General features: G+C 38.6%; 52 protein-coding genes and 1 other annotated feature (2 of these 53 cut by a window edge). Of the genes, 46 read left to right on the top strand and 6 right to left on the bottom strand.

Translation table 11 applies throughout. The annotated features are described in order from the left end of the window. From ACH0AK_RS11775 to ACH0AK_RS11660, 24 genes are all read left to right on the top strand, one after another. On the top strand, positions 1–420 hold the final stretch of the coding sequence (locus ACH0AK_RS11775; protein ID WP_023520548.1) for an ABC transporter permease. Its footprint begins 546 nt before the window's first position; only the last 420 of its 966 coding nucleotides appear in the window; its start codon lies off the left edge, out of view; the stop codon is at positions 418–420. 25 nt (positions 421–445) lie between these two features. Then, positions 446–1495 (top strand): sugar ABC transporter substrate-binding protein, encoded by a 1050-nt coding sequence (locus tag ACH0AK_RS11770; RefSeq protein WP_010734026.1) that lies wholly within the window; start codon positions 446–448, stop codon positions 1493–1495. Between the two features lie 41 nt (positions 1496–1536). Continuing rightward, a complete protein-coding gene (xylB, locus tag ACH0AK_RS11765; protein ID WP_434800860.1) occupies positions 1537–3072 on the top strand; it encodes a xylulokinase in 1536 nt (511 codons plus the stop codon). 42 nt (positions 3073–3114) lie between these two features. Next, complete coding sequence (locus ACH0AK_RS11760; protein ID WP_153830580.1) at positions 3115–3729, top strand: ThuA domain-containing protein; 615 nt, start codon at positions 3115–3117, stop codon at positions 3727–3729. A 93-nt stretch (positions 3730–3822) separates the two neighbouring features. Then, positions 3823–5472: a MutS-related protein gene (locus ACH0AK_RS11755; protein ID WP_137072976.1), complete on the top strand. Its 1650-nt coding sequence runs from the start codon at positions 3823–3825 to the stop codon at positions 5470–5472. Positions 5473–5788: 316 nt separating this feature from the next. Beyond that, positions 5789–6730, top strand: coding sequence for an ABC transporter ATP-binding protein (locus ACH0AK_RS11750; protein ID WP_010734030.1), 942 nt, complete (start codon positions 5789–5791; stop codon positions 6728–6730). Further along, positions 6723–7493: an ABC transporter permease gene (locus tag ACH0AK_RS11745; protein WP_010734031.1), complete on the top strand. Its 771-nt coding sequence runs from the start codon at positions 6723–6725 to the stop codon at positions 7491–7493. The genes ACH0AK_RS11750 and ACH0AK_RS11745 overlap by 8 nt, the downstream gene beginning before the upstream one ends. Positions 7494–7879: 386 nt before the next feature. Continuing rightward, a complete protein-coding gene (locus ACH0AK_RS11740) occupies positions 7880–8845 on the top strand; it encodes a tRNA dihydrouridine synthase (RefSeq protein WP_137072974.1) in 966 nt (321 codons plus the stop codon). Between the two features lie 339 nt (positions 8846–9184). Then, positions 9185–10675 carry a phytoene desaturase family protein gene (locus ACH0AK_RS11735; protein WP_019722718.1) on the top strand — a complete coding sequence of 497 codons (1491 nt, stop codon included), beginning with the start codon at positions 9185–9187 and terminating at the stop codon, positions 10673–10675. After that, a complete protein-coding gene (locus tag ACH0AK_RS11730) occupies positions 10662–11558 on the top strand; it encodes a phytoene/squalene synthase family protein (RefSeq protein ID WP_023520543.1) in 897 nt (298 codons plus the stop codon). The genes ACH0AK_RS11735 and ACH0AK_RS11730 overlap by 14 nt, the downstream gene beginning before the upstream one ends. A gap of 364 nt (positions 11559–11922) precedes the next feature. After that, a complete protein-coding gene (locus ACH0AK_RS11725) occupies positions 11923–12813 on the top strand; it encodes an Rgg/GadR/MutR family transcriptional regulator (protein ID WP_023520542.1) in 891 nt (296 codons plus the stop codon). 141 nt (positions 12814–12954) lie between these two features. Continuing rightward, entirely contained in the window at positions 12955–13248 is a 294-nt protein-coding gene (locus ACH0AK_RS11720) for a WXG100 family type VII secretion target (RefSeq protein WP_023520541.1), read from the top strand. Between the two features lie 252 nt (positions 13249–13500). After that, positions 13501–16887, top strand: coding sequence for a type VII secretion protein EsaA (gene esaA / locus ACH0AK_RS11715; RefSeq protein WP_499796921.1), 3387 nt, complete (start codon positions 13501–13503; stop codon positions 16885–16887). Between the two features lie 13 nt (positions 16888–16900). Continuing rightward, on the top strand, positions 16901–17386 hold the full coding sequence (locus ACH0AK_RS11710) for a hypothetical protein (RefSeq protein ID WP_226076995.1): 486 nt from the start codon (positions 16901–16903) through the stop codon (positions 17384–17386). Between the two features lie 13 nt (positions 17387–17399). Next, positions 17400–17675: a hypothetical protein gene (locus ACH0AK_RS11705; protein WP_010734040.1), complete on the top strand. Its 276-nt coding sequence runs from the start codon at positions 17400–17402 to the stop codon at positions 17673–17675. Beyond that, positions 17672–18844: a type VII secretion protein EssB gene (gene essB, locus ACH0AK_RS11700; protein WP_224434313.1), complete on the top strand. Its 1173-nt coding sequence runs from the start codon at positions 17672–17674 to the stop codon at positions 18842–18844. Before ACH0AK_RS11705 ends, essB begins: the two co-directional genes overlap by 4 nt. Further along, positions 18831–23243: a type VII secretion protein EssC gene (essC, locus tag ACH0AK_RS11695; protein WP_226076997.1), complete on the top strand. Its 4413-nt coding sequence runs from the start codon at positions 18831–18833 to the stop codon at positions 23241–23243. The genes essB and essC overlap by 14 nt, the downstream gene beginning before the upstream one ends. Beyond that, the gene (locus ACH0AK_RS11690) at positions 23240–23641 is read left to right on the top strand and encodes a DUF4176 domain-containing protein (protein WP_010734043.1); all 402 of its coding nucleotides are present in this window, start codon (positions 23240–23242) and stop codon (positions 23639–23641) included. Before essC ends, ACH0AK_RS11690 begins: the two co-directional genes overlap by 4 nt. A gap of 11 nt (positions 23642–23652) precedes the next feature. Continuing rightward, positions 23653–23907 carry a hypothetical protein gene (locus ACH0AK_RS11685; protein WP_010734044.1) on the top strand — a complete coding sequence of 85 codons (255 nt, stop codon included), beginning with the start codon at positions 23653–23655 and terminating at the stop codon, positions 23905–23907. Positions 23908–23916: 9 nt separating this feature from the next. After that, on the top strand, positions 23917–24195 hold the full coding sequence (locus ACH0AK_RS11680; RefSeq protein WP_499796918.1) for a hypothetical protein: 279 nt from the start codon (positions 23917–23919) through the stop codon (positions 24193–24195). 62 nt (positions 24196–24257) lie between these two features. Beyond that, a complete protein-coding gene (locus tag ACH0AK_RS11675) occupies positions 24258–25808 on the top strand; it encodes an LXG domain-containing protein (protein WP_226077001.1) in 1551 nt (516 codons plus the stop codon). After that, positions 25805–26674: a hypothetical protein gene (locus tag ACH0AK_RS11670; RefSeq protein WP_062806015.1), complete on the top strand. Its 870-nt coding sequence runs from the start codon at positions 25805–25807 to the stop codon at positions 26672–26674. The genes ACH0AK_RS11675 and ACH0AK_RS11670 overlap by 4 nt, the downstream gene beginning before the upstream one ends. Before the next feature lie 44 nt (positions 26675–26718). After that, the gene (locus tag ACH0AK_RS11665) at positions 26719–27573 is read left to right on the top strand and encodes a DUF4176 domain-containing protein (RefSeq protein WP_226077003.1); all 855 of its coding nucleotides are present in this window, start codon (positions 26719–26721) and stop codon (positions 27571–27573) included. Beyond that, complete coding sequence (locus tag ACH0AK_RS11660; RefSeq protein ID WP_010734048.1) at positions 27566–27898, top strand: DUF4176 domain-containing protein; 333 nt, start codon at positions 27566–27568, stop codon at positions 27896–27898. The genes ACH0AK_RS11665 and ACH0AK_RS11660 overlap by 8 nt, the downstream gene beginning before the upstream one ends. 171 nt (positions 27899–28069) lie before the next feature. Here ACH0AK_RS11660 and ACH0AK_RS11655 read toward each other — a convergent pair whose 3' ends face one another. Then, complete coding sequence (locus ACH0AK_RS11655) at positions 28070–29677, bottom strand: SWIM zinc finger family protein (protein ID WP_023520532.1); 1608 nt, start codon at positions 29675–29677, stop codon at positions 28070–28072. 171 nt (positions 29678–29848) lie between these two features. Then, positions 29849–30316, bottom strand: coding sequence for an Rrf2 family transcriptional regulator (locus ACH0AK_RS11650; protein WP_019723027.1), 468 nt, complete (start codon positions 30314–30316; stop codon positions 29849–29851). Positions 30317–30437: 121 nt separating this feature from the next. Between ACH0AK_RS11650 and ACH0AK_RS11645 the strand changes: the two genes are divergently transcribed. Beyond that, positions 30438–31283, top strand: coding sequence for an SDR family oxidoreductase (locus tag ACH0AK_RS11645; protein ID WP_023520531.1), 846 nt, complete (start codon positions 30438–30440; stop codon positions 31281–31283). Positions 31284–31613: 330 nt separating this feature from the next. Further along, complete coding sequence (locus ACH0AK_RS11640) at positions 31614–32774, top strand: glycoside hydrolase family 73 protein (protein WP_010734052.1); 1161 nt, start codon at positions 31614–31616, stop codon at positions 32772–32774. A 67-nt stretch (positions 32775–32841) separates the two neighbouring features. Here the strand turns inward: ACH0AK_RS11640 and ACH0AK_RS11635 are convergent, their stop codons facing one another. Further along, positions 32842–36330, bottom strand: coding sequence for a glucosaminidase domain-containing protein (locus ACH0AK_RS11635; RefSeq protein ID WP_226077005.1), 3489 nt, complete (start codon positions 36328–36330; stop codon positions 32842–32844). Positions 36331–36550: 220 nt separating this feature from the next. On the opposite strand from ACH0AK_RS11635, the gene ACH0AK_RS11630 reads away from it, so the two are divergent. Both ACH0AK_RS11630 and ACH0AK_RS11625 read left to right on the top strand, forming a co-directional pair. Beyond that, positions 36551–36991 carry a DUF2798 domain-containing protein gene (locus ACH0AK_RS11630; RefSeq protein WP_019723030.1) on the top strand — a complete coding sequence of 147 codons (441 nt, stop codon included), beginning with the start codon at positions 36551–36553 and terminating at the stop codon, positions 36989–36991. Positions 36992–37075: 84 nt separating this feature from the next. Beyond that, complete coding sequence (locus ACH0AK_RS11625; RefSeq protein WP_175401350.1) at positions 37076–37384, top strand: hypothetical protein; 309 nt, start codon at positions 37076–37078, stop codon at positions 37382–37384. A 180-nt stretch (positions 37385–37564) separates the two neighbouring features. Here ACH0AK_RS11625 and ACH0AK_RS11620 read toward each other — a convergent pair whose 3' ends face one another. Together ACH0AK_RS11620 and proB are read right to left on the bottom strand one after the other, a co-directional pair. Beyond that, on the bottom strand, positions 37565–38812 hold the full coding sequence (locus ACH0AK_RS11620) for a glutamate-5-semialdehyde dehydrogenase (RefSeq protein ID WP_010734056.1): 1248 nt from the start codon (positions 38810–38812) through the stop codon (positions 37565–37567). Then, the gene (proB, locus tag ACH0AK_RS11615; RefSeq protein ID WP_010734057.1) at positions 38812–39615 is read right to left on the bottom strand and encodes a glutamate 5-kinase; all 804 of its coding nucleotides are present in this window, start codon (positions 39613–39615) and stop codon (positions 38812–38814) included. The genes ACH0AK_RS11620 and proB overlap by 1 nt, the downstream gene beginning before the upstream one ends. Before the next feature lie 214 nt (positions 39616–39829). On the opposite strand from proB, the gene ACH0AK_RS11610 reads away from it, so the two are divergent. The 12 genes from ACH0AK_RS11610 to ACH0AK_RS11555 all read left to right on the top strand — a co-directional run bounded on the left by ACH0AK_RS11610 (position 39830) and on the right by ACH0AK_RS11555 (position 50339). After that, positions 39830–40357, top strand: coding sequence for a dCTP deaminase/dUTPase family protein (locus tag ACH0AK_RS11610; RefSeq protein ID WP_010734058.1), 528 nt, complete (start codon positions 39830–39832; stop codon positions 40355–40357). 65 nt (positions 40358–40422) lie between these two features. Continuing rightward, positions 40423–41793 (top strand): DNA repair protein RadA, encoded by a 1371-nt coding sequence (radA, locus tag ACH0AK_RS11605; protein ID WP_010734059.1) that lies wholly within the window; start codon positions 40423–40425, stop codon positions 41791–41793. Positions 41794–41819: 26 nt separating this feature from the next. Further along, positions 41820–42968 (top strand): PIN/TRAM domain-containing protein, encoded by a 1149-nt coding sequence (locus ACH0AK_RS11600; RefSeq protein WP_010734060.1) that lies wholly within the window; start codon positions 41820–41822, stop codon positions 42966–42968. Positions 42969–43293: 325 nt separating this feature from the next. Further along, positions 43294–44754 (top strand): glutamate--tRNA ligase, encoded by a 1461-nt coding sequence (gltX, locus tag ACH0AK_RS11595; protein WP_226077007.1) that lies wholly within the window; start codon positions 43294–43296, stop codon positions 44752–44754. Next, positions 44751–44984 (top strand) — a binding site (T-box leader). Its footprint overlaps the gene before it by 4 nt. Before the next feature lie 82 nt (positions 44985–45066). After that, positions 45067–45615, top strand: coding sequence for a serine O-acetyltransferase EpsC (epsC, locus tag ACH0AK_RS11590; RefSeq protein WP_010734062.1), 549 nt, complete (start codon positions 45067–45069; stop codon positions 45613–45615). Beyond that, a complete protein-coding gene (gene cysS, locus ACH0AK_RS11585; RefSeq protein WP_023520525.1) occupies positions 45599–47011 on the top strand; it encodes a cysteine--tRNA ligase in 1413 nt (470 codons plus the stop codon). Before epsC ends, cysS begins: the two co-directional genes overlap by 17 nt. Then, positions 47008–47412, top strand: coding sequence for a Mini-ribonuclease 3 (locus ACH0AK_RS11580; RefSeq protein WP_010734064.1), 405 nt, complete (start codon positions 47008–47010; stop codon positions 47410–47412). The genes cysS and ACH0AK_RS11580 overlap by 4 nt, the downstream gene beginning before the upstream one ends. Beyond that, positions 47396–48259 carry a 23S rRNA (guanosine(2251)-2'-O)-methyltransferase RlmB gene (rlmB, locus tag ACH0AK_RS11575; RefSeq protein ID WP_023520524.1) on the top strand — a complete coding sequence of 288 codons (864 nt, stop codon included), beginning with the start codon at positions 47396–47398 and terminating at the stop codon, positions 48257–48259. The genes ACH0AK_RS11580 and rlmB overlap by 17 nt, the downstream gene beginning before the upstream one ends. Positions 48260–48262: 3 nt before the next feature. Further along, positions 48263–48793, top strand: coding sequence for an NYN domain-containing protein (locus tag ACH0AK_RS11570; RefSeq protein ID WP_010734066.1), 531 nt, complete (start codon positions 48263–48265; stop codon positions 48791–48793). Between the two features lie 77 nt (positions 48794–48870). Then, positions 48871–49446: a sigma-70 family RNA polymerase sigma factor gene (locus ACH0AK_RS11565; protein ID WP_019724411.1), complete on the top strand. Its 576-nt coding sequence runs from the start codon at positions 48871–48873 to the stop codon at positions 49444–49446. 116 nt (positions 49447–49562) lie between these two features. Next, positions 49563–49808 (top strand): Veg family protein, encoded by a 246-nt coding sequence (locus tag ACH0AK_RS11560; RefSeq protein ID WP_010734068.1) that lies wholly within the window; start codon positions 49563–49565, stop codon positions 49806–49808. A 93-nt stretch (positions 49809–49901) separates the two neighbouring features. After that, positions 49902–50339 carry a GNAT family N-acetyltransferase gene (locus ACH0AK_RS11555; protein WP_023520523.1) on the top strand — a complete coding sequence of 146 codons (438 nt, stop codon included), beginning with the start codon at positions 49902–49904 and terminating at the stop codon, positions 50337–50339. Positions 50340–50374: 35 nt separating this feature from the next. On the opposite strand, the gene mscL is transcribed toward ACH0AK_RS11555, so the two are convergent. Then, positions 50375–50839 (bottom strand): large conductance mechanosensitive channel protein MscL, encoded by a 465-nt coding sequence (gene mscL, locus ACH0AK_RS11550; RefSeq protein ID WP_010734070.1) that lies wholly within the window; start codon positions 50837–50839, stop codon positions 50375–50377. Positions 50840–51061: 222 nt separating this feature from the next. Here mscL and yfmF point away from each other — a divergent pair, with 222 nt between their 5' ends. From yfmF to recA, 6 genes are all read left to right on the top strand, one after another. Continuing rightward, positions 51062–52330 (top strand): EF-P 5-aminopentanol modification-associated protein YfmF, encoded by a 1269-nt coding sequence (gene yfmF / locus ACH0AK_RS11545; protein ID WP_226077009.1) that lies wholly within the window; start codon positions 51062–51064, stop codon positions 52328–52330. Further along, entirely contained in the window at positions 52323–53612 is a 1290-nt protein-coding gene (gene yfmH / locus ACH0AK_RS11540; RefSeq protein WP_023520520.1) for an EF-P 5-aminopentanol modification-associated protein YfmH, read from the top strand. Before yfmF ends, yfmH begins: the two co-directional genes overlap by 8 nt. A gap of 295 nt (positions 53613–53907) precedes the next feature. Then, complete coding sequence (locus ACH0AK_RS11535) at positions 53908–54798, top strand: helix-turn-helix domain-containing protein (protein WP_010734073.1); 891 nt, start codon at positions 53908–53910, stop codon at positions 54796–54798. Positions 54799–54969: 171 nt separating this feature from the next. Further along, positions 54970–55548 (top strand): CDP-diacylglycerol--glycerol-3-phosphate 3-phosphatidyltransferase, encoded by a 579-nt coding sequence (gene pgsA / locus ACH0AK_RS11530; RefSeq protein WP_019723896.1) that lies wholly within the window; start codon positions 54970–54972, stop codon positions 55546–55548. Positions 55549–55774: 226 nt separating this feature from the next. Further along, positions 55775–57019, top strand: a complete 1245-nt coding sequence (locus tag ACH0AK_RS11525; RefSeq protein WP_023520517.1) for a competence/damage-inducible protein A — start codon at positions 55775–55777, stop codon at positions 57017–57019. Positions 57020–57124: 105 nt separating this feature from the next. Next, a protein-coding gene (recA, locus tag ACH0AK_RS11520; RefSeq protein ID WP_010734076.1) for a recombinase RecA crosses the window boundary here: on the top strand, positions 57125–57671 show its 5' portion. Its footprint extends 494 nt past the window's final position; 547 of the gene's 1041 nt are visible here — the first part of the coding sequence; it begins with the start codon at positions 57125–57127; the stop codon falls past the right edge of the window.

Below are 57671 nucleotides of genomic sequence, written 5' to 3'. Positions count from 1 at the left end.
ATAATGAAAAATACGCGTTTGGGAAGATATACCTATGTGGTAGGGTCAAATCAAGAAGCAGCCAGACTATCCGGTATCGATACGGATAAACATATCATCAAGATGTTTATGATTGAAGGAATGTTAGCAGCCATCGCTGGTTTGTTGATTGTTTCGAATTTAAATGGTGGCGCTTCCAAAGATGCGAATGGCTTAGACTTGTTCGCAATGGCGGCAGCTATCATGGGTGGTACATCATTTAGCGGTGGAATCGGCACGATTGGCGGAGCGGTAGCAGGTATCTTAACCTTACAAGTATTTAAAAATGGCTTGACATTGATGGGGGTAAATTCATTTTTACAAGATACAGTGACCGGTCTAGTCATTATTTTAGCAATCATCATTGATTATTTGAAACGTCGAGCAAGTCGTCAGTCATAATTATAATCTAAGGAGTGAAAAGACCATGTTAAAAAAATCATTTTGGGTCATCAGTATGTTCGTTGCGTTATTATTAGTTGGTACAGGATGTAGTACGAGTGATTCTGCAGATGCAGATAGCGAAAAGACCTTGTATTTCATTCCAATCGTAGACACCGGGGCTTATTGGAACCCCATGAAAAAAGGAGCAGAGGATGCGGCACAAGAATTGGGCTATACATTGGTCACGAAAACATCTCCTTCTGCTGAACCAAGTAAGAAAGAGAAACATATCGGCTTTATCAGAGAAGCAGTTGCCAAAAACGTAGCAGGAATCGCCATTGCACCGATTGAGAAAAAAGCGTTCGTTGATCCAATCAAAGCAGCCATGGATAAAAATATTCCAGTCATCACCTTTGATGCCGATTTAGAAAATCCTGAAGATCGGACAGCTTACGTCGGTACAGACAATGTCTCAGCTGGAAAAGAATTAGGGTTACGTGCGGCTGAAGAAATGAAGGCAAAAGGCATTACCGGTGGTTCGATCGCCATCGTTTGTGTGGACGTCGCACAACCAACTATGATCGATCGTGAAAAAGGACTGAAAGAAGGTTTTGCAGAGATCTATGGAAAAGATGCTGAGAACTTTAAGTTTTTAGCGACGATCCAAGACAATGATCAACCATCAGAATCTAAAAAACAATTAGAAGGCTACATTGCGGCGAATAGAGACTTAGTCACTGTCTTTTCATTAGGTTCAGAAGGGCCGAATGTCGGTGTGATGAGTGCATTAGAATCTCAAGGAAAAGCAGGACAGGTGCTTCATTATGGATTTGATTATACGGACACTTGGTTAAGCGGAGTAGCGGACGAACGAATCACAGCGATCGTTGACCAAGATGCGTACCAAATCGGCTATCAAGTGATCGAGAATTTAGTGAAAGCAATCGACGGTGAAACAATTGACGCAACAATTCCGATCGATGTCAACTATGTGTTAGCTGAAGAGTTAGAAGAGTATGGAAAAGAAAAAAGTAAAGTGAAAACAGACTCAGTAGAAGATTCTTCAGTAGAAAGTACAGAAGAAACAGAATAAAAAGCGTATGTAATCAGTGGAAAGGAACAGGTGGTGTCTTGATGGAACGGACTGTTTCTTTCGCTTGTTTTTGTCGGAAAGGGGAACGATTCATGTATGTATTAGGTTTAGATCTAGGAACAAGTGCCTTGAAGGGCCTAGTGTTTGATCGAAAAGGAAAGTTAGTGGCAGAAGCAGTTGCTTCTTACCCTATGAGCAATCCACAGATGGGGTATAGCGAGCAACAACCGGCGGATTGGCTCAAAGCAGCAGATCAAATATTGAAAGAATTATTAGGGAAAGTGACTGATCTTAAAGATGAATTGGCAGGCATCAGTTTTTCTGGACAGATGCACAGCTTAGTTTTTTTGGATGAAGCCGATCAAGTTGTAAGACCAGCTATTTTATGGAATGATGTTCGTACGACACCACAATGTCAACGAATCACTGAAATAATGGGGGATAAGTTGTTACAGCACACGAAAAACAAAGCGTTAGAAGGATTTACACTACCGAAAATCTTATGGGTCCAAGAACACGAACCAGCGAGTTGGGAAAAGGTCAAACACATTCAATTACCGAAAGATTATTTACGATTCTGGTTGACTGGTTCGTATCATATGGACGAGTCAGATGCGGCTGGCACACTACTGCTGGATCAAGAAACGAAGCAGTGGGATGAAGAAATCTTAGAAGAATTTGGGATCGATCCAGCCATCTTACCTCCTTTAGTGGCTTCTACTGACGTGGTGGGGACATTGAAAGAGGAATTAAAAGAAAGATACGGCTTTACCAAGCCAGTCAAAGTGATTGCAGGCGGTGCCGACAATGCCTGTGGCGCTGTTGGCGCTGGTATTTTAGAAGAAGGTCTTGGATTATGTTCCATCGGCACAAGTGGAGTATTCCTTCGTTACGAAAAAAATGTGGATAGAGACTATCAAGGGAAGCTCCATCTCTTCCAACATGCCTCAGGTGCCGCGTATTCCATGGGTGTGACCTTAGCAGCTGGCGACAGCTTGAGTTGGTTCAAACAGCGCTTTGCTCCTAATCGTTCCTTCAGCGAGTTGCTATCAGAAATCGGAAGTGTTGATGCAGGCAGTAATGGCTTATTGTTCACTCCTTATATCGTAGGGGAACGGACGCCTTACAGTGATAGTCAAATCAGAGGAAGCTTTATTGGGATAGATACGCAACACGAATTGAAACATTTTACCCGTAGCGTGCTAGAAGGGATTACCTTCTCTCTAAAGGACTCCCAAGCGATCATGGAAGAGATGACCCAACAAAAAATCGAAACAATCGTATCAGTCGGTGGCGGCGCAAAAAATCAGACGTGGCTCCAAATGCAAGCGGACATTTTCAATCGACCGATCGTTACTTTAACCACCGAACAAGGACCTGGGCTTGGCGCCGCTATGTTAGCAGCAGTAGGCTGTGACTGGTTTACTGATTTGAACGAATGTGCAAGTGTTTTTGTTTCCTACCAATCCCCTGTGCAACCGAACCCGCAACAAGTGGAAATTTACCAAAAGGTGTATGCGCGTTATCGTAAAGTATACGAATGTACAAAGGAAATTTGTCACATGTACGAAAAATAATAAACGAGTACCTAAGTGAAAGGAGTGTTCCTAGTGAAAAAAATGATCACGTTGTTAGGCGATTTTTACCATCCGCATGATCCGTTAGTCAACTATTTTCAGGGGATCGCTAAGCACTTCCCACAAGAACTAAAGATGACTGATCTGACGATCGAGCAACTAACCAAAGCATTACATGAGCAACCTGATTTATTCCTCCTTTCAAAGGAAAATCGGTTAGCACCCAAAACAAATGACGCTTTTTGGTTAAATGAAACATACGATCAGTTGATCACCAAGTATGTAGCGGGTGGCGGAAGCCTGATTGCGTATCATTCAGGACTTTCTAGCTACCCGATCCACTCTGCGTTTAGTGAGATGTTGCGGGGGCGCTTCCTTCATCATCCCAAACCTACAGAAGTAACCTATCGAGAACCAAATGGTAAGTCTTATAAAATATGGGACGAACACTATTTCACTGAGGTAGCTATAGGCGAAACGGAAGTTCTGATGCACAGCTTTTCTCACTATGGTGAATCGATTGCCGCTTGGCGACATCTGTATGGTAAAGGTAAAGTTTTTTGTATGACTCCTGCACATTTTTCAGAAGGATTGCAACATGAAGGAAATCAAATGGTACTTTTCGATGGAATTAGTTGGTGTCTAGAATCAACATGAATACGGTGAAAAAGAAGGATAGTTTTTTTATAAGTCCATTTATGTTTCCAATCAGTGCTATACTTAAAGTATTCAATAGATTGGAGAAAATTTATGAGTCAAACAGAATTTATCATGCTCCTGATCGTCGGCATCATTGGAATCTTAATTGTCTTAGAAATCAATTCGCGAAAAAAATTAAGAGCAGATATCCGTTACAAATGGGGGAAGCTTCCATATCAAGTACGATTTGATAAGGAGGAGAGCTTAAAAGAAGCTTGGCAGACAGAAAAAAAGTTTCGCACGTGGGACAGTGAAGTCGATGACTTGACTTGGTATGACCTAGATATGTTTGAAGTATTCGAAACGCTCAATCATACGTATTCAAGTGTGGGTTCAGAAGCGCTTTATCAGCGACTGCGTAATTTTGATTTTGGACAAGATCAGCGTCTAGAAAAGTTGATTACTTTCTATCAAGAAAATCCTAAGTTGAGAGAAGAAATCCAATATCAATTTGCACGAATTGGAAAAAAAGACCGGAATTTTGCCAAACAATACTTAGCAGATGGCAAAAGCAAAAGAATTGGTCATATTGGGCTATTTGCCTTTTTAGGCATGTTACCACTCATTGGTTTAGGCTTGTTTTTACTTGGACAAGTGATCGGCATTTATCTCGCGATCATTAGTGTGTTATTCAATACGGTTTATTACTTGATAAAAAAGCAAACACTCGAAACAGAACTTAATAGTATGAGCTATCTTGTTTCTACGATTTCTGCGGCGAAAAAAATAGCTACGTTTGCCACACCGTTACAAGCAGAGTTACAAAAAAATGTTCAGCCTTTAAAAGAAATCCCTAAGTTCGGTTTTTCATTTCGAGTGAAAAATGGCTCAGAAGCGGAGTTGTTTTTTGACTACTTGAATATGATGTTCATGTTGCCATTTATTTCGTATCATTTTGTCATTAGCCGATTGGAAAAGAAAACGGAACAAGCGATTGAATTATGGCAATTACTCGGAGAGCTAGAAGTAGCTGCGGCAGTATTGAATTATCGCACCTACATGCCCTATTCTTGTCAACCAGTCTTTGCAGAAGGCGGGATTATGGCAGAGGATACGTATCACCCTCTGATTGCAGAGGCAGTCGTCAATCCCATCGATTGGCAACAGAACACATTGGTCACAGGCTCGAATGCTTCAGGAAAATCGACGTACGTCAAAAGTATTGCCATCAACTGTATCTTAGCGCAAACGATCCAAACTGCTTTAGCCGAATCTTTCACGATCCAACCCGGTCATGTCTTGACCTCGATGGCGATCGAAGATAATTTGTTTGAAGGCGATAGTTACTTTGTTTCAGAAATCAAATCGATCAAGCGCTTATTACAGCAAGTGGAAACAAAAGAACGTTGCTATTGCTTTGTCGATGAGATCTTGAAAGGGACAAATACGATTGAACGGATCGCGTCTTCAGCAGCTATCGTGAATTGGTTGAGTGATTACCCTTCTTTAGCCTTTGTCGCAACACATGATATCGAACTGACAGAGATCTTGAAAAAAGATTGTGCCAATGTCCATTTTGAAGAGCAAGTGACGCCTGAGAAGGGGATCAGCTTTGACTTTAAATTAAAACAAGGACCTGCTAAGACAAGAAATGCCATCGCATTATTAGATGTGCTGAAGTATCCTACAGCAATCGTGAAAGAGGCACAAGCAGAAGCCGCCTATTTTGATCAACATCGCCAATGGCGGGTAGTGGAGTAAGAAATAAGCCCAAGCTGAAAGTATTTAGTCAATAACCATCATTGATAATGAAAACCACAGAGACGACAGAATTATTTTCTGGAAGGACTTGTGGTTTTTTCATTTTCATCTTACTGCATGAAGCTTAACGGCTTTCTCACAACCTAGATAAACGGTGTTCGAAAGCCAACTCCTTCAATAGTAAGTCGAAAATTGAAAAAATATGAGGAACTATTTTCTCAATTTCCGCCTTACTATTCGGAGCTTAACGGCTTTCTCACAACCTCTTTACATGCTAAAATAGTAAATCAGACAAAATAAGGAGAGTTAGTAAAAAATGACATATGCTCTTGAGATAAATGAGTTAAGAAAAATATATGGGACAGGTGTGGAAGCACTCCGAGGCATCGATCTGACGGTTGAAGAAGGAGATTTTTATGCATTATTGGGACCAAATGGTGCAGGGAAATCAACAACGATCGGGATCATCACTTCATTAGTGAATAAGACATCGGGAAAAGTGAAAGTATTTGGCTATGATCTGGATACAGATTTAGTACGAGCAAAACAACAAATCGGCTTAGTGCCCCAAGAATTCAACTTCAATCCGTTTGAAACAGTGCAACAAATCGTCGTGAATCAGGCGGGTTACTATGGCGTGTCCCGTAATGAAGCATTGAAACGTAGTGAAAAATATCTTAAACAATCTAATTTGTGGGAGAAACGCAATGTTCGTGCGCGGATGCTTTCAGGTGGGATGAAACGACGATTGATGATTGCCCGTGCATTGATGCATGAACCCAAATTATTGATTCTAGATGAACCCACAGCGGGTGTCGATATTGAATTAAGACGAGAAATGTGGGAATTTCTACGTGAATTGAATCACGCAGGAACAACGATCATTTTGACGACTCATTATTTGGAAGAAGCAGAAATGCTTTGTCGAAATATTGGAATCATCCAATCGGGTGAACTGATTGAGAATACCTCTATGAAAGCCTTGCTTTCCAAATTACAATTTGAAACGTTTATCTTTGACTTAGCACCTTATGATAAAAAGCCAGAGATCATTGGCTATACAAGTATCTTAGAAGATGAACGCACACTTGCGGTTGAAGTGGAGCGTGATCAAGGAGTGAATGGGATCTTTGAACAGTTAAGTGCGCAAGGGATCAAAGTCTTGTCTATGCGCAATAAATCCAATCGCTTAGAAGAACTTTTCTTGAAAATTACGGAAGAAACTTATCATATGGAGGCAACGAAGAAAAATGTTTAATCTTTATTTTACTGCATTAAAAAGTTTAGCAATCAAAGAAACCAATCGCTATATGCGTATCTGGGTACAAACGCTAGTACCACCAGTGATCACTACGTCTTTGTATTTTATCATTTTTGGGAAAATGATCGGGGGACGAATCGGTGATATGGGTGGTTTCTCCTACATGGAATTTATTGTTCCCGGATTGATCATGATGTCCGCCATCACAAGCTCTTATTCAAATGTTTCTTCTTCATTCTTTTCACAAAAATTCCAAAAGAATATCGAAGAGATTTTAGTTGCCCCTGTACCAACACATGTCATCATCTGGGGATTTGTGATCGGTGGGTTGGGACGGAGTGTCTTGGTCGGTGCATTAGTCACAATGATTTCTCTATTTTTTGTGCCATTACATGTCTATTCATGGACGATCGTTGTATTAACACTATTGATGACCGCTATCTTATTCTCGCTTGCTGGTTTGATCAATGGGATTTTCGCCCAATCTTATGATGATGTGTCCATTGTACCAACGTTTGTGTTACAACCTTTGACTTATCTTGGCGGGGTGTTTTATTCAATTTCGATGTTACCACCGATTTGGCAAGCCATCTCAAAAGTAAATCCAATTGTTTATATGATCTCAAGTTTCCGTTATGGTTTCTTAGGCACCACCGATGTGCCAATCTTCATTTCGATTGCGATCCTTGTACTGTTCATTGTAGTGCTTTATTCAACGTGTTGGTACTTGATCAATAAAGGTAGAGGGTTAAGAAGTTAAGCGAACGAGGCAAGCTAACTCCTTCAATAGTAAGTCGGAGCTGACCGGCTTTCTCACAACCTCGATAAACGGTGTTCAAAAAGCTGACCTTCAACATTAAGCTAAAAAATTGCAAAATATGAAAAGCTATTTTACAATTTTCTATCTTACTGCTCAGGTCAAAACGCTTTTTTCACAACCTATGATAAACGGTGTTCAAGGAGCAACACTTCGGACATAAGCCAGGAAAATCAAAAATGAAACAACCATTTTCGATTTTCCTTTCTTATGCCTTAGTGCTGATCGCTCCTTTCACAACCTCTACTTTGCTTCTTTTTCTTTTTCCTTGTATAATGGCAACAATGTTTTTGATGGAACTTTTTATATAGCGAAATGGAGTGTACTTGATGAAGAATAATTTTTGGGCTGAACTACCTACGCCCTTTTTTGTATTAGCACCGATGGAAGATGTGACAGATGTGGTTTTTCGCCATGTTGTCCAAAAGGCCGGTGCGCCGGATGTGTATTTCACCGAATTTACTAATTCAGATAGTTTTTGTCATCCAGATGGCAAAGAAAGTGTCAAAGGACGTTTGACATTTACTGAAGATGAACAACCGATGGTGGCACATATCTGGGGAGATAAACCGGAATTTTTCAGAGAGATGAGTATTCAACTAGCCGAGATGGGTTTTAAAGGAATAGACCTCAATATGGGTTGTCCGGTACCGAATGTGGCAGAACGTGGAAAAGGTAGTGGCTTGATCCTACGTCCTGAGGTTGCGGCAGAATTGATCGAAGCTGCAAAAGCTGGAGGGTTACCGGTAAGTGTAAAAACACGTATTGGCTACACAGAGCAAGCTGAAATGGTTGATTGGATCAGTCATTTACTAAAGCAAGATATCGCGAATCTTTCTGTTCATTTACGTACACGCAAAGAAATGAGTAAAGTGGCGGCACATTGGGAACTAATTCCTGAAGTCGTTGCCTTGCGTGACCAAATTGCCCCACAAACGAAGTTGACGATCAATGGTGACATCCCTGACCGCCAAACAGGGCTTGAATTAGCGGAAAAATATGGTGTAGATGGCATCATGATCGGCCGAGGTATTTTTAAAAATCCATTTGCCTTTGAAAAAGAACCGAAAGAGCATTCAGCAGAAGAACTTATTGATTTACTGCGTTTGCAACTAGATTTACAAGACCACTATGCAAAAGAGATCCCACGTTCGATCACAGGCTTACATCGTTTCTTCAAAATCTACGTCAAAGGATTTCCAGGAGCCAACGATTTGCGTGTGCAATTGATGAACACGAAATCCACTGATGAAGTTCGGGCACGTTTAGATGAATTTCAACATAAAACTGAATAAACTGTCTAAGTTTTCACAAAGTAATCAGCCAAAAAAGCTGTGACATCTAAAAAATATGAAAATATTTTCGGATGTCATGGCTTTTTTTAATGAATTGACTTTTGAAGGCTGTTTATTCAGTTTTAGCTGACAATGGCTATCTAGATTGTATATTTCACGTGTAAATAATACTGAGTGAAAAATGATAAAAAATGAATTAAAAACAAAGAAAAATGAAGAAAATTTAATGTAACGTATGTTATTTGAGCGTTTTATTTTATGACATAACGGATTTAATGATATCCTAAAATTTATCAGATGATAAAAATTTATAGAACAAGAATTGAGTAGGTGGATGTCATGAAAAAAGTCATTGTAACAGGTGCAGGAGTTGCGGGATTAAGTGCAGCTGTACGCTTGCAAAAATTAGGCTATGAAGTAACATTGTACGAAAAAGAAAGTGGCCCTGGCGGCAAGATGAATCAAATCAAAAAAGATGGGTTCACGTTTGATGTGGGGCCAACGATCGTGATGATGCCTGAAATCTATCGCGAAGTATTTGAATTTTGTGGGAAAGATCCGGATGACTACATTCCGATGGAAAAAGTCGATCCTATGTTGAAACTCTATTTCAATAAAGAAGAACCAATCGAATTTTCAAATGATCTCATTGAATTGACCAAAACGCTCGAAGCGATTTCCCAAGAAGATGCGCAAGGCTATTATGCGTTTCTAGCGGATATCTACAAGCGTTATCACATAGCCAAAGAAGCATTTATTACTAAATCCTTTCGTGGTTTTTGGGATTTCTATAATCCTAAATCACTATGGGCAGGGATTCGTCTAAGAACATTTAGTGATGCGTATTCATCGATTGCTAAATTTGTTAAAGATGAACGTTTGCGAAAATCATTGGCGTTCCAAACCTTATACATCGGTGTTTCCCCATATCAAGGTCCATCGTTATACACGATTATCCCGATGATCGAACTTTTATATGGCGTTCATTTTATCAAAGGAGGTATGTATACTTTAGCAACCTCACTAGCTAACTTATTAGAAGAATTAGGTGGAACGATCCATTATAATACACCCGTTGATGAATTGATCATTGAAGATAAAGTGGCAAAAGGTGTTCGAATCGGACAAGAACGAATAGAAGCAGATGCGGTCGTTTGTGGTGCTGATTTTCCTTATGCAATGAAAGAGTTGATTCCTGATGAAAAGAATCGTGGGAAATATACGGATAAGAAAATCGATAAGATGGAATACTCTTGTTCTTGTTTCTTACTATATTTAGGTCTAGATAAAAAATATCCGGGGGATTATCTCCACAGCATCTATTTTGCAGATGACTTCAAACGAAATGTGGATGATTTATTTGAAGATGGTCGTTTACCGGAAGATCCATCCTTTTATCTATACCGTCCTACGATCATGGATGAATCATTAGCCCCAGAAAACCATGAAGGATTATATGTATTAGTACCAGTTCCAGAACTTTCAAAATACGAAGATTGGTCAGAAGCGAAAGTCCAAGAATATCGTCAAAAAGTATTGACATTATTAAAAGAAAAGACAGACTTTACTGATATTGAAGAGCATATCGTTTCAGAAAGTTTTTATACACCAAAAGACTTTGAACAACATTTCAATGCCTATAATGGTGCAACATTTGGGTTGAAACCAACCTTAAAACAAAGTAACTATTATCGACCTCATAATAAATTTGCTTCTGCTGAGAATCTTTATTTCTGTGGTAGCAGCACACATCCCGGAGCTGGTGTACCAATCGTGATGCAAAGTGCTAAGCTTGCGGTAGAGGAGTTGGTTAAAGATGATAAAAACTAATCAGGAACTGTTTGAAAAACACGCAGACGATTTTGCCTATTGTGAAACTGTGATAAAAAAATATTCAAAATCGTTTTACGCTGCGTTTTCTCAACTTCCTGAAGAAAAAGCAAAAAGTGTCTATGCCATTTATGCTTTTTGTCGCTTGGCAGATGATACAGTTGACTTAGCCCATAGTGAGGAAGAATTGTTGGCACTAAAACACCAACTAGATGCTTTCTCCATGGGTAAAATTCCTGATGAACCAATTTGGCGTGCCTTGTCGGTTGTTTTTTCCGTTTATCCCATGACCTTGTCTCCGTTCTACGACATGATCGCAGGTCAAAAGCAAGATTTAGTCTTTACACAGCCAGAAACATTGGCTGACTTAGAAGACTATTGTTACTATGTCGCAGGTAGTGTCGGCTTGATGTTGTTACCTTTATTATCTGACCAAGCAGAAAAAATCCAGTCACAGGCAAAAAGGCTGGGTGAAGCGATGCAACTCACTAACATTTTACGAGATATCGGTGAAGATAATAAAATGGGACGAATTTATTTACCAAAGGAAATGATGCGTGCCCATGGTGTGACTGAAACCATGTTGCAAGCAGATAAACCTGCGAAGCCATTGATTGATCTATGGGAAGCGATAGCTAATGAAGCAGAGAAAAAATATGAAACTTCTTTTACGATGCTGCCGTTTATTGACCGAAATTGTCAACTCGCATTAACTGCTGCTGCAATGATCTATAGAGAGCAATTAAGCGTAATCAGAGAAAATAACTATTTCATGTTAGATCGTAAAAACTATGTCAGCCAGATAAGAAAAATCCAACTGCTGAGAAAAGCCAAAAAATATGTAGAAACTCTAATAAATAGTCCACAACAATCAACATTATAATTGGTATGATAGCATTGATAATCTGACGTATCAGAAAACGGAATGAGCACTCGCGGAAAGTACCGTTGCGAGTGCTCATTCTTTGTTTATCATGACATTTTGAACAAAAAATACATTGTTTATTCCATTATTATCGCTCTTATAAATAACATCAATGTTTTTCTGTTCTGTTTTTTTGTATTTATTAGTAAAGTCTTTATATTTAAAAACAACAGTTATTATAAATAAATGTAATATTCAAACGAGAATGATGGTAAGATTATAATAAACGGGGATTTTTAGCTTTATCAAATTTCAATCATAGAAGCTCTTTCTATAAAATCTTTGAGTTCAAGATTCAGTGAAAGAGGTCAGGAGTGAAAAAATGGAAGTATGGGAGATCGTTGAATTTGTCAGAAAGCAAAAAGGAATAACGATTGCAGAACTTTGTGGAGAGGAAGCTAGTCGTTCTGTTTATAAACGTTTTATTCAAAATAAAGCAGATACGACAGTCAGTAAGTTGACTTATTTTTTGAAAAAACTAAATTTGGACTATGATGAATTGCAATTATTTAATTTTCCAAATGATTTATCCGAGGTCAATCGATTGATGCAAGAAGCGGTAGTCGCTTTTGAAAAGAAAGATAGTTTAGAATTACATAGTATTATCATGTTGTATGAAACAGAAGAACCTGATTCTCAAAGAGAACGTCATCTAATCAGTCTTTGTCGCTTGATGATCGCTCAATTAAAAGAGGAAAAAATCGATGTGCTATCTTCAGAGGTTTATCAGTATTTAATGAAGGCACAAACATGGACTCGCTACGAAATTTTTTTGTTTACTAATTGTATGTATGCGTTCCATCCTAAATTTATCGATTTGATTTTAGAAAAGTCGTTTCTTAGTTTGGCGGTCTACGAAGAAAACCGCAGCGGGCAAAGTGAGACATTTCGCATGTTGGCAAATGGCCTCATTCTATTTATTAAAAATCAGGATCTCCGCCTGGTTTGGAAATATGGTGCGAAGTTAGAAGAGTATTTCCTTGAAGAAGAACTATACTATGAGCGTAACTTGCAATTGTTTTTGCAAGGCGTCTGGTATGTGATCAAAGGTAATAAGAAAGGGAAGTATCACATAAAAAACGCTTTAGCAGTCAGTTGCTACTTGGATTCAAAGCAACAATATCAAAAAAAATACGAACTGTTACGCTTCGTGGAGCAGGCGTACCATGTGGATTTTGAACTCAAGAATGAGTTTCCCCCCGCTAGTAATTGAATGCTATCTTAAAATAACTAATCTTATACGAAAAGAATTGTGCGTATACGACGAAGATCAACCTTATTCGGCGTATTTTATTTTGACCAGTTGAAAATCAAGTATGATAAACTAGTCAAAAAAATTTTAGGAGGTACAAAAATGGCAGGAGTAATTGCAGTCACCCCCGAACAACTGAAGTCACAAGCACAGGTTTATTCACAGGCAGCCTCTCAGATCCAAGAGGCGATCCGTAAAGTAAATGCAATGAACCAACAAATCAGTCAACAGTGGAAAGGACAAGCATTTCAAGCTTATTTGGAACAATACAACCAATTAGAAGGTAATGTTCGTCAAATGGAAGAACTTCTTGAGCGCATCAATCAGCAGTTGAACAAGTATGCTGATACGGTTGCAGAACGCGATCGTCAAGATGCAGGTTCGTTTGGATTTTAACTTGATGTTCAAACAGAAGTCACTTTGCTAGATTTTCTTAAACGAATCACATGTGCAACAATACACAATGTAAAACAGAGCATCTCAGCTATAGCCTAAAAAGAGGATATGACAGAAGTGCACATCGCCATGATATAAGCGTCAAAATCCGAAATCAGCTAGCTATTTTTGGATTTTGACGCTTATTTTGAAAGGTAGAAATACAGACAAGTCACTTCTGACCCCATGCTCTTTTAGAAGGAGGAGAACAACTTGAAAAACCATCTGAAGCAAAAGCAGCCATTTATCCTTGCGATCATCGCAAGTTTATCTTTGCTTCTTTTCTTTGCTTATATTGGCTTTAAAGAAAAGAGTATCATCACGAGCACCGCCAGCCCGACGACAAAAATGCAATATGTTTTGGTAAATGAGGATCGAGGAGCAGATTTTGAAGGTCAGCAGTACTTGTTAGGAACCGATTTTGTGACACTGATCAATAAAGATACTGCCAATCGTTGGGAAACGACTACGCGTAATATTGCAACAGCAGGACTAGAGAACGGCCAATTCGATGCAAAAATCATTATTCCCCAAGATTTTTCGGAAAAACTATTATCTTTACAAAGTATCAATCCAGAAAAAGCGATCATCGAATACCAAGTTCGAGATGGTCAAAATGAGATAACTAACCAAATGATCGAAGAACAAGTGAATCAGATTTTAACAAACTTCAATCAGCGTGTTGTGCAGATGTATTTCTCTAGTATTGTAGGAAATCTCTCTGAAGCGCAGCAAAACGTGAATAAAATGACGAATACACATAGCAATTATCAGCAAAATCTAGAAAATAGTATCTATCAGCCATTCCAAAATATTTCAGACAACTATGCGAGTGTATTAGACTCAACTAGTATTTTAGATACAACAAATAGTGCATTCAAGGCACAACAACAGGCCTTTGTTGATTCGGTACAATCTCTTTTGGAGCGCAATAATACAAGTTTAGAAGAGACTCACAAAGAGACAGAAAATGTTCAGGAGACAATTGTTGATTATACAAAAGAAACGAATGAAAAAATCACTGGAGCGATCGATCAATTCAATCAACAAGTCATCTTACAAAAAAATCAATTAACCACTCAGTGGGAGAACGCAACAACTGATTATAGAAATCAATACGACTTATTCAATGATGCGATTTTAGCTCAATTTAGTAACTTTTATACACCAAATGAACAAAATAATTTCGGTATTTATTGGGATTTCTTGGCTCAGGCAACGGCGTTTCAAACCAATCAACAAACCCGCATCGAAGAGATCCAACAACAAATTACTGAGTTGGAGAGTCAAGTAGAACAGCTAGAACGCTTAAAAGGTCAAATTGCCAATGCGTATTATAATGATCCGACAAGTACACCCGCAACTGCGACAGAAGTTCAAGTGAAAAATGCGATTATCAAATTGATGACAAATCAAAGGAATGAACCCAAATTAGATGGGGCGTACCAATCAGTTATCGAGGAGATATTGCCCCGGATCTCGGTGGATAGTTTAGCTCTATTATTAGCTGAATTACAAAATCAAGCAGTGATCAGTCAGGATCAGGCCGCCATTTTCAATGATGAGCTAGCGATTGTTACACGCTATGCCCATGATTTTGACCGACCAATCGGAAGTGAAGCCTCTTTTGCTTATCTTGAACCGAAAGCACAACATGATGCAATGATTTCTTTACCCACCACCAATCAACAGATGTCAATTGAGTTAAATCAAGATACGTTCCTCTCGATACAAGCAGAAGAAGAGCAGCAAGGAATGCTCTTTTTTGATCCAACATATGATTTTATAGAAATGGAAACTCAATTGAATCAGTTACTAGCCCCCTACAACTATGAAACAGCAATCCGAGTAGATACAAATCATTCATTCACAATCGTACAACCTTGGACGATTGAACCGGAGGAGGAAACGGAAGAGACATACCAGCGTATAGAATATCCTTCGCTATCAGATAAATTGAACTTTGAAGTAAGCATTCCTTTAAAGTGGCAGTTGACTCCAGAACAACAAACTACTTCATACAATCAGGTGTTTTACACATGGATGATCAATGAACGCGAACAACCAATGAGTGAATTCTCGGTATATCTTCCAATGGATCAGCCATTGATTGATGATGTGCCACAAATCTTGGAACAGTTTCAACTATTAAGTACGACTGCGCAACAAATCGTCACGCTATTTGGTGCACCACACCATTCTATAACGATTCCCGCATATCGACAGATGATCGATCAACCAGAAAATACGGGGAGATCCCTTATTGAATTAGCTGATTCTCGTTCGATCTATTGGCTATATAACAATCTTCAGGAAAGCGACAAACCTTCGATGATCAGTGAACAACTGTATCAGGAATACAAAAAAACAGGGGATCAGTTGTATAGCGATACCGAGAATCAAATCATTGCATTACAAGCAGTCATTGGTTCTCCTGGGACTAAAGAACCTGAAGAACTAAAACCAACCTTGTACGGTACCTTGCAATTAATGACATTACCACAGACATTTATGGAAGAAGCGGACAAATTAAACCACTGGTTCGCCTCTGCGAATCAACAAATCCATGCAGTATACGACAGTTGGCAGCAAACGGCACAAACAGAAACGGAATCCGTCATCTCAGAAGAAAATCCACATCCTAAAGAAAATGAATACGCTCTGATTGAAGCTCAAACAGCCAGTCTGATCGAAACGATGCAAGGATTGATGGCAAGTTCAAAAGCAGCAGCTGAAGTTACCGGTCAATCTGCGGCAGAAGTAGCTGATATCACACCTACAATCGATCAGCTAAAAGAATCGACCATCGAAGTACAAGAGAATGCCACCACTATTTTAAGTAATCTAAGTACCTCTCTTGATGAATCAGCACAGACTGTCTCTGAAAATCAAACATATGCCGAATCATTTAGTGAAGTCCTTTCGAATACAAAGAATGGAGGGGCAGACAATCCACATGTCTTTAATTTTTTAGCAAGTCCAATTTTAGGACAAGGAAGCTTTGGTCAAACAAGACAAAGCTCATTGACTCCTTACTATGTGACATTGATCGGTGGCTTTATGATTCTGTTAGTATCCTTTCAATTGTCTAGCGTGATGAAAAAACGTGTAGTGACTTCTGTCGATTTGTTAGTCACACCGAACCGTATATGGAAAAACGTGCCTAATATGGTGGCGGTACTCAGTGTAACGTTAGTTCTGTCACTTATTTATAGCGTTTTAACGACCATAGTATCAGGAGTCGCGCATTCTTTTGTTTGGTTCGTTTATGCATTTTTAGTCTTTGCTAGTGGTCAATTGATTCTTTTAGGGTTCATGCGCCAATTCAAAAAAATCACGTTGTATTTATGTGGTGGGATTTTTGGCTTGTTCTTCATGTTGACTCCTTTGTTGGGCGTAGCAATCAAAAATGGCTCGTTGACAGAATGGCTCTATCGTCTGTCACCTTTACAGAATATTCAAAACGGGTTTAATGTGCTGATGAATGAGGGTGTCATCGGTTGGGGAAGTTATCTCATGCTCGTTCTATTCCTGATATTTGGAGTGATACTGAATTTTATTGTCCGACCAGAAGAGAAAAAAGAACGGTCAAATGAATAAACGGAGGTATAAAATGGTTCAGAAAAAAATAGGGGGGCTTGTCTTTTTGTTGGTAGTTTTACTATTTTTAAGTCACCCGAATGTCACAGTCTTTGCAAGCACACTCACTATCAATAACCATGTGATCTACCAAGAAAGGGAAGGCATCGAAGATCATGAAACAACATTTATAGTGCAAGATTTATTTTTAGAAGATAAAACAAAATTAGACCAAGAACGTGTCCAACAACAAAGACAACAGATTTCTACTGCTCACAACCTCGTCTTTGTGTCGGAAGCAACTCCACAGCCACAGGTCTTTGAGCAAACAATTACACCCCAATTATTCAAAGAAGGGCAAATGTCTGTAGGACATCAGGTGTCAGCTAACCCAAATCACACAGCTATCCAGGGAAGAATTGTTTTGTGGATCTTACTTCTACTAGGAAGTATTTTACTGACTATTGGAGGCAATTATCTTGGTAAAAAGTTTTCACAGCAGAAATACAAAAATGATTAAAGGACTGTTGTAGTTGGATAGAAATCAAGCAATTGGGATAAGTTTACAAGTCAAAGAAGAAATCATTGACTTACAGATCCCGACCCAAGTAACGATTACACGATTAAAAGAATTACTGAAGGAATCTTTCATACAAAATGGTTCGTCCTTGCCAGAGGTGTTCGACTTAGTGGTATTGAATAAACCGATCCGCTTAAAGGAAGAGGCATATGTGGCAGACTATCCATTAAGTGAAGGCGATCATTTACTGATCCATGAATCTCAACAAAAATCGGAGGAACGAACGTGACCCACATAAAAGATATTTCTGAAACGATCATGATTGAGACAACAACTGATGCTGTCAAAGTGACACTGAATGCTAAGCAATACCAACTCGATCGTTTAGAACAGTATCAACTATTCTTAACACAGAAAAAACACTTGCTCTCTGGACAGATCGTAGAATCTTCAGAGGAAAAACTCGTCATTCAATACCAGAAAAGTAAACAAATGTATTCTTTGCAAGAGTACCTTAAACGAACAGAACTTTTTCAACGATTATTACTTGCACAAAAAATCAATTTCTTATCCGAGTTTTTGAGTAGCCCGATCCAGCCGTTCATCCATCCAGCCAATCTATTTCTATTTGGAGAAGAAATCATCGTAGCACATAGAGGTTTTGCGCATTCAATTATTCCTTATGAAATAACCGAAGAAGAATTTTTGAAGCAATATCGTGCCTTGATCCTGACAATTTTACATCCTAAGTTCGATTATGAGCAACTGATTGAAGGAAATGGCACATTGAAGGACGAGTTTTCTAAACGAATCCAAAGAGCAAACAGTGTCGCAGAAATCGACCGCATGATTGGCGAACAAGTCGTACAGCAGAAAACGAAACGTGCATCAGAAATTCAAATGGTGAACAAAAGAAGCTATTTTATGTTTAAGTGGGGCACGCTTTTATTAAGTATTTCAACAATAGGTTTAGCGCTTACAACAGGTATCTATGCGTTTGATAAACTTCCCGCACAAGAACGGATCAGTTCTGCTGAAACGCAATATATTGCTAATAATTATGCTGGTGTTTTGACCACATTAAAAGATGATAAACCCGAAGATCTCCCTTCTGGTGCCCAATATGTCGCTGCAGTCAGCGCGGTACAGCTGGATAATTTGTCGAATGAGCAAAAGACAGCAATCTTAAATAACATTTCTCAAAAATCAAATGAGAATACTTTGCTTTACTGGATCTATATTGGAAGGGGGAATTTTGAACGATCATTAGATATCGCACAAAACCTCGGCGATCATCAATACATTTTACATGCCTACACCAAACTATACGACGCGACGCGAGCAAACAACAAGATGAGTGGACAGAAGAAGCAAGAGTTATTAACAAGTTATGAGGAAGAAATCAATAAGTACTTAGAAATCTTAGAAAGCGAGACGGATAGTAATGAAGCAAACTAAGCCAAATTCAATAACTGATCAAATCCAACATTCCGTTTCAGTTCTTTATGATCTTTTTTACTTTGGTTCGACGTTTATTCATAAACAAATAACAGAAAAAAACAATCAAGTAATACTGGACAATCGAACACTTTCCTGTGAAGACGGACAGCTTTTTTGTGGAGGAGAATTAGTCAAGGATGAAAAGTTTCTCCTCGTTCATCATGAAAATTTGAAAACGGTAATCGTCAATAAGCCAAGGGAAAGCGTCTATCTATCAAATACACAAGACTCGGCGATCCGTATTGATTCGGATGCGTTGATTTTTATTCATCGTAATAGTACTGATGACTATCAAATAAAAATCTATCCTAGTAAGGCCAAGATTTATTACAATCACCAACGTGTAGAAAAAGGTGTCTTTCCATTTTCTGTAGGCGATCAATTGATCATTGATTATCTCATGATTGAGATGCGTGAGAAACAATTAAAGATCTCAGATTTAAAAAATCAGCTACAGTTGGACCCCTGGCAGTTGCTCGAAGAACCCTACATTCCCGAGTATCCAGAAAATTTTCCAGCATTTAGGCGTAGTCCAAGAATCCATTTAAAGGAGCCAAAAGAAAAAATAGAGATCCAAGCGCCTAAGCAGAAATCTAATGAAGGAAAGAATGAGTGGTTGAAAACTATCGTTCCACCGTTAGGTATGGTTGTTTTGAGCGGTGCGACAAGTTTTTTGAGCGGGGGCAATCCAGTTATGTTGATCAGTATGGGAGGTGCTAGTTTACTTACAACAGGTTTTTCTGTGTCGAATTATTTTACAAACAAAAAAGAAATCAACAGAAAAAATCATATGAGAGAAGAGCATTTCCGTCAGTATATGATCAAAAAAAAGTCAGAGCTTAATGTCTTACAGCAAACACAAAAAACAGCATTAGAATATATGAATCCTTCACTGGATGAATTAGCATTGATGGCTAAAGATTATCATGCGAGGATTTATGAACGCATGACAGTGAACGAAGATTTTTTGACTGTCCGCCTAGGAATCGGCGAAATCAATGCTAGTTTTCAAACAAACTTTCAGCCGGTAGAAGAGGATGAACTGAGTAATGAAGCGTTTGAGCATCTTAATAGTCCCTATAAACAACTTGGAGATGCCCCGATCATCGTTTCACTTCTGGAACAGACGGTTGGCTTAGCAGGAACACCTAGTGTTTTACGAACAGCATTACAACTCCTATTATTTCAGTTATGTGTGTTGCATTCTTATCGAGACGTCGAATTCATTACACTGATCCCGTCGGAAGAGTACGAACAACATTGGCGAGAATGGCGTTGGTTACCTCATAACAAAATCCGTTCTTTAAATCTAAGAGGAATGGTGCATACCCCCCAAAGTCGAGACATAATTTTGAATTCTTTTTATCAAATAGTGGCAAAAAGAAAACAACAAGTCCGTGAAGCGGGAAATGAAAAGGTACACTTTCAGCCACAGTATGTTTTTTCGATTTTGGATGAAAGTTGGTTGGCAGGTCATGGATTGAACGAGTTTTTAGCCGAAAACTTAGGAGACTATGGAATCACGGTCATTTGGGGAAAAGAAACGTTGAATATGTTGCCAGAAACAACGACTACTTTAATTGAATATCAAAGCAATGAAGCAGCAACGTTGATCAATCAGGACAATGAATATGTGAACCAGCGTTTTATTCCCAATCATTTGCCGACAACCTATCCAATCGAAAAAGCCATTCGGCGTTTGGCGAATCTTCATCATGTGGAAGTAGAGAAAAATGCCGTACCTGACAGCTTGAGTCTATTGGATCAATATGAGGTCAAGACAGTTGAAGAACTAGCGATTTCAAATCGCTGGGCTACTGCGGAACCTAATAAATCGATTCGTTCATTAATTGGTTGGCGTGGAAAAAAAGATTTAGTTTACTGGGATCTACATGAACGAGTCCATGGACCACACGCCTTAGTTGGTGGTACGACTGGTTCCGGGAAATCTGAATTTTTAACGACTTATTTGATCGGCTTAGCAATCAATTTTTCGCCAGAAGATATCGGCATGTTGATTATTGACTGGAAAGGTGGCGGAATAGCCAATACCTTAGATCATTTGCCCCATTTTATGGGCGCAATCACTAATTTGGATGGTGCTGGAACTGCGCGAGCCTTAGCAAGCATCAAAGCAGAGCTAGCGAAACGTCAAAGAGAGTTTGCCAAATATGGTGTAAATAATATCAACGGCTACATGACCTTGTATAAACAAAGAAATACCCCAAAACCAGACGTTGTTTATCCACAAAAACCTTTGCCCCATTTGATTTTAGTTTCGGATGAATTTGCGGAGCTTAAAGCCAATGTTCCAGAATTCTTAGATGAGCTCACTTCTGTTGCACGAATCGGACGTTCATTAGGTGTTCATTTGATTTTAGCCACCCAAAAACCTTCTGGGGTAGTCAATGACCAGATCGAAGCCAATAGTACGAGTAAAATTGCCTTGAAAATGGCGAGTGTCCAAGACTCGAATGAGTTACTCAAAACGCCAGATGCCGCACAAATCACGAATCCTGGACGAGGCTATTTGAAAGTTGGCGAAAATGAGGTATATGAATTATTTCAAAGTGGCTATGCGGGGGTTCCATATGATCCAGAACAATTGATCGAAGAAGTGATTGATGAACGGGTATTCAAAATCAACGAATTGGGCCAGTTAGAATTACTCTATGATCCAGATATCGAAATCATTCAAGGAAAAGATACACGAGATTTGCCGACACAATTAGAAGCAGTGATTGATAAGATCAAGACAATCTTTGCCGATTCTACCTACAAATTGCCGGATAAGCCATGGCTACCGAACTTAAATAAGCAGATTATGGCGCCAAAAATAAAACAGTCAGAAGTTCGTAATCTAGCTATCCCATTTGGTTGTTTAGATATTCCTTCTGAACAAAAACAAATGAATTATACCTTCAATCTCGAAGAAGCGAGTCACACATTGATCGTAGCTAGTCCAGGCTATGGGAAGTCGACAGTGTTGCAAACTCTTGTAATGAACCTTGCCCGTCAAAACACCCCTGCAACGATTCAGTTTCATTTAATTGATTTTGGGAATAATGGTTTATTAGTACTCAAGGAATTACCCCATATTGCGGATATAGCGACTTTGGAAGAAGATGAAAAACTGCAAAAAATGCTTGATCGCATCGAAAAATTATTGGCAGCACGCAAAAATTTGTTCAAGCAAGCTGGTGTCGCGAATCTAACGCAATACGAAACAAGAACAAGAGAAAAATTACCGATCTTAGGAATCATTCTTGATAGTTATGATGGCCTGAGCTTGGAAGATAAGCGCAAAGATAGAATCGACGAAGTGCTTCTTCAACTACTAAGAGATGGTGCCAGTTTGGGTATCTTTCTTGTGATGACCGCGAATCGTGTAGGAAGTATTCGGACTAAGATGATGAGCAATATTGCCACTAAGATAACGCTATATTTAAACGATGAAAATGAAATAAATATGGTCATGGGCAGAAATGCTTTGTCACCTGAAGCAATCAATGGGCGCGGCCAAGTCTTACTCTCTACGCCAACTACCATTCAGTTTTATCTGCCGATTAACGGGAAAAATGATGCGGAACTACTCCAAAATCTGGAAGAAGAAATTATAGAAATCAATCAAGCTTGGACAGGCGAACGCCCAGATAAAATTCCAATGGTACCAGAAAACCTAACGCAAAAAAGTTTTGCTTCTTACCTTGAACAAGACGACAGCCACACACTGTATTTGGGATTAAACAAAGCCACTTCTTCAGTAGAATCGTTCGACTTGTTCCAGCGCATGAGATTAGGGATCTTTTTCAAATCCAATAAGCAACTTCGTGCGATGATGCCTTGGCTGCTTCAACAAATTTGTCAAGAAAGACAAGAAGAAGTGGTGTTGATCGATGCAAATGGAACACTCGAACCAGCAAAGCCGAAAGTTTCACTATATTTGGACCGTTCATGTCTTAGTGAAAAAGTAACAGCCCTAAAAGGGGCTTTAGAAGCTCTCTTAACAAATGAAACTGGCAAGAGAATCATCATTATCAATGGTATCGCAGACTTGGTCGATAAATTAACATTGAACCCTGAGGAAGTTACCGCTCTGCTAAGTGGAGGAAACGAGCATTTACAGTTTGTTTTTCTCGATCATATGACGAAAGTGGGTAATACCTTTGGCGGAATCACTATGTTCGTAAAAGAAAATATCGATCATATTTTATTTGGTGGAAGCTTACAAAATCAATTATTTATTGAAAATCTTTCTTATCAAGAAAAAAACGCAATAGTTGCTAAAAACGTCCTACACAGTTTGAAGGATGAACACTTGGAAGCTTTGGTGTTTCCTACGGAGGAAGAAGCATGAGAGAAGAAATGATCACACCGTTTTTGCCACTAGGTAGTATCTTAAGACTAGTTGGGACAGAGGATGACCAACTGCTCTATTTTGTCGTTGCTCGTGCCATCGCTAAAAATGAAGAAGAAAAAGTGATAGCGAGATATCGAGTAGCCCCCCATCCGTTTGGAGATGTACCGAGCCAAGAAGTCTTTTCTATCCATGCCGATCAAATCACAGAAGTGTTGTTCGAAGGCTTCCAAAACCAAGACGATGAAGAATTTTTAGACGATTTGCTGAAGCAACTTAGGGATGCGCCAACTAGACCACCACTCGTGCAAGAGGAGAAACCTGTACAGATTGTAGAAACTATAAAAATCAATGAAGAAGAGAGATTAAAAGAAGACCCATTCTATCAATTCAGATAAGGAGAAAAAAGATGCCGAAAATCGCTTCTCAGGAATCCACTGCAACAGCAGCCGTATCAGGAATAAAAAATGTATCTGTTAGTAGTAGTAAAACAAGTTCTTTAAGCAAGAGCACGATCAGCAGTATGAAAACAGGAGTAGAGGTCAGTAACAACCTACTCACCGATATTTCAAATCTAGTTACTTGTGTCAATGAACAGGCAAACAAATTCCCTCAGCTTGCTCAAGCAATCGCAGTCAGAGACAGTCAAACAAGATTCAAGTAAGGAGTCAGTATGGAAAAGGAAGAGTTGCTCGCTGAATATGAGCGTAAAATCAGCAACAATGAACAACGATTGGAGCGTCTGAGTAAAGAAAAACAGCAGTTAAAACAATGTATGTATTATTTAGAGATGGACATGCGAAAAAGCTTTCGAGAAATCCAACAATTCACAGAAGAATTAGTATCCCAAGGAAGCCAAGTTGCTCGTTGGGAGCAAAATGAGAATGAAGGGAAATCAACTTACTTCACGCAGTTGGTAGAAAACCAACAGCACCAACTAGATCAAGAATAATTAAAATGTGTAATCAAACTTGAAGAAGAACGTACGGAACTTCAGAAAGAAAGGAATAAACGATGGGACTAATTTATTCAGCCACAGAGTCTTCTAATTTAATGAGCAATCTGACCACTAATTTATCGCTTGCTCGTACAACGATCACCCAACTACGAACAGGTAGTCAACAAGTTGTTCAAGCGGTTGATGGCAAAAAACTCTCAGGAGCTGCTTATCAAGCTGGGAAAGGGCTGTTTTCTGAGTTGATCATTCCTACGATCAATCGGGTAAACACTGCGGTACAAGGGATTCAGTCAGACTTGAATCTTTACTCTTCCGCACATCAAATGCTTGCCAGTGAAGGATACTTGGATGAAGAGAATTTAAGCGGACAGATTCGTGCCAAAACATTCGCTAAACAATCAATCGATAACCACGCGCAGACGATTAGGCAGATCGCCAATACAAGCATATTACCAGGTATCACAGAAATGCTCAGTGATTTTCATCGAAACTTGATGCGAATGGCGGACAGCCTGCAAGAAGATATCTACAAGTTGCAACGCAAACAACAAAAACTGCATGCCTTTAACTCCCAAACCAGTGGACTGTTCAATAACAGTCTACTGGAATTGAAACTCGCCATGCAAAGCGTATTAGTCTTGAACCAAACAACCATCAAGGCAGACGGTAGTTATGTATTGCCGAAAGGAGTGGATGGTAGTTGGTTTGAGAAGTACAAACCAAACGGACAAGCTTTGTTGGAAGAATCTTCAAATAATGCCTACTTAGAAATGTATGCGGAGATCGAAAAATTGGTCCAACCCTTGAAAGATGGGAAAACCGATGCAGTCAAGCGGTTCGAAATGTTGATCAAAAATTATCCGGATGCATTAGTCAACAAATTGGCATCCAACGATGAATTTTGGATGCTTGCTAATCATCTACCATCAGGTATGAAAAATAAATTATTTAGCGGTCTTGCAAAATACGAAATGTTCGGTAAAGCCGTTGCCCAAGGGAAATGGATTCCTAAAATCGATACGCTAGGCAAAGCCTATCAAAATTTCACTAAATTTACGTCCCCTGTAAAAACCTATGTCAGCGAAGCCTTGAAGAAATCTCAATTTGTGCAAGGAGCTAAAAATTGGGGTGTTGCCAAAGGATTAGGAACGGCAGGCCAAGTAGCTACTTACGCGCAATTAGGCGTCACTTTCGCCGCCAATGCGGTGAATGAATATGGAAAAACAGGAAGTGTTGGCAAAGGAATAATAGGCGGTGGAATAGAGATGGTGAAGAGCATTGGACCGTTAGAGGGAATGACATTAGGTGCAAAGTTAGGAACATTTGTACCATTTATTGGGAATGGTGTTGGTGCTGCTATAGGATTTACTGCAGGCTTAGTAAATAAGGGGATACAACTACTAGCACCAGATGTGTATGATCGTGGTAAAACTTGGGCATATGAAGTATATGATAGGAGTACGGAAAAAATAGGCAAAGCTATTGAGCAAAGTACTAATACAGTGAAATATATGAATAAGGAGATTCAGCAAGTGGGAAAATCAATTGGGAATGCACTTTCTTCGATAAAATTACCAGAAATAAATTTTAATTGGAGATTAATATGAAAAATTTATTCAAGGCATCTTTTGAAGAAAGTTTAAATTTGAAAAATGACAAGCTAATCAATTATATGAAAAATGATGTTGAAAGGTGGGATTTAAAAGAAAGACCTATTTTATTGAAAATATTAGCACTAGCTTTGATAGGCATGCTATATGGCATAGTTTTATTTACAAATAGCATTATTACGAATCACGATAAGAATAGTTTGGTTCCACAAGCTGATATAAACTTTTTACCTTTATCTTTGTTTTGGATACTTTTGGTAATGTATTTAGTTATATGGGTCTATACATTGATTAAACGTTATCGAGCCACTAAATTTTTCTGGGGCTACATTAATGCAGTAAACATTTTTGTTTGGCTAGTAATTGAAACTAACCTTCTTTTCATCACAGCATTTCTAAAGCCTCTAACAGCTATAGGAATGGGAATATTTTTCTCAATAATTTTATTAGTAGGATATATAGTAGTTAGAAGTAAGAAAGCGTCGTTGGAAAATTTGCTTTATGATACAAATAAAAAAGAAAAGGTGGATGAATGGATAGAAAAATCAATAAATTTAGTGGTGAAGTATAGCTCAATAGTCGTTATTATCGGGGTTATTTGGAATTTTATTTTTCCTAGTGGAGATACACCACGCACAGATGTAACTGGTTTTCTAGGATTTTTAGCTATGTGGTTTGTGTTTGATATAGGATTTATTATCGCACAAGCTTACCTGTTCCTTCCGTATCTCTTGCGTGGTTATTATAGACACAAATATTCAGAAGAATACCGCAATCTGGAAGGGAAAACACAATTAGAATGGTACGGAGAGAAATATTTTAACAAACATATCAAAGGAACTGATAAAGAAGAAAAAATATAAGGAGTAGACATTAGAGATGAGAGTAGCTTTAATTGGTGAAGAATATGAAAAAATTATTCAATGCATCATTTGAACAAAGTATTAAGTTGTTGGATGACCAATTAATAATATATATGATTGAGAAAGGAGATCCTAAATCACTTCGGAGTAGACCAATATTAAATACTTTTTTTTCAATAGTAATATTTAGCATTATTTATCTTATATCTAGACTGTTTTATCATCAAGATCCTAATAGTCCAGTGGGAAGAGCTGAAATCAACTTCTTCCCATCTTGGTTAGTGGCTATTTTTTTATTTTTATGGTTACTATGTATCGTTTTCATCAAAAGATTTGTTTATAAGGAAATTAGTCAAGTTGTTTTTCTTCTAAATGTGAATAATCTATTGATAATAATGTTGTTAAGTGCAAACTTATTGTGTATTACATTTTTTCTTAAACCATTGACTCTAATAGGATTGACAGTGTTACTAGGATTAGTATTACTAGTTAGTTGTGTCATTTTTATAAATAAGAAGCGTTCAATTGAGTATGTTTTGTATGGAACAGGTAGAAAGAAAGATATGTTGGCTATGTTAGTAGAGAAAGCAATAAAATATGGCTGGATAGTTGTCATTGTCGTCATGGTATGGAAGATCGTATTTCCGGATAGTGATGAGGTCCGAACAGATTTTGTTGGATTTATCAGTACTTTAGGTCTATGGATAGCTATGAATATCGTTATGATTTTCGGAGAAGCCTATCTATTCTTCCCGTATCTATTACACGGTTATTATAAACACAAATACTCAGAAGAATACCGTAATTTTGAAGGGAAAACACAATTAGAATGGTATGGAGAGAAATATTTTAACAAACATATCAAAGGAACTGATAAGGAGGAAATATATAATGAATGAGGGGAAAAAGTTATTACCATTAGGAAGTGTCGTGTTGCTTGAGGAAGGGTTACAAAAATTAGTCATCGTTGGAAGAGGTGCTGTATATACAGATCAACAGTCGAAAAAAGATACGTTTGCAGACTATATGGCAGTACTTTATCCCTCAGGATTAAATCCTGAGACCACGATTTTTTTTGATCATAAAAATATCGATAAAGTTGTTTTTGAAGGATATAGTGATGAAGAAGAAGTGAGATTTTTAGAGATCTATAGCAAGTGGGAGACTGACGTGAAGCAAGCAACCAGTAAATCAGCCCAATCAATTCCGATTGGATTTGATTGACAGATGAGATATCATGTTATTTAAAAGTTTTTAAAATGCTTTTTCTTTTTTAGGAAAATATAGGAAATAGACAAATTTGTAATTGTCTATTCAAAAAAGCCGAATCAACGGCGTTGCTTGTTGATTCGGCTTTTTGAAGTACGGACTGTGAATAGGGTCGCTATTGCTACATTATTTATACGTTTTTTCTAATTTTCTCAATTCTTCTAGCATCGCTTTTCTGCGTGGGTATTTTTCTTTTAGTTCTTTGATCAGTAATTGAACAGAGATGGTGCTACTTGGAAGGGTGGCCATTTCGGCGATCAACAAAGCCATTTTATGATACCGTAAACGTGTAGTTGTCTCAGCAGCCATCCGCCGTAATTCGTATTCATATTTTTGAAGAAGTGCTTCTGGAAATTGCTTTCTCAAGAAAGAAAAATAGCGACTTGCTTCTTCCAGTCCAGGTGACTTGAGGACATAATCCAACAATAAATCATAACGTCTTTCTTTTGAATAAAACAATCCAACGTCTGTACGATATTTTAATTTTTCAAATAAGTTTTCACGTACTTCTTCCCACTGATCAATCGAATATGTTTTTTTCAATTGATGGATCAAATTCATATCGACGGTCTCTCCCTCTAATAGAAGATGCAAGACTTGTTCCGCATACAGCTCTTTTTCCCCTAGTTTATGATAAAGATTTTTTAATGCATAGCGATGCAAGGTGACCATATCAGAAGAGTGTTGATCTAATACAATACTTTCATTCAAAACAGTGATTGCTTCTTCATATGCTTTCTTTTGCATCAGATAGTCAATATATTGTGAACGTATAGTTGGAGATTGCCAGCTTTCGCGTGCACGTTGATGAATTTGATTGTCTGTATAATTCAAATTTTCCATTTGGCGAATGGATAGCAGTCGTTTGTTTTTATAGTTTAAGTGTCCGTTATTTTCAGATGTTTGATCAAGTTTTTGCTGATCCTGATCAGAGAACTGTTCAGGGAATTCTTCATGTAAAATTTGTTGGATATAAAAACGAGATTGGCTTGCGTTATTTATTTTAGCCGAAAGTTTAGAATATATTCGTTGTTTTTCTTGCTCAGACGCATGTCTAAGTAATTTTTTCCATAGAGAGTACCATTGATGCATGATAAGGCTGATATCATTTTCTACATTATGTACCTTTGCTAAGTCAAAGTGTTCAACTATTCTGTTCATTAATTCGAATGCATGAAGGATCTGTTTTTTTGCGATGGATGTATCAATAAGACTGTTTAAAAATTCAGACAGTTCTTTATTGATGTTTTGAAGTGTACGATCATGAATATTGCTTCCAGAATAATGGGTATGTTTTTCTAAAATAACAATCATTTTATCGTAATCGTCCATATTTTTGATTGCAGTATGTTCTTGGAATCGTTGAGCTAGTTCTTGGTTCTCTTTTAAAATAATTAATAGAAAGTCTTGAATATCTTGTTCATTTGCATAAGAAATCAACTTGACCAGTTCATTTGCTTTTCTCTGCTCTTTTTCTTGTTCATATTTGAATAAGGTAGCCACGACATGAGGACAATGACCTGTGTCTTCGTGGGAGCAACTGCAAGACAGACCATAGAATTGGTTGTCATCTGTTAATTGGATAAGTATGTCATACTCCTTCTTGTTTTCTTCTGTGACTTTTGCGATGATTTTTTCTTGTGTAAACAAACATCCATGAACGCGTTTTTCAATAAACATTTCATAGCCATGATCTAAATCAGATTCCCAAAAATCGTTTTTCCAATCTTTCATAAAATTTCCTCCTTTAGTTATCTTCATAGTTTAATTTTACCGAATAAATAAAAAGAAAACAGCAATTTTTTTCCAGTACGAAGATTATTTAATCTATTATAAAATTAATAATAATATAAAACTGTTATTTTAATTTTTAGATAACTAAAAGTGACTCTGATTTACATCAAACTAAAGAAATTTTTCCACGAGCGGCTGGTTTTCTGGACGTTTCTCTTTTTCTGATAATGCAATCTGTTTAATGAGTCCATCTAAAGTGATTACTGCCATTTCTTCTTCCACTTTTTTTTGTAATCGAGAATAAGTTGCAGCCAAGACTTCTTGGATATTAGCGCCTACCACGCAATTCGGATTTGTTTTTGGATCTACTTGGATCAAATTTGTGTTGCCTTCAATACTTCGATAAATTTCCAATAAATTGATATTTTCGGGAGCTTTCGCAAGTACGGGTGTTGGTTTCCCACTTGTTGTATGGATAAGATCTGCTTTTTTTAATTGACTCATGATTTTTCGAACATTTGTTGGATTCGTTTCAATGCTACTTGCAATCATGTCGCTTGAAAGTAAATCAGTTCCTTGAAATATGTGGATATAAGCTAAGATGTGGATCGCATCGCTTAATTGTAGAGAATATTTCATTAAAATCCATCCTTTCAACTTGATTTCTTGACTTATCTTAGCATACTCTTTATGATAATGGTGTATTTTAAAAATGTACAGCTATATGAACAAAAATAATTAATCAATAGGGAGTGGGAATATGACTTATTTAGTAACAGGAGCAACTGGAGGATTTGGACACTACGCTTTAGAAGAATTAAAGAAGCTGGTTCCATTGGAGGAGATCTATGTCCTTGCTCGTAATGAAGAAAAGGCACAGAAATTAATTGAAGCAGGACTTCAAGTTCGCATCGGCGATTATGCTGATCGCGAGACGATGGTACAGGCGCTACAAGGCATCGATCGTCTATTATTTGTATCAGGTGTACCGGGAAACCGACAAGCTGAACATCAACATGTTGTAGAAGCAGCAAAAGAAACGGGGGTTTCTTTTATTGCCTATACTAGTTTTGCGGATGCAGATCATTCGACTAGTATCCTGGCTCCAGACCATCAATTTACAGAAAAAATCATCAAAGAATCGGGTATTAAACATACCTTTTTACGAAATAACTGGTACTTAGAAAATGAGATGCCATTGATTGGAGTAGCATTGAAAACTGGTCAGTTTGTTTATGCAGCTGGCGAAGGGAAAACCGGTTGGGCGTTAAAGAGAGAGTATGCAGAAGTAGCTGCAAAAGTGTTAGCAGGAATGGATTATCCTGAGTTCTTAGAATTATCTGGAAAACCAATCACTTATCAAACCTTGGCAGAACAAGTTGCTAAAGTAAGTGGGAAACCTTTAGACATCCTTTCGTTGGCTCCAGATGAATTTACAGACAAACTAACAGCCTCGGGATTTTCTCAAGGTGGTGCAGAAATGACGACTGCAATCCAAAATGATATTCGCAATAATCAGTTAGATGTAACTTCTGATGATTTTGCAAAAGTACTAGGACGCGAATTGACTTCGATAGAAGATGGGTTAAGGGAGTTAGGTATCTAAATTAAGGACTAGTTTTTTCTACCAAATTTAATAGGAATGTTACTCTTAGAGCACGCGTATGGGTTTGGAAATAGCAGATGTATTTCTAAACTATGCCGGCAAGCCTCTAAGAGTTTTTTATTTTTTGATTTGAGCCAATAATCATCGACTTCAAAAATAGAAAGTTACAAAATGGCATAAAGACTCCTCTAAATCTTAAGAATTTATATACTGAAAAATGTTGAAATCTATGTATAATTAAAAAGTGTATGATGTTTAAAGAGAGTGTATATTTCTGTTATCATATGCAACACATTAAATTATTTTATTTTTAAGAATAAAGGAGAAGTAATGAAAGCAAAAAATTTATTATTTAGTGCAATTGTTCTGAGTAGTCTTGTGACTACCAACCTTACTGTACTTGCAGAAGAAGTAGGGACAAATAATTCTGTTGAAACCACCGTTTCGACACAAGCAGACGATGTGACAGAACAGCCTACGGAAAATGTGGAACAAACTGAATCTATTACGAATCCTCTGACAAATGGGGAAGAACTAACACACACACATCAAGCGGATTTATCACAATTTGAAAATCCTGGCATAGCAGCATTTTCAGCACGTGCTTCTTCAAATGCGCAACAAGCGTTCATTGATAGCATTGCTGCAAGTGCACAGACCTTAGCAAGCGCGAATGACTTATATGCTTCAGTTATGATCGCTCAAGCGATTGTTGAAAGTGGCTGGGGGAAAAGTACGCTAGCTTCGGCACCTAACTACAATTTATTTGGAATAAAGGGAAGTTATAATGGGCAATCCGTGACAATGCCAACTTCTGAGTTTGTAAATGGGCAATGGATCACTGTAAATGCCGCTTTTCGTAAATATCCTTCGTACGCAGAATCTTTACAGGATAATGTAACTGTTCTTAAAACAACTTCGTTCCAATCGGGTGTGTATTATTACTCAGGTGCTTGGAAAAGTAATACCTCTTCGTATAAAGATGCCACAGCATGGTTAACAGGTCGTTACGCGACAGCACCAAACTATGGTTCAACATTGAATAGTATTATTGAAACCTATAATTTGACACAATATGATACGCCAAACTCTAGTTCTTCACCGATGTATCGCTTATATAATAAAAGTACAGGGCAACATTTGTACACATTAAATGCGGGAGAGAAAAACTATTTATCAACAGTTGGTTGGAAATACGAAGGAATTGCATGGCAAGCACCAAATAGTGGTCAACCGGTGTATCGTCTGTATAATCCAAATAATGGGGATCATCATTATACAATGGCTCAGTCAGAAATCAACTTCCTTACACCACTAGGCTGGAGATATGAAGGGCTAAGTTTTTATTCTGGAGGTTCTAAACCAATTTATCGACTATTTAACCCAAATGAAACTATCGGAACACATCATTACACATTAAGTTCAGTAGAAAGAGATTCTTTGACACCATTAGGTTGGAGATATGAGGGAATCGGTTTTTACGCGAATTAATAAATAAAAAATATCTACTTGGCATTTTTAAATAATGTCAAGTAGATATTTTTTATAAAAGATCAGATCAATCAAACTGATCCAAACGCCAACGTTCAATGATGTTGTTTAATTTTGTTCCATAATTTGGATCAGTTGCATATGTTCCAGTTAAGGCTTGGGTCGCATCTCGATAAGAACGTGTATTAACTTTCCAAGTTCCACGATAGCGAACAGGGTCCCAAGGTACGCCATATTTCAGTTTCACAGCATTGTCGATGAAAGATTCATCGGTACTTTGATAGACACGGAATTTAGAATTGACAGGTATCGTGATCCCGTTGACAACTTCATTGGATACATGCCAAACGTAATCATATTTCCCTTCATCTTCCCCATCTTTGAACTTCATTCCAAAGAAATTGTTCGCATTGCGTGCCAAGAAGCTAGTGCCATAGCCGGTCTCTAGAATTGCTTGAGCAAGCATGACAGAAGTGTATAATCCGTATGCTGGAGCAACTCGATTTGCACTTTGTGTAATAGAATTGACAAATCTTCCTTCTGGTGTTGAAGTGTCAATTTGACCTAATATGGTCAGTTGATTTGCTTGGTAACCCGCTGGTTTTCGATCATTTTCTACAATCGTGACTTCAATTGCTTCGACAGGTAGACTCATTCCAACTGAGCCTGCTTTTTGACCATTTGAAGCCCAACCTAACCAACCGCGTGAACGGACGAATGAACGATAGTAAATATCGTATTTTTCAGATAATTCACCTGTTAGTTGAAAAGAGAAGGCCTGGAGTGCACGACTATGTCCGACCGAACCTGATATTGCTCCATTCTCAACAGGATTTGTCCATCCACTTGATGAAATATGTGAATCATATCTAATTCCACCAGAGTAATCACTTTGTTCTAATTGTGCACGAATTGCTTCAAATTGCCGCCCTTGATTCGCATGATTGATTGAATTACTTAGACCATTGCGATTGACCCAACCAATACCAGACACATGACCATCAAAGAAAACCTTAGGTGGTGCAATTCGAAAGGCACGAGCAGTTTGACCTGGGGGAGCTTGCCCTTTTTCGACTAGTTTTATTTGTAAGCCCTCTGCACGATACGAGTAACCTTGTGTGCCAGCTGATTCTCCATTTTTTGCCCAGTCTAACCAGCCGAAGTGTTGGGAGTGGACACGGTAATAAATATCATAGTGGTGACTGATATCACCGGTCAAATTAATTCGGACAGCTTGTAATGCTAAGCTTTGTCCAACGGTCCCTGAAGTTTGTCCTTCCTGAATCCATGAAGTTTCCCAACCACGATGTGCCAGGTGGGATTGGTAAACGATACCACCCTCATAACTGTTTTCCGTTAATTTTAATTGAAGTGCCTGTAAGCTAAGTCCTTGTCCGACCGTTCCAACTTGTGTCTCGGCTGTTTGTTCTGGTAGCCATCCTCTAGAAGCTACGTGAGCGTTCGCTAAGACAGAAGGGGTTTTTTCAACATAAGATTCACCCGTTGGTGGCCCAATTTGCTCTTTGGGTAGCAGACGTATTTCAATTGCTTCAATACGATAACCGTACCCCAATGTACCAGCACTATTTCCATTTTCTGCCCAAGGTAACCAGCCTAGATTTTGAGCATGGATTCGGTAATAAATATTGTAATGTGTTGCAAGTTCGTCTGTCAGTCGTATCCTGATTCCTTCAATCTGACGACCTTGTCCTTCTGTTCCCGATATCCCTCCATTTGCTACCCAATTTTGCCAACCATGATTTTCAATATAGGAAGTATATTCGATTGATCCAGAAAAGGCAGAAGAGAGATTGACACGTAACGCTTCAATACGTAACCCTTGTCCTTCTGTTCCAGAAATTTCCCCATTCGAAGATTCAGGAAGCCAACCTTGCCCGCGTACATGCGTGGAATAATTTATAGATGCTCTTTGGACGTAAGAATCTCCAAGTTCAGGACCTTGTTGGGAGCGGCTAATTAATTGAATTTCGATGGCTTCGATTCGGAAACCAAAACTGGATGTTCCAGAAGGATTTCCATTTTTTGCCCAAGGTAGCCAACCAAGTTTTTGAACATGAACTCGGTAATAAAGGTTATAATTTTCAGCCAATTCTCCTGTGAGTCGCATATTAATTCCTTCTATTTGAAGACCTTGCCCCTCCGTTCCTGATATTGCTCCATTTGATACCCAGTCTTGCCAGCCAGTTCCTTCAACATAGGAACTATACTCAATCGAACCAGAAAGGGAAGAAGTAAGATTGGCACGTATTGCTTCAATGCGTAGTCCTTGTCCTTCTGTGCCAGACAACTCACCATTTTTTGAGGTGGGCATCCACCCATGTCCACGCACATGTGTTGAGTAACTAATTGAAGTTTCTGTTCTTCTTTCGCTAGGTGAATGATTTGTATCATTGACACTACTATTCGAAGGTATAGTAGGTGTAATATTTTCTGTTTCAGTTGTGTCTGGATCACCTTGTCCCAATTTGTTGAAGTCGTTCTGATCAACATACCCCACCACAACATTGTCATGGGATATTTTATAAAATGAACGGTTATTGATTTGTATTTGTTGATTTATTTCATAAAGTGTTTCAAGATCAGCTTGCATTGCAGATTTTTCAAGCCATGCATCATCTAAAGTGGAATAAATTTTTGCATGATTTTCTGTTAATTTTCCTTTTTCAGAAAGGTTTATTATTTTAGAAGCATGATAAGTTAAATTTTCTGCAAAAATCCAACCGGACTGCGTAGCGCTTTCGACAAAAAAGAATGTTTCCTGATTGGATAATGCGATTTTTCGACTCAAAAGAATGTTTCCAGAGAATACTTTTTCATTAGATTGTTGATTAAATGTATCAGTTAGTGATTGTTGTTGCACACTCCCATATTGATCAGTTAAATCTTCTATTTCTCGAATGGTGGTTTTTTCTGTGACCTGCGGATAATACTCTTGGATCAAAGCAAACAAACTATCTTCATTGATCGCTAAAGTTGGATCAATTGAAAGAATATCTGTGAGATTTTCGAGTGAGAGTTGATAAGTTTTAAACTGTTGTGCAAGATAATAAGCTAAAGTTTGTTTGGTTTGTGAGACATCTCCAGTGTAGACAGCTAACTGGATCGTGGATGAATCAGTAGTTCGGGGGTTAGGGACTTGCACATCTGTGGAATTGATTTCATAGATTGTGTTTCCACCAATGTAGCTGTGTGTTGTTTTTTTGTTTTCCTCATCTTCAATAAATGTTTGTTGCATAGTTTCAGTCGCTGATACGTTGATTCGTTTCGGTTTACTGACACCATCCTTATAGCTTTCTCCTATTAATTGGGGAGTTCCTATTATAGTTGGTGTGTCAGTGCTGGGTGGGGGTATCTCTTCATTTGTGGTTGAAATGGTAGTTGGAGATATTACATTCGTTGTTTTTTCTTCGGTGATTGAACTTGAGGTGGTTTCGGTTTGCTGATTATTGTTTGTTACTGTTTCTGCTAAAGCAATACATGGCGACAATGATGCGTTTAATAACATTATCGATGCAAGCAAAATCCTTACTTTCATCAAATATCCTCCTGGTTATAATCTTTTCTTTATTTGATTGATAAGAAAATGTTATTTTTATTTCGGTGTTACTAATATTATTCTATCGTAAATTTAATTATTTTCCAATATATTTTCTAAATTAAGTCAAGAAATATAGCTCAATGAAAAAAATAAAATAAAAACTTACGAAAAATTTTCATTTATGCTATGCTGTTTTTCATGAAAAGGAGTGATTGAAGTGCCAACAAACAAAAAAGAAGGAATTATTTTTACAACAATGATGTGTTTTCTGATGGTTTTAGGGATGAGTATCTATAATCTATGGTTACATAATGCGTTGCATGTATCAAACTTATTCGTAGGACTTATACCAGGATTTATCGTGGCATTTATCTTAGATGTTTTTATCGTAGGAGTAGTCGCAAAAAAGATTGCTTTCAAACTACCTATAAATAAACAAAATAAAATGCAAATGATCCTTACGATTTCATGTCTCATGGTTTTAGGTATGGTGACATGTATGTCATTATTCGGTATTGTTATTGAACAAGGGATTCCAGAACAATTTCTTTCTGCCTATCTTACAGCTTGGAAAATGAATGTGATCATGGCGTTGCCGTTACAGTTATTATTTGTCGGTCCAGTTTCACGTGCAGTTTTGGCGACGATCCAAAAATAAATAAAGAAGTCTCTATGTTGTCGCTAGCAACTTTCAGTTAGATAAGCTAAAATGCAAGCAAGACATAAATGTGAGGCTTAGATGATGATCGAAGAATATTTTAAAGAGGTAGGTTTGACGATGGTCGAACTACCTGTTGAATGGGTAGATGAACAGTTGATTTATCGGGGATTGATCAAGGAGCTTCCGACGATCAATGCGGAGGCTAATTCAAGGATAAAAATGCAACAACAATTAGCAGAGACCTACCGAATCTATCGTGAACAACTTCTTCTTGAATCAGAAGAGGAAAAAGAAACTACCACAAATCTGACGAGTGAACAATTATTGCGCTATTACGATGGAGAAACATTTGATGGCTTTTCTTTATTTGATCAATTAACGGAAGAATAGTCTATCAAGGGAGAATGTACTAATAGTGTGCACTCTTTAGAAACAAGACGACATCCACGAAATTTATTTTAAAATTTTGTGGATGTCGTCTTATTTTTTTCTTTTAATAAAGAATAATCTGATTTTTACGTAACTTTATTATGAAAGACAACTCGCACATAAAATGTTTCCCGTGAAACATTATTTACGAATTTGTCCATCTCCATAGATGATGTATTTCGTCGTTGTTAACTCATTTAGCCCCATTGGACCTCTAGCATGAAGTTTTTGTGTAGAAATACCGATTTCTGCACCGAAGCCAAATACTGAACCATCCGTGAAGCGAGTGGACGCATTGACGTAAACAGCAGCTGCATCAACTTCATTTAAAAAGCGTTGGCTTGCTGTGTAACTGTCCGTCACGATAGCTTCGGAATGTTGTGTATTGTGACGGTTGATATGTTCAATTGCTTCGTCCAAAGAATCAACGATCTTAACCGCTAAAATATAATCCAAATATTCTGTATCCCAATCGGTTTCGTCTGCTAAGGTTGCGGTCTCTAAATAATCTAACGCGTGAGCATCTGCATGTAGAGAGACACCATGTTCAACCAGTGCTTGCTCAATAGATGGCAAGAAGAAAGGTGCGATCTCTGAATGGATCAGCAAAGTCTCGGCAGCGTTACAGACAGAAGGGCGAGATGTTTTGGCGTTCACAATGATATCCACGGCCATGGCTAATTGTGCTTCTTTATCGATATAGATATGGTTGTTGCCGGTACCCGTTTCAATGATTGGTACAGTGGCTTGCTCTTTCACACGTTTGATCAACGAAGCACCACCTCGAGGAATCAATACGTCTAAATAATCCGTTAATCGCATCAATTCCGCAGCCGTCTCATGAGAGGTATCATCCACGAATTGGATCGCGTAAGGCGAAACTTCAGCATTTCCCAATGTTTCTTGAAGTAATTCAACCAACAGTTGATTGGAATGGAAGGCTTCTTTTCCACCACGTAAAATCACTGCATTTCCTGATTTAAATGCGAGACTTGCCGCATCAGTTGTCACATTCGGACGTGATTCGTAGATCATGCCGATGACACCTAGAGGGACACGTTTCTTGCCAATCAATAAACCATCTTCGTTTTGCCACATGTGATCGACTTTTCCGATTGGGTCGTCTAGTTGCGCCACTTTAATGATTTCTTCCGCCATTGTATGGATGCGTTCTGGTGTTAGCCGTAAACGATCTTGCATTGTTTCGCTAATATTATTTTCTGTCGCTTGATCTAAGTCTTTTTGATTGGCTTCAAGAATGGCTAGTTGATTTCTCTTGATTGTTTGTGCCATTTGCAACAATAAGTCATTTTTTTGTTTAGTCGGCATCAAAGCAAGTTCTCGCGCGCCTTTTTTTGCTTGTATCCCAAGTTGGTTAAGATCAGTCATTATAAAACCTCCTTAAATAATGTGCCGATTTCTTTTCCAGCTAAAATATCAAAAATGATTGCTGGATTTTTTCCGTTTGCTAAGATCATCGGACGATTTGCTTCAAAGATCCTTAAAGCTGCTTTTAGTTTGCTTGCCATCCCACCAGTTCCGTAGGCACTACCAGCACCACCTGCTTGGGCCATCAGTTCATCGTCGATCGCGGTAACTGTTTGATACATTTCAGCGTCAGGATTGATGGTTGGATTATCCGAATAAAAACCGTCGATATCTGAAAGAATGATGAGTAGATCAGCGGCAATCAGTTTGGTAACGATCGCAGATAACTGATCATTGTCGCCAAATTTGGTGGAGTGATCTAATTCATCCACTGCGACGGTGTCATTTTCATTGACGATCGGAATGGTTCCCATTGCTAGTAGCTGTTCTAACGTATTGACAACATTTTTTCGGCTTTCAGGGTAATCGATAACATCTCGCGTCACTAAGATTTGTGCCGTTTGTTGACCATAGGCACTGAACCGTTGATTATAGATATTCATCAATTCAGCTTGTCCAATTGCTGCAATCGCTTGTTGTGCGGGGATCGTATTAGGACGCTTTGCTAGATTCATCTTGTGCATCCCAACACCTACTGCACCGGAAGAGACTAAGACGATTTCTTTGCCTTGATTACGAAGGTCAGAGAGAACAAAAGCGAGTTGATCGATCGCACCCAAATTGATGTTGCCATTTGGATAGATCAACGTACTTGTTCCTACTTTTATAATGATTCGTTTTGCTTCTATTATTTCTTTTCGCATGGTGCACCTCAACTAATCTTTTTTACACAGAAATGATTTTGCTCTATTCTACTTGTTTTCAATCATAAAGTCATGTTTTAATAAACTTTTTTTCAAAAAATCAATAAATTTGTTTCTTAAATAGAGAAAGGAATTTCATGAAGAATTCGTTAACTTTGGGTATTCAGTCGCTTGGTATGTTAAAATAGAACTAGTTTACTCTGGGAGGGATTCGGTGAATAAAAGAGGTTTTGAAGTAATTACACGTTATCAGGATCAACAGATCCAATTGCCGCAAAGAGCGACTCATCACGCTGCCGGTTATGATTTTGAAGCAGCAGAAGATGTGGTGATTCCAAGTGTTTGGAAAGCCGGGTTCAAGCAAGGACTAACAGCTGTATCAGATGCGCTGATCTCTGAAATGTCAGCAGAGGAAAAGAAAATCAAACCCGTTTTAGTGCCTACAGGAATCAAAGCGTATATGGGTGAGGATGAATTCTTACAATTAGCCAATCGTTCGAGCAATCCATTAAAACGTTTTTTGATTTTGACGAATGGTGTCGGCGTGATCGACAGTGACTATTATAATAACGAAGCAAATGAAGGGCATATCATGTTCCAATTCACGAATTTTGGTTTCAAAGATGTAGTGATCAAAAAAGGGGAAAGAATTGGGCAAGGAATCTTCCTACCGTTCTTAAAAGCGGACCAAGATCAAACCGCTAATGCTCGTCAAGGTGGATTTGGTTCATCCAACCAATAAGCAAAGTAGATTTAAGTTATCTTTAACTCAAGAAAAGTAAAATGAAAGACAGGTGGTACACCGAAATGGCCAAAAAAGCAAAAGTTCAATTTGTTTGTCAAAATTGTGGCTATGTGTCGCCTAAATTTTTAGGACGTTGCCCAAATTGTGGTAAATGGAATACCATGGTTGAAGAAATCGAACAAGATACAACGGACCGCAGAGTACGAACGAGTTTGACCGGAGAAAAAGCCAAGCCAACAAAAATTGCTGAGGTGGTTCCTAAGAAAGAACCACGAGTAAAGACGAAGCTAGAAGAATTGAACCGTGTTTTAGGCGGTGGTGTGGTCCCTGGCTCGATGGTTTTGATCGGTGGCGACCCTGGTATCGGAAAATCCACCTTACTCTTGCAAGTATCACAGCAACTGGCTGCTATTGGTGGAAAAGTCCTTTACGTATCGGGAGAAGAGAGTGCGGACCAAATCAAGTTGCGTGCAGAACGATTAGGTTCGATCGACACAGAGTTTTACTTGTATGCAGAGACAGATATGAATGAAATCAGTCGAGCCATCGAACAAATTTCACCTGATTATGTCATCATCGATTCGATCCAAACAATGACTCAACCTGATATTACGAGTGTCGCTGGTAGTGTTAGTCAAGTGCGAGAAACCACAGCTGAGCTATTGAAAATCGCAAAAACAAACGGTATTGCTATCTTTATAGTAGGTCATGTCACGAAAGAAGGCTCGATTGCAGGTCCGCGCATGTTAGAGCACATGGTTGATACGGTCTTGTATTTTGAAGGTGAGCAACATCATAGTTTTCGCATTTTGCGTGCCGTCAAAAATCGTTTTGGTTCCACCAATGAGATCGGTATTTTTGAGATGCACACCCATGGCCTTGAAGAAGTAGCCAATCCTTCACAGATTTTCTTAGAAGAACGATTGGATGGGGCGACAGGTTCAGCGATCGTTGTCGCCATGGAAGGTACACGTCCGATCTTGGTTGAGATCCAAGCCTTAGTCACGCCTACGATGTTCGGAAATGCCAAACGAACAACGACTGGTTTAGACTTTAATCGGGTGTCATTGATCATGGCAGTCTTAGAAAAACGGGCAGGATTATTGTTGCAAAATCAAGATGCTTACTTAAAAGCAGCTGGTGGGGTAAAATTAAATGAACCTGCAATCGACTTAGCGATTGCAGTCAGTATTGCGTCTAGTTACAAAGAAAAAGGAACGCAACCAACGGAGTGTTTTATTGGAGAAATCGGTCTGACTGGTGAAATCAGAAGAGTCAACCAAATTGAACAACGAGTCAAAGAAGTACAAAAATTAGGTTTTACAAAAGTATATTTACCTAAAAATAATTTAGGTGGTTGGAATATTCCAGAGGGTATCGAAGTCGTAGGTGTTGCTACACTTGATGAAACTCTTAGACGAGTATTTCGCTAAAATCAAAATGAAATGGAGGAAACAGGATGCAAAAACGTGTCATCACCTTACTGATGATCATCGTTGGTGCCAGCTTAGGGATTTCTTTTTTACCTACAGCTTGGCAGGCGGTCGGTCAACAGACGAATGGATGGCTGAATAACACCTTTACCAATAGCTTGTTAGGTGCACTTATTTTCTTTCTATTATCTTTGCTATTGGCAAAACATATAACAGCAGTCATCAAGCAAATTGAAGAAAAATTAAGTGAAGTCAGCTTGACGTATCTCTTATTTGGCGCAATCGGTGCAATTATTGGCCTAACGTTGGGGGTTGTGATCTCAACGCCGCTTTACAATATTGAAATACCTTTTGTGAACAGTGTTTTACCCATCTTATTGATGGTGATCCTTGGCTATTTGGGCTTGCGAATGGGAACGACCCGCATCGAAGAATGGAAGAAAATATTTGGACCTAGAAGTAAAAAGGTGGAGCAAGAAACACCTAGTCAGGTGGAAAGTCAGTTATTAGAACGTAAATTAGATGATCATTTTCATAAATATAAAATTTTAGACACAAGCGTCATTATTGATGGACGTATTTACGATATTACAAAAACAGGATTTCTAGAAGGAACCTTGATGATCCCAAATTTCGTCCTGTATGAATTACAATATATCGCTGATTCTGGCGATAGCCTGAAGCGGGTACGTGGACGTCGCGGACTAGATATTTTGAATGCGTTACAAAAAGAAGAAGGTATTTCAGTTGAGATGTATGATGGTGATTTTGAAGACATCAGTGAAGTAGATAGTAAGCTGATCAAATTGGCAAAACTATTGGATGGTGTCATCGTGACCAATGATTATAATCTTAACAAAGTCTCTGAATTTCAAAATGTACCTGTTCTCAATATCAATGCACTTGCTAACGCAGTGAAACCAGTCGTTATCCCTGGTGAGAATATGAATGTACTAGTGGTCAAAGCAGGCACAGAACGTCAACAAGGAGTGGCTTATCTAGATGACGGTACAATGGTGGTTGTGGAAGATGGGCAACATTACATGAATGAACGGATCGAAGTCGTGGTAACGAGTGCACTACAAACAGCTGCTGGACGAATGATCTTTGCAAAACCTGCTCATGCGGGTAGAGGAATCGACAATAAGCGTGAAAATGAGAAAAAAGCGAAATAAAAACGCAATATGGTAAATATGAGGCAATTAGACATCGTCAGATTTTTTAGAGAGATGGTTTTTGTTTCCTCAGTTTAGGTGGAGTAGGCGAGGATTGAAAAGTAGGCCAAACTATTTTTTCGATTCCCGCCTTCTTACGTAGATTTGAATGACTTTTTCATAATCTCTTTACTATTTAACGTATAAAAGGTAAAATTTGTGCTGAGTAGCTTTAAATTTCAACATTTATCGCTAAAGGAGATCCAACCCAAAACAATCTGATAAGATATTGTATTGTCAGTTGTTTTTGGCGTCTCAAAGTCTAGTTTGAAAGAAGAGGAAGAAAATGACGAAAGTACGCGTACGTTATGCACCAAGTCCAACAGGGCATTTGCATATTGGGAATGCACGAACTGCATTATTCAATTATTTATTTGCCCGTCACAATGATGGAGATTTCATTATCCGCATTGAGGACACTGACCAAAAACGAAATATTGAAGATGGCGAAAAAAGCCAATTAGAGAATCTTGCATGGTTAGGGATGGAATGGGATGAATCACCTGAAAATCCAGGTGAATACGGTCCTTACCGTCAATCTGAAAGAAAAGAAATCTACCAACCATGGATCGATCAGTTATTAGCAAGCAATCGTGCTTACAAATGCTATTGTTCAGAAGAAGAATTAGAAGCAGAACGTGAAGCGCAACGTGCGCGTGGCGAAATGCCTCACTACGCTGGGACTTGTGCGAACTTGTCACCTGAAGAACAAGCGAAAAAAGAAGCAGAAGGTATTGTACCAGTGATTCGTTTCCGTGTGCCGCGCAATACAGAATATGCGTTTACCGACATGGTCAAAGGAGATATCACCTTTGAATCAGACAATATCGGTGGGGATTATGTCATCCAAAAACGCGATGGTATGCCAACCTATAACTTTGCGGTAGCTGTTGACGATCACTTAATGAAGATCACTCACGTATTACGTGGGGATGATCATATTGCGAATACACCAAAACAATTAATGATCTATGAAGCATTTGGTTGGACTGCGCCAACATTTGGGCATATGACCTTGATCATCAATTCTGAAACGGGCAAAAAATTAAGTAAACGTGATGAATCGATTTTACAATTTATCGAACAATACCGTGAATTAGGCTACTTACCAGAAGCGATGTTCAATTTTATTGCTTTACTAGGCTGGTCGCCTGTCGGTGAAGATGAATTGTTCAGTCAAGAAGAATTGATCAAAATGTTTGATCCACAGCGCTTGAGCAAATCACCAGCAGCATTTGACGCAAAAAAATTACAATGGGTGAACAACCATTACATCAAAGAAATGGATCTAGATGCATTGACAGAAATGTGTTTACCTTATTTGATCGCTGATGGTCGTGTGCAAGAAAATCCAGAGGCACAAACAATCGAATGGGTGAAAAAAATTGTTCGTCTGTACCAACCACAAATGAGTTATGCAGCGGAAATCGTTGAAGTATCAACATTATTCTTTAACGAACATCCTGTATTAGATGAAGCAGCCAAAGAAGTATTAGCGGGTGAAACGGTTCCGACTGTGTTGAAAGCTTTCAAAGAACAACTTACTCAAATGGAAGTGGTAGATGCACCAACAGTCAAAGCAGCAATCAAAGCAGTACAAAAAGAAACAGGGGTAAAAGGAAAGAACCTGTTTATGCCGATCCGTGTCGCTGTTTCAGGACAAATGCATGGACCTGAATTACCAGAAACAATCGAATTGTTAGGAAAAGAAAAATCTTTAGCACATTTAAACCAAGTATTGAACTAAACACGATGAACAGAAAGAAGTAAAAAAAGAATGGTTTCAAGAGAGTCAACGGGTGGTGTAAGTTGTCAATTGTTCTTTTTTGAAATGCCTCTGGGAGTGGTCTTTGCGAAGAGGGGGTTGATCAATCTCAATCCTTGAAAGTAGCGAAGAACGAATAGCAGACGTTACCTGTTAGAGATAATCATTTGATTATGAAAAAAAGTGGAACCACGCCTCATAGCGTCTTTTAATAAGGAAACTTATTAAAAGACGTTTTTTAGTTGTCTTTCGTTGTTCTTACATACAGTCGAAAAAGGAAAGGAGAGGAAGTCGATGGAATGGTTCAAACGAGCTGTCATTGCCGTAAAGAAAAATGATCCAGCAGCGCGTACCACAGCAGAGGTCATTTTGACCTATCCTGGGCTACATGCATTATTTTGGCATCGTTTCTCCCATTATTTATATCGCCATCGTCTCTATTTGATTGCCAAAATGAATGCCCAATTTTGGCGATTTATTACGGGAATAGAGATACATCCAGGAGCGACGATTGGAACGGGTGTATTTATCGATCACGGTATGGGAATCGTTATTGGAGAAACAGCAGAAATCGAAGATGATGTCGTCTTGTTTCATGGTGTCACTTTAGGGGGGACTGGAAAAGAAACGGGGAAAAGACATCCAACCGTCAAAAAAGGCGCAATGTTGTCAGCCAATGCCCAAATCTTAGGACCGATCACCATAGGAAAAGATGCGAAAATCGGTGCAGGCGCAGTCGTCTTAAAAGATATACCTGATGGGGCAACAGCAGTAGGGATACCAGCAAAAGTTGTCCGAATCAATGGAGAGAAAGTAGGGGATGAGAATGATAAAAATCTATAATACGCTATCAAGAGAAAAAGAGACTTTTGTTCCTTTAAAAGAAGGACAAGTTTCAATGTATGTTTGCGGACCAACTGTCTATAATTATATCCACATTGGAAATGCCCGAAGTACGATTGCATTTGACACGATTCGACGCTATTTGGAATACCGTGGATATCAAGTGAACTACGTATCGAATTTTACAGATGTGGATGATAAAATCATCAAGGCTGCCAATGAGCTTGGGATCACGGCGCCTGAAGTTGCTGATCGTTTTATCAAAGCTTTTGAAGAAGATACGAAAGCCTTGAATGTGCAGCCAGCAACGAGCCATCCAAGAGTAATGGATCACATGGAAGATATTCGTGTGTTCATCCAAATATTGATCGCCAAAGGTTTTGCTTATGAATCGAATGGCGATGTTTATTATCGTACGCGTAAATTTACTGATTATGGTCAATTGAGTGATCAATCAATAGACGAGTTAGAGATTGGTGCAAGTCAACGTACTGGCGCAGAACAGCAACAAAAAGAAGATCCTTTAGACTTTGCCTTGTGGAAAAAAGCAAAACCAGGCGAAATTTCATGGGAATCGCCATGGGGCGAAGGTCGTCCAGGGTGGCATATCGAATGTTCCGTGATGGCAACGAAACATTTAGGTGAGACAATCGATATCCATGGTGGTGGACAAGACTTGGAGTTCCCTCATCATGAGAACGAAATTGCCCAAAGTGAAGCGAAAACAGGTAAAAAATTTGCGAACTATTGGATGCACAATGGCTATGTGACGATTGGTGAAGACGATCAAAAAATGAGTAAGTCTTTAGGGAACTTTATCACTGTCCACGAAATGATCCAAGAGGTAGACCCACAAGTGTTACGCTTCTTTATGGCAACCACACAATATCGTCGACCGATTCGCTATAGTGAAGCAACGATGAAAGAAGCAGCGACAAACTTACAGCGATTGAAAAATACGTTTGATAATCTAAACTTCCGTTTTGAAAATGCGGTAGCAGCCCAGTCGGAAGATGAGAGACAGGTAACAGAACTGGAACAATTAGAGACACGATTCATCAAAGAAATGGACGATGATTTCAATGCGGCTAACGGCATCACAGTTGTCTATGAATTAGCAAAATGGATCAATACGTATTTGGAACAACCGACTGTCTCCAAAACGATCCTATCCAAAAGTGAGGCACTATTTACCCAATGGTTGTCGATCTTTGGTATCTTATTTACGACAGCAGAAATGTTGGATGAAGAAATCGAGCAACTGATCGAAGAACGAACACAAGCCAGAAAAAACCGAGATTTCGCTCGTAGTGATGAAATTCGGGACCAATTAAAAGAAAAAGGTATCTTGTTAGATGACACTCCACAAGGTACTCGTTGGAGAAGAGAAGCATGAGAGATCATACACAACTAAATGGTTTAGCACTTGCTTATGTTGGAGATGCTATCTACGAAATCTATATTCGAGATTACTTGATTGAAAAAGGTGAAACAAAGCCGAATAAACTGCACCGAGCAGCGACACACTATGTTTCGGCAAAGGCACAAGCTTTTTTGATCCAACAAATGTTGCAAGAAAACCTGTTAACAGAAAATGAAGAACTTTACTATCGCAGGGGTAGAAATGCCAAAAGCCATACGAGTGCAAAAAATGCGGATATTACCACTTATCGCGTTGCAACAGGGTTTGAAGCCTTGATGGGCTACTTACATCTAACAAAACAAACCGAACGTATGGAAGAATTGATCAATTGGTGTATTGAGAAAGTAGGTGAAACCCATGAGGAAAGAAAATAAAGAACGTAATTATCAAAAACGAAACAAAAAAGATTCTCAACGTTTTACAAAAGGCAATGAGAAACGTAGTGCCAAGAAGGAAACAGTTTATGTTGGTCAAGAGGACACAACGAGTGAAGACAATTTTGTATTTGGTCATCATGCGACAGTCGAAGCTTTGCAACAAGGTCGTGGAAATAAATTGTTCCTCCAAGAAGATTCACGGGGCGACAAGGTTGAAGAGTTGAAAAATATTGCTCGAGAACAATCGGTGCCGGTCAAGTGGGTGCCTAAGCAGAAATTAGACCTACTGAGTGATCGTGGTGTTCATCAAGGGGTGGTATTGGCCATCACGCCTTATGAATATCTGACGTTGGATCAACTATTGGAACAGGCGAAGAGCAAAACGGAAACACCCTTTTTCTTGATCTTGGACAGTATCGAAGATCCTCACAATTTTGGTTCGATTTTACGAACGGCAGATGCCAGTGGGGTGGATGGTGTTATCATTCCTAAACATCGCGCAGTCGGAATCACGCCAATCGTGACGAAAACATCGACAGGCGCCGTTGAATACGTGCCAGTGGCTCGTGTGACAAACTTAGTTCAAACTGTCCAGCAGCTAAAAGAGCAACAATTTTGGGTATTCGGAACGGATATGGAAGGAACGAATTTCCAATCATGGAATGCAAAAGGATCGATAGCGTTAGTGATCGGTAACGAAGGTCGTGGCATGAGTGCAGGCTTGAAGAAAGAAATGGATGAGTTGTTAACGATCCCTATGGTCGGTCATGTTCAAAGCTTGAACGCGAGTGTTGCGGCTGGGCTACTGATGTATCAGGCTTTTTCTCAGCGTCAGGGGGGATAAGGCATGAAGAAGCAGCTGTTGATCGTCGATGGCTATAATATGATCGGTTCTTGGCCGGAATTAGTGGCACTGAAAAAGCAAGATAAAATGGCGGATGCCAGAGAAGCCTTGTTGCATCGTTTATCGAATTATGCAAAATATGAAGGCCTAGAAGTAATCGTTGTCTTTGATGCACAATTAGTGCCGGGTATCCAACAAAATTATCGAAAATACCAATTAGAAGTTGTTTTCACAAAAGAGGATGAAACGGCAGATACGTATATCGAGCGGATCGCTGGAGAGTTGAATACTCGTTTGACGCAAGTGACTGTCGCAACGAGTGACTTAGCGGAACAATGGGTGATTTTTTCACAAGGTGCCTTACGAACTTCCGCGTACGAATTATATAAAACAATCAAAAAAACAGAAAAAAATATTACCCAAGATAATATAAATATGCGTTTTATTGATTTTCGACGAAATTCTCCGTGGAATGAAGAACAATTAGAAAAATTGTCCCAAAAATTGGACGATTTAATGAGAAAAGAAAAATAACAGCCAGATACGATTAGTTATTCAATGAATTGATGGTAAGATTCCTCCATAATCGAAAGTTATGGAGGAATTATTTTATGTCCGAGGAGTTATTGTGCGCCGCCCGTAATGGAGATGAAGAAGCATTTTCTATGCTGTATCAAAAATATTTCCCGTTATTATTACGGTTGAAAAATATTTATTATCTAAGGAATTATGTAAGTGAAGATTGGGAACAAGAAGCAAGGATTGCTCTATATCAAGCACTTAAAACGTACGAAAATAATAAAGGTGTCAGTTTTGGGAGTTATTACAAAAGTATTATCAGTAACCAAATCTACTCTTTATTGCGTAAGCAAAACGCGCTAAAACGTCGAGACCAAAAAAATGAAATTTCTATTGAACAAAAAATAGCGACAGAAGGACCAGATTTTTTAGCCGAGATCACCATCCAAGAACCTGTTGCGATGCAACAATTACTATTAAAAGAAGCTTTCGAGGACTGTGATATCAAATTCTCATCAAAAGAGGCAAAAATCTTTCAACATTACATGCAAGGCAATGATTTTAGCGAGATGGAGAGAGAATTATCAATGGATCTGAAGCAAATAAAAAGCGCTTACGGTCGAGTGAAATATAAGATAAAAAAACATCTGAAAGATTATAATGAGTGATTTTTTATAGCATTACTAATGTTTTTCTTACTTATTTCTATTGCATTTCTTTTTTTGATATGGTAAACTTGAAAAATTTTACTATATATGGTATGATAGTAATTGAGGTGAATTGTATGCCACTAACTTTAGCTACAATCAAAAAAGATTTAGAAGGTCGTATCGGCAGCCAAATCATGTTGGTTGCACAGACCGGAAGAAAGCGTCAAACGGAACGCCGAGGCGTTTTAACAGAAACCTATCCTTCAGTATTTGTCGTAGACTTAGATCCTGAAGAAAATTCATTTGAACGAGTATCTTACAGTTATTCAGATGTACTTACTCGAACAGTTGAGATCGAATTTTTAACTGAAGCAGTTTAAAAAGCAAGCGGACCTAGATTATATATGAGGTTCGTTTGCTTTTTTGTATCTAACTCGTTATGCTATTAGCAAGAAAGAACGGAGGTCCTGATGATGAAGCATTATGTAAAAAAATTTGCAGAACTAACAACAGCAGAATTTTATGCAATCGTGAAAGAGCGAATCGCCGTATTTGTTGTTGAACAAAATTGTCCTTACCAAGAAGTCGATGAGATCGATGAAATCGCATGGCATACTTATTTTAAAGATGAAGATGGTACGATTTTGGCATATACACGTATTTATGCAGAAGAAGACACAGTTCATTTTGGACGAGTCTTGGTCAATCAGGCGCATCGCAAGTCAGGGTTAGGACAAAAAATCGTGGCACAAACATTAGCGGCGATCGAAGCCAATGCACCTGGACGTCCGATCGTGATCGGGGCACAAGAATATCTACAATCATTTTATGAATCCTTTGGTTTTCAGGCAATCTCAGAAGTATATTTAGAAGATGGAATCCCCCACTTAGACATGAGAAAACAAGCATAAAAAAAACAGAAGGATTTCCTTCTGTTTTTTTTATCTCACGCTTTAGGATCCGTGCTCTCAGAAGTTGCTTGGGCAGTGGGGCGTGCATTATTTTCAGCTGTTTGTTGTGCCAATAGATCGCGAATATCACTAAGATAATCTTCCGCAGTGGGTTTGTCTTCCACCACTTCTTCTTCTTTTGGACGTAAGTTTTTCGCATGATTGGCTGCTTTGACCACTAGGAATAGAACAAAACCAGTAATGACAAATGTAATAATTGCACTAATAACATTCCCAAAAGAAAAGGTGACCCCTTTCGCAGGTGACCAATCAAGAACAGACAATGCACCATCCAAATCAGAGGTACCTGTGATCATTGCAACGACCCAACCAATTAAGGGAGTAATCAGACCTTGAACGATTTGATTCACAATGCCCGTAAAAGCACTACCGATCACTACACCGACAGCTAGATCTAGCACATCGCCTCGCATGATAAATTCTTTAAATTCTTTGATCATTGTTTTTCTCCTTTCTTGTTAATCCTAGTATATCGAAGAATAAAAAAATGTAAAAACAACACGCTTAATAATATCCCCACACGTTCGTTCAATCACTTGTATGCTATACTAGAAAGTGACTTTTAAAAAAATTGGACAAAAAAAAAGAACTTTTATGTCGTTGAAACAACAACGATCATCGCTAAGAGATCCAAGGATCATGACAAAAAGGAGTAGTTATTTATGGCCTATCAATTGACAGAAGGTGTCAACCTTCATGTGCTACCAACCAAACAATTTAAAACGATCCGTATTTTTGTACGGTTCACCACAGCCTTAGAAAAAGACATCGTCACCAAACGTTCATTACTGAGTAGTTTATTAGAGACGAATAGCTTGAACTATCCGGATCAGACACAATTAAGTGCAAAATTAGCTGATTTGTATGGAGCTGGTTTCGGTTTTTCTGTTCGGAAAAAAGGCAATCTACATTGGATGAATGCGGGAATCAGTTTCGTCAATGGTGCGTATGTCAATGACAGCACGATTTTGACGAATGCCGTTTCCTTTTTAAAAGAGGTATTATTCTTCCCTAACATCAAAAATCAAACATTTGATCAAGCAACATTTGATTTAGAGAAAAATAACTTAAAGCAATATTTGGAAAGCTTAAATGAAGATAAGCAAACAATGGCTTCATTAGCATTACAAGAATTATATTTTGAACAGTCAGATGCACAAAAAATCCCAAGTATGGGGTCCGTTGAAGAACTCGAAAATATCACATCAAGTGCCTTAGCAGAATATTATGCACGTATGATCAAAGAAGACCAAGTGGATATTTTTGTAGTGGGTGATATCGAAGAAACAATGGCAATCGAAGTGTTAAAAGAGCTTCCTTTCACTGAGCGAAAAGTGGTACGACCAGAAATCTTTTATCAACAAACACAAAACAACGTGATCAAGGAACGACAAATCCAAGAACCAGTGGTGCAAGCCAAACTGAACCTAGCCTATCAAACCAATGTTTATTACGATCAGCCAGAACGTTTTTCATTGATGGTCTTTAATGGCTTATTCGGAGGCTTCCCTCACTCCAAACTTTTCATGAATGTACGTGAAAAAGAAAGCCTAGCTTATTATGCGTCTAGCAACGTTGATACTTTTCGTGGGTTATTGACTGTACAAACAGGCATTGAGACCAAAAATCGTAATCAAGTCTTGCACTTGATCCATCAACAACTGGCAAGTTTACAAAATGGCGAAGTCACTAAATTGGAGCTTGAACAAACCAAGGCAATGTTACGTAATCACTATTTGTTGTCTTTGGATTCGCCACAAGCTGCAATCGAATCCGCTTATTTAGCACACTGGCTTCCTGATACTGAACTATCGGACGAGGAATGGCTGGCTCGCATGGAACGTGTAACGATCGAAGATATTCAAGAAGTGGCAAACCAAATCGAATTACAAGCAATTTTCTTTTTAGCTGGAGGTGAAGAGAATGCATAAAGCAGAGTACAGTCAAATCAATGAAACACTGTATCACGAAGTCTTACCGAATGGTTTGACGGTTTACTTGTTACCAAAAAACGATTATCACAAAACATACGGTTTATTCAGTACGAACTATGGGTCGATCGACAATGAATTTATTCCCTATGATGCAACGGAAAAAGTGAAAGTTCCTGATGGGATCGCGCATTTCTTGGAACATAAGTTATTTGAAAAAGAAGAAGGCGATGTGTTCCAGTTGTTCGGTCAACAAGGAGCATCAGCGAATGCGTTCACGAGCTTTACAAAAACCAGCTATTTGTTTTCAACGACAGATCAGGTAGAAAAGAATCTTTTGACCTTACTTGATTTTGTTCAAGCACCTTATTTTACTGAAGAAACAGTCAACAAAGAAAAAGGGATCATTGGTCAAGAAATCCAGATGTATGAAGACGATCCGAATTGGCGGTTATTCTTTGGTATCTTAAACAATCTATACCCCAATCATCCATTACACATCGATATTGCAGGAACGGTGGAAAGTATTGCTGACATCACAGCAGAGGATCTATATACTTGCTATCGCACCTTTTATCAACCAAGCAATATGGTGTTATTTGTAGTTGGTAATTTGGAACCAGAACAGTTGATGGAGCAAATTCGCCACAATCAAGCTACCAAAGAATTTCCACCCGCTCAAAAAATCGAACGATTCTTTCCCGAAAATCAAGCAGATGTTCTGCCGATAAGTACCTTAGAAGCAGCGATCACACGAGAAAAATTTGTGTTAGGGATCAAAGGAATCGATGTGTTACCTGAAAATGGGAGAGAATTGCTCAGATATAAAACAGCGATTCGTTTGTTACTACAATTACTTTTAGGCCCAACTGCACAAAACTATTTAGCCCTTTACAACGAAGGAATTATTGATGATAGTTTTGGCTTTGAGTTTAGTTTAGATCGTGAATTTCATTTTGCTGACTTCAGTGGCGATTCGGACCAACCAAAACTAGCAGTAAAAAAAATAAAAGAGATTCTATTGAACTTTGAACATGACGAAGGAATCACAGAAGAAAACTTGAACTTATTGAAAAAGAAAATGTTAGGGCAGTATTTCCAATCATTGAACTCCATCGAATACATCGCCAATCAATTTACACAAAGTCTATTTGGTGACCAAACATTGTTTGATTTGCCAGAAATCATTGAATCAATCCAGATGACGGATCTTCTTCAAGTAGGACGCTCTTTTATCAATGCTGATGTGTTTAGTGAATTTTATATGCAGCCAAAAAAGTGAAACAGTAAAAAAACTCTGAATTTATTGGACATACTCGCTGTTTCGTCATGCTTTTTGTAAGAATAAAAGAAAGTTTTAAATTTCACTTTAAAACAGATGAAATGTTGTCCAAAGTAAGTTCGCTTTGTGGTATTCTTAAGTAGATTGAGTGCAAGATTGATCAATATAGAGGGAACACTATACATTGAGCATGAATAAAGCAAAAATTCAATGAGAAGCAGTCAGAAAAAATGGTCGATCCTCAGTAGAGAAAGCACCTTCTGACTAGAATACACAGACTGGAGAAGATGAACGAGTGGCTTTTGAAACCATCGGGGAAAAATTACGGCAAGCCCGTTTAAACAAAAAAATATCATTAGATGAATTACAACAAATGACGAAGATCCAAAAACGTTACTTGGAATCGATCGATCAAAACGAATTTGATCAATTGCCAGGTAAATTTTATGTTCGTGCATTTATTCGTCAATATGCAGAAGCTGTTGGTGAAGATGGTGATTATTTAGTGGATGTTTTTGATGGGAAAAAATCTTTCGCAGATGAGACCATCAAAAAACGACCAGAACCAGAAACAGTGAGTGGTTCAAGAAAAGCCATGCACGAAGAAGAAAAGAATCTAACAAAATTCTGGACAAGTCTGCCAGTGATTTTATTAGGATTAGTCGCTGTAGCAATTATCACAGTAGTGGCATATATGTCATGGCAAGACCGTCAATCGGAGCCGATCATTGGTGGAACAGCTTCAACGGTATCTGTCGATGGTTCGATCACGGAAGAAGAACCGGAGTCAAGTGAATCAACGGTTGAATCGACCGTGGAATCGACAACAAAATCAACAGAAGAAGAGAAAAAAATGATCATCACACCGGGACAAGACACAGGAAGTGCGCTTTCAATCGAGGTAAAAGATGCGAAAAAACCGATCACATTGGAATTTACAGCAAGTGAACGTGTCTGGATTGGTGTCCAATTGAACAATACGTTTGACTATCACTATCAAGAAACCTTGGTTGCCAATGATACAAAAACAACAGAACTTCCAGAAAATACGACAAATGCAATGATCACACTTGGAGCAGCGAGTAATGCAACGGTCAAATTAAATGGTGAAGAACTGCCTATCAACGCAGGCCCAAATAATACGAGTCTGAAGAATATTTCGCTTTCCTTGCAGTATGCAGAATAACTAGTTTAAACATCAACCGTGTAAAAGAGAGCCGGAATCTCGTGTTGGGCTCTCTTTTCTTGTTTAGATAGTAGGTTATAATGTAGTGAAAGATTTGTTTAGCAATTGAGAGACTATTGGTGGAAACTTTTGCTGGACTGACGTAAAATAGGAAAGAAAGGAGTCGTTCTTGTGAATTTACCAAATCAATTAACTGTACTTAGAATCTGTATGATTCCAGTGTTTATTTTAGTCGTCGGCCTTCCGTTAGATTGGGGGCAATTAACGGTAGGAACAACGTCATTAGCGATCACTCAGCTAGTAGGTGCCATCATTTTTGCTTTAGCAAGTGTGACGGATTGGCTAGATGGGAAAATTGCTCGCTCCAGAGGATTAGTGACGAACTTCGGAAAATTTGCTGATCCATTAGCAGACAAAATGTTAGTTATGACAGCTTTTATCATGTTGGTAGGTCAAGGAAAAGCGCCAGCATGGGTGATTGCGATCATCGTTTGTCGTGAGTTGGCTGTAACAGGGTTACGATTATTGCTTGTCGAGGACGGGGAAGTCATGGCAGCTGCTTGGCCTGGAAAAGTAAAAACAGCTACTCAAATGATTGCGATCATTTTATTATTCATCAATAATATCCCATTCAACTTGATCAATGTACCCCTTGATCAAATCATGTTATACGCTTGTCTGATTTTTACCATCTATTCAGGTGTCGATTACTTTATCAAGAATCGTGGCGTATTCAAAGGATCCATGTAAAATCATAGAGTCACTTAGTGAACCTTGCAATCAGATCGGTCATTTCCGGTCTGATTTTTATTTTTTTGACATAGACGCAATCACAAGAATAAATTGAGCAAGGAGAAATGATTCTATCAGCAAATAGCGTATACTATTTGGTAGAGATAATTAGTCGAACAAAGACTGATTTACAGATAAATAGAGATGTTGCAAAAGCAACCTCAACTAAAGGAAGCGATCAAATATGAAATCTGAAATCATAGCAGTAGGAACAGAATTATTACTTGGACAAGTCGTGAATACGAATGCGACATTTTTATCAGAACAGTTAGCAGATCTAGGAATCGATGTCTATTATCACACAGTTGTCGGGGATAATCCGACTCGTTTGGAGGAGTTACTCCAGTTAGCTGAATCAAGAAGTGAACTAATCATTTTATGTGGTGGATTAGGACCAACAGAAGATGATTTAACAAAAGAAGTTGTTGCAAAACACCTTGATAGAAAACTGATCCAAAATACAGAAGGTTACAAGAAACTGTTGGCATTTTTCGAAACGACAAAAAGAAAAATGACGGATAACAATTTACAACAGTCCCAAATCATTGAAGGTGGCACACCATTACCTAATCGAACTGGCTTAGCGTTAGGCACGTTTTATCAAACGAAAAGCAATGCCTATCTTTTACTTCCTGGGCCACCGAGTGAGTTGAAGCCGATGTTTGTAGAACAAGTACGCCCCTTGTTAGAACAACAATTCCCTTCAGAAGAAAAACTGATCTCAAAAGTGTTGCGCTTCTATGGCATTGGTGAATCACAATTAGTAACCGATCTAAAAGACTTGATTGCTACACAAATCAATCCCACGATTGCTCCTTATGCCAAACCAAATGAAGTCACACTGAGATTGACCGTCAAAACGTCAGACATCCATGCAGGGAATCAAGCGTTGCACGCACTAGAAGAAAAAATCCAAGCCCGTGTCGGTGAATATTTTTATGGCTATGGGGATGACTATTCGTTGCCACAAGCCGTCGTGGATCTACTGAAAGAACAGGGGAAGACAGTCACAGCAGTTGAGAGTTTGACAGCCGGAGGCTTTCAATCCGCACTAGGAGCGATTCCTGGCGTCTCTCAAGTCTTTTCTGGTGGTTTTGTGACTTATTCAGCAGAGACCAAAGCAAAGCTCTTAGGCATCGATCCAGACCTGTTAGAGCAGTTTGGCACAGTCAGTAAAGAATGCGCCGAACAAATGGCGATTCGAGCACGCCAACTCGTTGGTACAGATTATGCCGTAGCGTTTACTGGCGTAGCGGGACCCGACACATTAGAAGGACACCCTGCGGGTACAGTTTGGCTTGCCGTTGCATCAAAAGAAGGCGTAGAAACAAAAGAATGTCACTTCACAAGAGACCGTTCGGCAATCAGAAATAGCGCGATTATGCAAGGATTTGATCTGCTAAGAAAGCAACTATTAAGAAAAAAATAAATGCGAATATTTGTTCGGTTTTCGCTTGCTTTTTATAAATAAAAAAGATATTATAAACGTAATGAAATGTTACTTTGAGTCGTAAAAATAAGGAGGATTATCGTATTGGCAGATGATCGTAAAGCAGCCTTAGATGCTGCATTGAAAAAAATTGAAAAGAACTATGGGAAAGGTTCGATCATGAAACTGGGCGAAAAAATCGACCAACAAATCTCGACAATTCCAAGTGGTTCTCTTGCACTAGATGTTGCTTTAGGGATAGGTGGCTATCCTCGTGGACGGATCATTGAAGTCTACGGTCCAGAAAGTTCAGGTAAAACAACGGTTGCACTTCATGCAATCGCAGAAGTCCAAAAAAATGGTGGGACTGCCGCCTTTATTGATGCGGAACATGCCTTAGATCCACAATATGCCCAAAAATTAGGGGTAAATATCGATGAATTACTCCTTTCTCAACCGGATACAGGAGAACAAGGATTAGAAATCGCTGATGCTTTAGTATCAAGTGGTGCAGTAGATATTGTCGTTATCGACTCAGTAGCAGCTTTAGTACCACGTGCAGAGATCGACGGTGAGATGGGTGACTCACACGTAGGGTTACAAGCTCGTTTGATGTCTCAAGCCTTACGTAAACTGTCAGGATCGATCAACA

This window comes from Enterococcus pernyi (assembly GCF_045371165.1).
Lineage (GTDB): Bacteria > Bacillota > Bacilli > Lactobacillales > Enterococcaceae > Enterococcus_B > Enterococcus_B pernyi.
This window is presented reverse-complemented; position numbering and strand designations above follow the sequence as displayed.

Coding starts and splice junctions, on each gene's coding strand:
- ACH0AK_RS11770 (WP_010734026.1), top strand. CDS start 446: ATGTTAAAAAAATCATTTTGGGTCATCAGTATGTTCGTTGCGTTATTA.
- xylB (WP_434800860.1), top strand. CDS start 1,537: ATGGAACGGACTGTTTCTTTCGCTTGTTTTTGTCGGAAAGGGGAACGA.
- ACH0AK_RS11760 (WP_153830580.1), top strand. CDS start 3,115: ATGATCACGTTGTTAGGCGATTTTTACCATCCGCATGATCCGTTAGTC.
- ACH0AK_RS11755 (WP_137072976.1), top strand. CDS start 3,823: ATGAGTCAAACAGAATTTATCATGCTCCTGATCGTCGGCATCATTGGA.
- ACH0AK_RS11750 (WP_010734030.1), top strand. CDS start 5,789: ATGACATATGCTCTTGAGATAAATGAGTTAAGAAAAATATATGGGACA.
- ACH0AK_RS11745 (WP_010734031.1), top strand. CDS start 6,723: ATGTTTAATCTTTATTTTACTGCATTAAAAAGTTTAGCAATCAAAGAA.
- ACH0AK_RS11740 (WP_137072974.1), top strand. CDS start 7,880: ATGAAGAATAATTTTTGGGCTGAACTACCTACGCCCTTTTTTGTATTA.
- ACH0AK_RS11735 (WP_019722718.1), top strand. CDS start 9,185: ATGAAAAAAGTCATTGTAACAGGTGCAGGAGTTGCGGGATTAAGTGCA.
- ACH0AK_RS11730 (WP_023520543.1), top strand. CDS start 10,662: ATGATAAAAACTAATCAGGAACTGTTTGAAAAACACGCAGACGATTTT.
- ACH0AK_RS11725 (WP_023520542.1), top strand. CDS start 11,923: ATGGAAGTATGGGAGATCGTTGAATTTGTCAGAAAGCAAAAAGGAATA.
- ACH0AK_RS11720 (WP_023520541.1), top strand. CDS start 12,955: ATGGCAGGAGTAATTGCAGTCACCCCCGAACAACTGAAGTCACAAGCA.
- ACH0AK_RS11710 (WP_226076995.1), top strand. CDS start 16,901: ATGGTTCAGAAAAAAATAGGGGGGCTTGTCTTTTTGTTGGTAGTTTTA.
- essC (WP_226076997.1), top strand. CDS start 18,831: ATGAAGCAAACTAAGCCAAATTCAATAACTGATCAAATCCAACATTCC.
- ACH0AK_RS11690 (WP_010734043.1), top strand. CDS start 23,240: ATGAGAGAAGAAATGATCACACCGTTTTTGCCACTAGGTAGTATCTTA.
- ACH0AK_RS11685 (WP_010734044.1), top strand. CDS start 23,653: ATGCCGAAAATCGCTTCTCAGGAATCCACTGCAACAGCAGCCGTATCA.
- ACH0AK_RS11680 (WP_499796918.1), top strand. CDS start 23,917: ATGGAAAAGGAAGAGTTGCTCGCTGAATATGAGCGTAAAATCAGCAAC.
- ACH0AK_RS11675 (WP_226077001.1), top strand. CDS start 24,258: ATGGGACTAATTTATTCAGCCACAGAGTCTTCTAATTTAATGAGCAAT.
- ACH0AK_RS11670 (WP_062806015.1), top strand. CDS start 25,805: ATGAAAAATTTATTCAAGGCATCTTTTGAAGAAAGTTTAAATTTGAAA.
- ACH0AK_RS11665 (WP_226077003.1), top strand. CDS start 26,719: ATGAAAAAATTATTCAATGCATCATTTGAACAAAGTATTAAGTTGTTG.
- ACH0AK_RS11660 (WP_010734048.1), top strand. CDS start 27,566: ATGAATGAGGGGAAAAAGTTATTACCATTAGGAAGTGTCGTGTTGCTT.
- ACH0AK_RS11655 (WP_023520532.1), bottom strand. CDS start 29,677: ATGAAAGATTGGAAAAACGATTTTTGGGAATCTGATTTAGATCATGGC.
- ACH0AK_RS11650 (WP_019723027.1), bottom strand. CDS start 30,316: ATGAAATATTCTCTACAATTAAGCGATGCGATCCACATCTTAGCTTAT.
- ACH0AK_RS11645 (WP_023520531.1), top strand. CDS start 30,438: ATGACTTATTTAGTAACAGGAGCAACTGGAGGATTTGGACACTACGCT.
- ACH0AK_RS11640 (WP_010734052.1), top strand. CDS start 31,614: ATGAAAGCAAAAAATTTATTATTTAGTGCAATTGTTCTGAGTAGTCTT.
- ACH0AK_RS11635 (WP_226077005.1), bottom strand. CDS start 36,330: ATGAAAGTAAGGATTTTGCTTGCATCGATAATGTTATTAAACGCATCA.
- ACH0AK_RS11625 (WP_175401350.1), top strand. CDS start 37,076: ATGATCGAAGAATATTTTAAAGAGGTAGGTTTGACGATGGTCGAACTA.
- ACH0AK_RS11620 (WP_010734056.1), bottom strand. CDS start 38,812: ATGACTGATCTTAACCAACTTGGGATACAAGCAAAAAAAGGCGCGCGA.
- proB (WP_010734057.1), bottom strand. CDS start 39,615: ATGCGAAAAGAAATAATAGAAGCAAAACGAATCATTATAAAAGTAGGA.
- radA (WP_010734059.1), top strand. CDS start 40,423: ATGGCCAAAAAAGCAAAAGTTCAATTTGTTTGTCAAAATTGTGGCTAT.
- ACH0AK_RS11600 (WP_010734060.1), top strand. CDS start 41,820: ATGCAAAAACGTGTCATCACCTTACTGATGATCATCGTTGGTGCCAGC.
- gltX (WP_226077007.1), top strand. CDS start 43,294: ATGACGAAAGTACGCGTACGTTATGCACCAAGTCCAACAGGGCATTTG.
- epsC (WP_010734062.1), top strand. CDS start 45,067: ATGGAATGGTTCAAACGAGCTGTCATTGCCGTAAAGAAAAATGATCCA.
- cysS (WP_023520525.1), top strand. CDS start 45,599: ATGATAAAAATCTATAATACGCTATCAAGAGAAAAAGAGACTTTTGTT.
- ACH0AK_RS11580 (WP_010734064.1), top strand. CDS start 47,008: ATGAGAGATCATACACAACTAAATGGTTTAGCACTTGCTTATGTTGGA.
- rlmB (WP_023520524.1), top strand. CDS start 47,396: ATGAGGAAAGAAAATAAAGAACGTAATTATCAAAAACGAAACAAAAAA.
- ACH0AK_RS11570 (WP_010734066.1), top strand. CDS start 48,263: ATGAAGAAGCAGCTGTTGATCGTCGATGGCTATAATATGATCGGTTCT.
- ACH0AK_RS11565 (WP_019724411.1), top strand. CDS start 48,871: ATGTCCGAGGAGTTATTGTGCGCCGCCCGTAATGGAGATGAAGAAGCA.
- ACH0AK_RS11560 (WP_010734068.1), top strand. CDS start 49,563: ATGCCACTAACTTTAGCTACAATCAAAAAAGATTTAGAAGGTCGTATC.
- ACH0AK_RS11555 (WP_023520523.1), top strand. CDS start 49,902: ATGAAGCATTATGTAAAAAAATTTGCAGAACTAACAACAGCAGAATTT.
- mscL (WP_010734070.1), bottom strand. CDS start 50,839: ATGATCAAAGAATTTAAAGAATTTATCATGCGAGGCGATGTGCTAGAT.
- yfmF (WP_226077009.1), top strand. CDS start 51,062: ATGGCCTATCAATTGACAGAAGGTGTCAACCTTCATGTGCTACCAACC.
- yfmH (WP_023520520.1), top strand. CDS start 52,323: ATGCATAAAGCAGAGTACAGTCAAATCAATGAAACACTGTATCACGAA.
- ACH0AK_RS11525 (WP_023520517.1), top strand. CDS start 55,775: ATGAAATCTGAAATCATAGCAGTAGGAACAGAATTATTACTTGGACAA.